Source organism: Hyphomicrobium sp. (assembly GCF_041659645.1).
Lineage (GTDB): Bacteria > Pseudomonadota > Alphaproteobacteria > Rhizobiales > Hyphomicrobiaceae > Hyphomicrobium_B.
The window spans coordinates 403,485-460,897 of sequence record NZ_JBAZXX010000002.1 but is presented as its reverse complement, the minus strand read 5'-3'; the positions used below and the strand labels follow the sequence as shown (position 1 = coordinate 460,897).

Sequence of the window (57,413 nt, the reverse complement as noted above, 5' to 3'; positions counted from 1 at the left end):
CGCGCAAAGAACTGGAGATGGCATTGATGCCGGCAGTCACAGTGGTTCCCATGTTTAAATTGCTCATCATCATGCTGACAGCATTTTTGACCGTGGTCGACTTGTTTGCGACGCAAGCACTTCTGCCGACACTTGCCGCTCATTATGATGTCAGTCCCGCCGCGATGGGGCTTGCCGTGAATGCCTCCACGCTGGGTATGGCTATTGGCGGACTGTCAATCGCACTTTTAAGTCAGCATATCGACCGGCGGACCGGAATTCTTGCCAGCCTGCTCGTATTGTCGATTCCTACGTTGCTGCTGGCCTATGCGCCCAACCTTGCGATATTTGCATCATTGCGCGTGGCGCAGGGTCTCTGTATGGCGTCGGCATTCGGGCTGACGCTCGCCCATCTCGGCGAAAGCTTTACAGCCGAACAATCGGCCGGTGCGTTCGCCGCCTACATCACAGGAAATGTCGCCAGCAATCTCGTCGGACGCTTCATCGCGGCTGCGGTTGTCGATCACGCTGGGTTGGCCGCAAACTTCGTCGTCTTTGCCGGGCTCAACATAGCTGGTGCTGCGCTGGTCTATACGACTGTTAGGCAAGTGCCGATGCCAAAAAAGTCCGCGATCTCAGCCGAGGTACATCCCGACCCCTGGTGGATTCACATTAAGGAAACGGAGATGCGCGCGGTTTTCGGCATCGGGTTCTGCATCCTCTTCGCGTTCATCGGCACGTTCACTTACGTGAACTTTATTCTCGTCGCGCCGCCGCTTGCCGTCGGCATGATGACGCTCGGTTTCATCTATTTCGTTTTCCTTCCTTCGATTGTGACGACGCCGCTAGCGGGCTCGGTCGCTCGCAAGATCGGCCATAAGCGGGCTCTCTGGGGCGGCCTCGTCGTCGCCGCCGCAGGTCTGCCGTTTCTTGTTGTCCCATCGCTGCCGGCCGTTCTTGCAGGCATGATCCTCGTCGCCGTCGGCACATTCTTCGCCCAGGCGCTTGCGACGGGCTTTGTCAGCCGCGCAGCGAAGTCTAACCGTGCGTCGGCGAGTGGAATCTATTTGGCAAGCTATTTCGCCGGCGGCCTTGTCGGGAGTGCCGTGCTTGGTCAAATTTTCGATCGCTTCGGATGGACGGCATGCGTCGCCGGAATCGGAGTATCGCTGGCTGCCGCTGCCTGGCTGACTCAGTATCTCAACGTCAGCGCGGCCCGGATGCGAACCTGAATCTTGCCACGCGCGCGGCGTTCTCGGCAATCACCCGAGCATTGTCGTCGCTCGCGGCGTTCCCGGCAGGGACGCCCCGAACCTTGACCATTGGGCTCGACCAGACAGGCACACGCGGACAGCCATCGCAACTGTCCTTGTAGCTCATCATTGTGCGCCAGGATTTGCCATAGACAAAGCCGTGACCGAAGGCGAACGGCCGCTTCTCATCATCGAGCGCCTCATCGTGGCGAGCACCGATCAGATGGCCGATTTCGTGTGCCATCGAATACATGTTCGCCGCGCAGTCGTGATGGACGACAGCAAACGCCCGATCGGGTCGGGCGTGGACCTCAGCTGAGAGACCGCAGCCGTTCGGGTCATTCACAATCAGGATTCCGACATCGGCTTGGTATTTGTCGCGCAACTCGTGCACCTCGTCCATGTAGCCGTCGCCCTTGTCGGCGAATCGGAAGACATGATCGAAGTGCGTGCCGCTCTCGACATAGTTCGTCTCATACGCGTAAGCGAGCTCCAGTTTCACATTGGTGATGCCGCTGTTGCGGAACGACTCGTTGGCATCCTCGATGGCAAGTGGGATGAGGTCGGTCTCGATGTCGTTGTAGTGCGCGGCGGCAGCCTTCGTATAGGCGATGATAAGCCGAATGGTTGCCTGTTCGCGCGTCTCATCCGCGGGCAGGGGAGTGTGCGTGATATCCATTGGGCCGGGGCCTATGACAGTGGTCTTGGCAGGCGCCGCGTCCTCCTGGTTGCGCGTACGCGACCGGTCGAGGCGGTCCGGCTTGCCCTGCGCTGGTTGAAGCTTCTGCGGGTCGCCCATGAGCGTGCTTGCATCACCGTGCACGACGAGCGGATCTTCCTTCAGATGCATCTTCTTCATCATGTCGAAACCCATGGGGGCATGCTCTGGCGGCATCATCGCGGGGTTCATTTCGATGACAGTATGCAAGCCGTTGCCGAGGTCGTGCACCGCATAGACGTGACCTTTGGAGGTGACGGAACCCGACATCTTGCCGGACGGCCACCAGAGGAGTGTCACGGGTTCGCCCGTTTCCTCGACAGCCCCGTGCCAAGCATAACCGCCGGCGACCGGCGCGACGCCTATCCGCACGGCGGTTACTGTTTTACCCTCCGCAAGAGGGAGGAGAAGCTTCGGCCGCGGCGCGGTCGGATCGGTATCGTGCATACCTTTGGTCAGCGCGTATTCCTCGACGCTCGGCGAGCGGAGCGCCATCATGCTGATCGTAACGGCGGCCTTGGAGTCCATCTCCTCATGCATTATCGAGGTCTGCGCCGAGGTCATCGCACCGGTTTTCGCCATCGGCGTCATCACCTGATTCCACCCCTCATCGAGCTTTGTAAGCTTGACGCCTGCGTTCGCGGCGGCCGCCGTGACGGCACCCCATTTATCGCCCGGAATTGCCCAGACCTCGGCCTTTGTCATGTCGAGGATATCGCGATGCGGATGCCCGGCCGCGTTATAGATCGCGGCGTAGGCCGGGCTATCGGTAACCGGAAGGTTCGATAAGACGGATTCTACCGTTGATTGGCCGGGCTCCCCGGCGGCAAATCTAGCGAGTAGAAACAGGCTCGCTGCCGTTAATGCCAAAGGTGCGGTCAATCGGTGTCTGCGGATCGAAGGCATAGGGCGGACTCCGCGGAATCGTCAGCGCGAGTAGGCACGCCGGTTCTAAAAAAAACCTCGCAGGCGCCATGCCCACGAGGCTGTAGCACATGGAACGTTGTGAACGCTGTTACTTCCCGTGCTTGGCCGCCATGTCAGCTTCGATTTGGTCCCATACGCCATGCGGAGAGAAACCGTCTCCGGCCTTGCAGGAATTGTAAGCGTCAAGCGACTTGCGTACGGCGTCGGCAAGCTCGTAACCGGACATTTTATCGATATAGATCGACATTTTACCCATATGGGTCTTGAAGCCACCGTCGCAGTCTTCAGCCGCATAAACAGGCGACGCGAAAACCGCGAAAAGCGCGATGAGTGCAGATGCGGAAATGAGTTTCATTGGGGGTTCTCCTTGTTGCTTTGTCATTGACCGCCACTCTTCCGTGAGCGGGGTTGGCGAGAACCTATTGGGAGGCGGGCCCGGACTGAAATGCCGTTTGGCGCTTGAATTCATAGCTCCGCGCTATGTCACGAACATTTAGATTGCCTTGACGGCCTTCCCGCCTTCCAGCGCGCCAAATTCTCTCAATAGGCGACGACTATCGACTTCGAAGCCAATCTATATTTCCGGAAAGAGCAGCACCTCGTCATTGTGGCGATATCCGAACCACAGGTCTCGTTGGTTCAATCAATGAGGAGACAACCATGACGTTCAAGCCATCAACGCTGCTCAGCGCGTTGCTCATCGCGACGGTCACCGCTTTTGCAATACCGCTCGCGAATACATCGACCTCAGCCTATGCCACAACGAGCGAAGACGGCGTGGTCAAGGTGAAGAGCGCCTACGGCTTTGACGAAACGATCACACGGATCGAGGCCGACATTGCGAAGAAGGGCATTAAGTTCTTTCTAGCGGTCGATCAAACTCAACTCGGTGCGTCCGCAGGCATCAAGCTTAACCCGTCGACTTTGCTGATCTTCGGCAATCCACCACTCGGCATTCAGTTTCTGACTTCCAATCCGGATTCCGGGCTCGACTGGCCGGTGCGCCTTCTCGTTCGGCAAGACGCCGACGGTCGGGTTTGGGCCGTGTATACGGATTTCGGGTGGATTGCTAAGCGGCACGGCATCACCGACCGTGAAGCGCAATTCAGGATGGCGTCCGACGTCATCGCATCAATCACATCAAGCGTCGCTTCGAAACAATGATCCGCTGTTTGCGGTCCGAGGAGGAGTCATGACGCTAGTACCGAAAATCAAAGCGAACGCGGAATCCCGCGCACGGCCCGACAATCGGACGGCTGGGTACGGCCAAATTGTACTCGTCCTCCAGGGCGGGGGCGCGCTCGGCGCTTATCAGTCCGGCGTCTACCACGCCCTTCACGAGGCAGGCATTGAGCCGGATTGGGTGATCGGTACGTCGATCGGCGCCATCAACGCGGCGCTCATCGTCGGCAACGAGCCAGACAACCGGCTCGCGGCGCTGCAGGAGTTCTGGGGACGTATGACGCAGCGCGCGGCCTGGGACGCATTAATGCTCTGGCCGCAACTCGCATCAGGGCTTTCCTATTGGCAGGCGCTGACGAGCGGAATCTCGGGCTTCTACAAGCCGAACCCAATGGCCTTCTTCGGACCGTACGTTCAACTCGGGGCCGAGAAGGCGGGTTTCTACTCGACGTCGGAACTGGAATCGACGCTGAACGAGCTTGTGGATTTCAGCCTCATCCGTCGCAATAGGCCGCGCTTGACGGTCGGCGCTGCGCAGGTGCGCACCAGTCAGATGCGCTACTTCGACAGTCTCGAGACCGAGATTGCGGCGAAGCACATCATGGCGTCGGGCGCTTTGCCGCCGGCGTTTCCGGCAGTGCGCATCGACGGCGAACTCTATTGGGACGGCGGCATTCTGTCGAACACGCCCGCCGAGACCATCTTCGATGATCAACCACGCAAGAACTCTCTCGTTTTCGCCGTGCACATGTGGAATCCGGTCGGTCCAGAGCCCGAGACGATCTGGGACGTCCTGCATCGGCAAAAGAACATCCAATACTCAAGCCGCGTGGCGACCCACATAACGCGACAGGCGCAGATCCACCGCCTTCGACACATCATCAAAGAACTCGCTCAATACATTCCGGAAGAGCTGCGAACGCGAGAAGATGTGCGCGAGTTGACGGGCTACGGCTGCCTGACGCGCATGCATTTCGTGCGCCTTTTGTGGTCCGGCCACGAGAATGAAGACCATACGAAGGATGTCGACTTCACCCCCTCCGGTATCAAAAAGCGCTGGCAGGCGGGGTATGATCAAACAATGCGCACGATCGAACAGGCGCCGTGGCAGCGCAAGGTCGACCCGATTGAAGGCGTCTTCCTGCACGAGCCGGAGGATTCCATTTCGATCGAGGAGATGATGACGCGCGATGCGCTGCCTTCGCAAGCCATATCCGCGCCAGGGCGTAGAGCACGAGGCGAAAATTCGCGATGAGCCGTACTCGCTTACTCGGCGGCTCGGCGCAGGGCCGACAAGATATCGGCTATTTCCATGCGGTTACGAAAATCGGGATCAACGTACCGATCGATAATACGGCCGTCTTTATCAACGACGAAGGTCGCCGGTATCGGCAGAAACCAAGTGTCGTTACCGCTATATTTCTGAAGCTCCAGGCCGTGCTCGAGATAGAGCCGGCGCGCATCGTCGCCGAGCCAGATCGCGAGGCCGAGTTCGAGCGCGTAGCCGTTGTCGATGTCGGAGACGATGGTGAATACATCGTGATGATCCATTTCCGATATGTGGGCTTGCGATTCCGGCATGATCGATACAACGCGCGCGCCGTGCAGAGCGAACTCTTTCAGCGCTTCGCGAAATGCGGTAAGTTCGATGAGGCAATATTCGCACCAGTGCCCGCGGTTGAAACTGATGACGGCAGGACCGTCGCGCACGATGTCGTCGAGCGTGACAAGCCTGTTCCGGCCATCGGGCAACAAAAATGGAGGCATCTGCTCGCCGATATTTGGGGCGCTCTGGCCAGCCCCTCCCGAACGAATTCGCTCCACAAGGGCGTCATAGACGTTTGCAAAGGGAAGCGAGAAGCGGTGAACCGCTTGTGAAAACGCATTCAGTCGCTCGCTCAGCGGAGCCTCGGAGGCACAAATTCGGCGAAATGCGTCTTCGAGGTTCTTATCGTTCATTATGTGAAATGTTCCGGGGTCGCCAAGCGCGTGCACGATAAAGTCGTTTGTTGATTGACGCTAGGGCGTCAGGGTGGAAAGGACCGCTTCCGCTTTGCCCGCGAAAGCAGACTTTCTAGTGACGCGGATGCTGACCTCGCCGAACGTCAAACCGATGTCGGCTTTTGTATACGAGCGGACTAGAGCGGACGTTTAAAAAGCGGAGATAGCTGACATCGTGCTGGAGGGAAGTGGAACGAGCGCGGTAGCGGTTTAAAGCCGCCGGTCCTCCCTTTTAGCTTTCGCTGTCGGTGTTACGCTGCGTTGCGCGGTAGCGGCCGGGCGACAAGCCGTAGTGCCGATGGAACAGCTTCGAGAATGCGGCGCTCGTTTCGTAGCCAACTCGACTCGCGATTCTCGCGATAGCCTCATCGCTTGATTGGAGCAGAAATGCAGCCTCCGCCATCCGACGCGCGATCAGATAACGCTGCATCGGCTGGCCAACAAGCTTTGTGAAGCGCGCCGAGAATGCCGAGCGACCAAGGCCCACCCCATTGCCTAGTTCTTGAAGTGTCCAAGGCCTCTCCGGTCGTTCGTGAATCAACTGCAGCGCAGGTCCGATATGCGGATCACCCATCGCTCCGAGCCATCCACCTTCTCCCGGACGGAGCGATGTAATCCAGCTTCGCAACACTTCGACAAAAAGCACCTCCGTCAATCGCGAGAGCGCAATGTCCTGGCCCGGTCGCGCTAGCGCCGACTCGGAGACCATGCGCTTCAGAATCGCATCGAGTCCCTCGCCGTTGGTTGGCGGTCGCAGCAAAAGCACGGGAGGAAGGAACTCAAGAACGCTGCTGCGTAAGGGCTGCGATACCGTGAAATTGCCGCAGATCATTGTCGCTGTCGGCTCCGAATTGCCGCCGTGTTGCACGACCCCGAGACGTCCGGACGGTCGTTCGAGGTCCATGAGCGGGAACGGCTTGGTCAACCGATCAGAATAAAGCAGATGTTGTTCGCCGCTGGTAATGACGACGAAGTCGCCGGCGCTCATATTCAAATCTTCTCCCTGTTCGAGAGCCAGAGTGGCGGCGCCTTTACTGAGGTAATGGAACAGAGCGTAGGGGCGCTTTGGGAGTGCCAAGCTCCAGGGATGCCCGAGCTCAAAGTGGAAAAGCAACGTTCCCCCGAAGCGAACACGATCAAGAACGTCAGCGAGCACATCCATACCTGCCACTCTAAGCCACCGCACGATCCGACACAATATTCGGACGGAAGACGCCTATCGTCCGAAATGCCCCCATCCTAAATGATGTCGCGCAGGCTGAAGCGACGTGCACCGATCATCCCGAAATCGGTGATAGAAGAACCGCGTTCCTGCTGGAAACGCCCACCCACTCAATGGACCTGGGCTGTCCGACTTTCCCAAAGGAACATTCGATGCGAAATCTTCTGCTGTCCGCCGCCTCCATTCTCTCGGCCGGTGCAGCAGCAATCGTGACCTCTGCCCAAGCGGCTGAGCTACCCAAAGGGGCGGCTCACAGCATTGTGTTGGTCCATGGCGCTTTCGTTGATCAAACGAGCTGGAAGCCGGTTGCGGATATCCTCTCGAAAAAGGGCTACAACGTAACCCTCGTTGAAAATCCGCTCACATCCCTCGCTGCAGACGTCGATGCTACCAAACAGGCGCTCGCAAAGCAGGACGGCAAGACTGTCCTTGTCGGTCATTCCTGGGGTGGCGTCGTCATCACACAAGCGGGCAATGATCCCAAAGTGTCGGCGCTTGTTTATGTGTCCGCATTCGCACCCGATGTGGGACAGTCCTTGAAGACTCTGTCCGACAGCGGCCCCGCTACCGAAGGCACGGCCGCAATTCATCCGGACGACAAAGGCAACCTCTACATCGACCCCAAAGTATTTCCATCGGCGGTTGCAGCCGACCTGCCTCCCCAAATTGCAGAATCCTTGGCCAACCACCAGCTCCCACTGAATCACGTGGCCTTCGAGGCTCCCGTCGATACGGCAGCTTGGCGCGACAAGCCAACGTTCTATGTGATCACCACCAAGGACAAAGTTATTGCGCCCGAGGTGCAGAAGATGTTCGCCGACCGAATGCGTGCCCACGTCACGGATGTCTCTGGCAGCCACGCCTCGCTCGTTGTTCATGCGGACGAAGTCGCTGCGGTCATCGAAAAGGCGACGCTTGCGAAGTGACGTTAGACTCCCGGCGCATTTGCGCCGGGACTCCTCCATTCGCCTTTGATGCTGCTGCCGTCCAACCGAGAGGAATGAAGAAATGTCTTTCGTTAATGTCCCGAGCCAATCGATCGATGTTGGCGGAACCCCGTTCGTCTACCGGGAGCTTGGGAAAAAGGGCGGGGTGCCTGTCGTTCTGCTTCATCATTTGACCGCAGTTCTCGATGACTGGGACCCGAGGGTCGTAGACGGCCTGGCGGCTGAACACCACGTGATCGCATTCGACAACCGGGGCGTTGGCGCGTCCGGCGGTTCGACGCCCGCTTCCGTCGAAGCGATGGCCAGCGATGCGGTCGCGTTCATCCGTGCGCTGGGTTTGAGCAAGGTCGACTTGTTGGGTTTCTCGCTGGGAGGTTTCATCGCGCAGGTGATCGCACAGGAGGAGCCCGACCTCGTCCGCAAGATCATCATCGCCGGTTCTGGTCCCGCAGGCGGCGAAGGGATCTCGAACATGAGCGCAGTTCTACAAGACGCGGTCGCTAAGGCAGGCGCCTCAGGAAAGCATCCAAAGCATTTCCTGTTCTTCTCTCAAACTAGCAACGGCCAAGCCGCGGCTGATGCCTTCCTCGCTCGCCTGAATGAGCGTACGGCAGATCGGGATGCTAGCATCAGCAACGAGACCATCGGTGCACAGCTCACCGCCATTCATGCGTGGGGGCAGGGAAATCCTTCCAAGCTTAGCGAGATTCATCATCCCGTTCTCGTTGCCAACGGCGACGATGACGTGATGGCGCCGACTATTAACTCGTTCGAGCTTGCCCGCCGCCTCCCCAATGCACAGCTGAGCATTTTCCCGGATGCCAGCCATGGCGGCATTTTTCAGTATTACCCCGTTTTCGTTCAGCAGGCTCTGGATTTCCTCCGCTGATGAGCCCGATCGAGGCGGCGTCTCTCGATCGTCGCCTCGGTCTTGCGAACATCCGCCAGTGCTCGGCTTCGGGGTCCGAACATAGTCGCGATCTAGACGCCCCCCGCTGAGTCGACGTGACACGCACTGTCATGTTCAAGGCTATCCAAAGGAGAAAGCCATGCCTGCTGTCAAAGTATCGTCCACGCAGATCCCAGTCGAACACGTACGGATCACTTGCAGACGAGCGTTTGCCGAGGTGCGTGCCACCATCGAGGCCGATCTCCCGAAGCTCGACGAGCACATCAAGGTTCTACTGAGCAATGGTGATCAAGAACGCATTAAAGAGATTGAGGAGCACGGCCCTAGGCTCTTTATGTTCCTTTCTCGCGACCATGGGGAGCTACTGGAGATCGCGGGCCGGAAGCGGAACGCTGTGCAATACGAGATTGGAAATCCAATTACCGCTTCTAAGATGACGCGTCACAATCTAGGTGCAGCGCTCTACGCCCCCCTCCGCGTCGCACTTCTTGAGACCGAAGCGGGAGATGTAGTATTCGAGTATGACAGGCCATCGTCACTTTTCGGGCAGTTCGAGAACGAGACGATCAGCGAAGTGGCGCGATATCTCGATCGTGAGCTCGAGGCGGCGCTGGTCAAGGTGGCCGGCTAGCGTCCTATAGAACCTTTATCGTGCGTTTTTACACGATCAAGGCCCAAAGCGGACATTTCGACGTAGTAGCATACCGAACTCGAACGGCTTTATCGGCGCGCTTATAGATCAATTGAGATCAACTGTGACGCGCAAGAAGGTTGCAGAAATGGAGGTCGCCATCTCGCTTAGGCTTCTGTTCTGCGTGTTGAACAAAGACTCTAGCTCCTTCCGCAGATCGTCTGCACGACCGTTCATTTCTGCTGCATCGAACGCGTGCATGGTTGGCCCATAATATTTTCTGAATGCATCAGCTAGTTCTGATGGCGGGCTGGGAAAGTTGAAATTGTAGGCGCCTCGGGCGAATGATATCTTCTCTTTTGAAACGTTTGCGGCGGCAAATCGCTCGACTACGTTATCCTCGATTCCCCACGTCATTGGGCTAATAAAGCCTTCCGGCGGCGGTGGCGAGTACGAAGAGCTAATTTTCAATATTTGCGCAACCAATGTCGGATCATTTGGAATCCAATTCCCCATAATGATCCTACCTCCTGTTCGGGTAACTCGCACCATCTCCTTGGCCACATAAAACGGTCTTGGAGCAAACATAGCTCCAAAGATGCTGATGACGAGATCGAAAGTATCGCTTTCCAGTTGATGCAAGTCCGACGCGTCGCCTTCCTGGAACTTGCAGTTGGTAAGGCCTTCCTCTTCTGCGCGCTTGTTGCCTGCCTCGACTAAGTTCCTCGCTATATCAATGCCCAATACGTCTGCTCCGAGTTTCGCCTCCGGTAATGCGGTCGTTCCGTCGCCGCATCCCAAATCGAGAATTTTCAGACCCTTTATGCTTCCAAGTCCGCTGACGAGCGCATCACCACTTTCTCTCATGCTCTCCGCAATGCGCGTAAAATCGCCCTTTTCCCAAAGTTCTTTGTTCGGATTCATGGATTTTCTCTATTTTTTTAACCGGTAATTGCTACTGAAATGACTTCGCATCGGCTTCAAGTGGCGCGAGAAATAAGCTCAAGAAAGAAGCTATAGCGCTGCAGGGATTCATCTACGTCGGCTTTGTATTTTGTGGCTGGGTTGCGCGCCAAGGCACCAGCATCGACACACGGTCCTTATAGCGTTGGTACTCGTCGCCGAAGAGATCGATCAAATCGCGCTCTTCCAACATTATGCCAACGAAGATGTATGCGGTTGTCCCCGCCGCGAACAAGAGGTGGCCAACAGTCATCGTCGGCGCTGCCCAAAACGCGATGATCAAACCTAGGTAAAGCGGGTGCCGCACGAACCTATAGAACAGTGGGGTCAGAAAACGTGGTGCCGCTGTCGCGTGGCCGGCGAGATTGCTGGTCACTTGATGCAGCCCGAACAACTCGAAGTGGTTGATCAAGAACGTGCTAGTCAGCGCGAATAGCCAACCTGCGAGCGATAAGCCTGTCACTGCGGCTGCGGTGTGAGGACCTCCAATATGCCAGACCACTGCCGGAATTGGCTGCCATTGCCAGAGCAGCAGGGCAAGCGCCAGACTCGCTAACAAAACATAAGTGCTGCGCTCGATCGTTTTTGGCACGAATTGCGTCCACCATCTTTTGAATTGCGGGCGTGCCATCACGCTGTGTTGGAGGGCAAACACCGCCAGAAGGGAAATGTTGATGATAATTGCTTCGGCCAGCGGGGTCTCGTGACCGCTATCGATAGTCTTTGGCACTACGAGGCCGTCAACGAAGCCTATGGCGTAGAGAAAAGTGATCAAGAAGACGGCATAGGCCGCAACTCCGTAAAGGAAAGAAATTACCCGATTAAGGATGCCTCTCTTGCCGGCAAATGTTATGTGCTCTCCAGATTCTCGCGCGTGCCCTTCGTGAGATTTAATCATTAGTTGTTCCCTTTACTTTGCATCAGTTGCGTGATCTCAGGCAGTGGCGTTTGCCTCTACCGGGCCCTGCCGGACGACGACGGTGTTGACGACCGGGAAGATCTCATCTCCCGACGCCCCGGGCATGCTCGCGGAACAATTCGGGATCTTTCGCCCGGTAAACGGAAAACGATCCGAGCCATCCGTTGGCCTCCATAACGATATAGCTGCGCATCCGGCGGACCCGGTCGGGCATCTCTTCATTGCCGAACTTGGCTGATTTGACGTCAGCGGCTTCGAGCTCAGCCAAGTTTGCCCATGCGCTCAGGCGGCAAATGAAATAGAGATACATGACGTTTGCTCCTATCGTGGAAGCGTTCGAGACCTCGGTTTCCTAAGGAACATTGCAGCGAACGCGAATGACTAGGCGTCCGCGATGCATGACGCGGCGTCGGAAATCTCAGCTTTTTGATAGGGCGTCTTGATAAGATGCTTGGGCGTCCAGCGGAGATGGAATGGCAGCTGACGCGCTATCTGATGTCTTGAAGACGGTTCGGCTTACCGGCGCGACGTTCTTTGACGTTGTCGCCGCGGCCCCGTGGGTCGCAGAGTCGCCGCCGCGAGAGATGATCCTGCCGAAAATCTTGCCGGGTGCCGCGCATTTGATCGCGTACCATGTGATGACCGAAGGACGTTGCTTTGCCAATATCGTCGGTGAGGAGCCAATCGCGATCGAGGCTGGCGAAGTCATAGTCTTCACCAAAAGCGATCCGCATATCCTAGCTAGTAGTCCGGGCATGCGGGGCCCTCGCGGCGCGCTCGACGCCGCGGCCGCCGGCCAATTGCCGTTCTTCATCAACTACGGCGGCGACGGGCCAGTCTCGGCTAAGTTCGTGTGCGGTTACCTCGCCTGTGACGCCCAGCCATTCAATCCGCTTCTCGAAAACCTCCCGGCGGTCATCAAGGTTGGTGGCAAACAGGGTGACGACGCAAACTGGCTCAGCCAGTTCATCCGCGTGGCCATGCTCGAATCGGCGAACAAACGTGCCGGTGGCGAAAGCGTGTTGGCCAAATTGAGTGAGTTGATGTTCATCGAGGTCGTTCGCCGGCATCTGGAGGCCATCACGCCGGAGGAGGCGGGATGGCTTGCTGGTCTGCGCGACCCGTTCGTCGGCAAGGCCTTGTCACTGATGCATGCAAAGCCGGCGCGCAACTGGACAATTGAGGAGTTAGCGAAAGACGTAGGACTGTCGCGCTCGGTATTGGCGCAACGCTTCGCTATCCTCATCGGCATGCCCCCCATGTACTATCTCGCGAAATGGCGGATGCAGATCGCTTCGAGACTTCTGAGCGGCGGGAGCACCAATATTGCGGGAGTTGCTGCCAAGGTCGGTTACGGTTCTGAGGCAGCTTTCAGCCGAGCTTTCAAAAAGTTGGTGGGCATACCGCCATCGGCCTGGCGTCACCGTTTCGATGACAACGGATCGCGGCGAACTGCCGGGTCACTTTCCCCCGATCCTTGGCGCCAGAGATCATAGCATTGGGGCTGCTGTTCCTTGTCCAGTACCGAACCGGAAAAAAGCCCGCTTATGTCGGCTTCGGACCGATTTTGTTGACAAAGTCGCCAAGTAGATAGGAGCGCTGACCGCGACGGCGCCTGTCGGTGCTACCGCTCTGCTCCTGAGCGGCATGTAACTCGCTCACTGACGCCACCTACGCAGACGCAATGCACGCTTCCCGATGGTCTGGGCGGCCGGATGAGGAGCTTCGCGAGCTTGCGTAGGTTCTGCGCCGTGGTAGCGAGCAGGAACTCATCTCGTGCACCGCGCGGCCCGCATAGGCGCGAGATCCACAGACACTCACGCTCGATTCAAATGCTTTCGCATACCGGAATGAAGGCAATGGAGGGTGCTGAGACGGTCGCCATTTGTGCCGATCGGTCGCCTTTGGCTTAGGAACCGACGCGACCGATCCGGAGTTGAAGGGAAGTTACGAAACGGAAAAGGTCCGGGTCCCCCGAGCACTTGGCAAATGACCATCAATCGGCGAAACGTTTTGTCTATCGCTGGTGGCGCAATTATATCGCCCTTCTGTGAAAGCGAGGGTTGTGCCGCAGCCACCTTCGGCCTCTTATCTTCAGAACTTGGTACCGCGACGAAATTTTCATTTGATGCAATCAAACACGAAGCCGAATTGCTTTCAAAAAAGCCGTATGTGCCTTTGGCACGAACGGAATCAGAGCTCGTCAATAAGATCGACTACGACGCCTACCAGGGCATCCGGTACCGGAAGGAGCGCACGATCTATGCGGGCGCGGATGTTGGTTACCCGATCCAACTTTTTCATCTTGGACGATATGCTCCGGACACCGTTGACATCGCAATCGTCTCGAAGGGCTATTCACGAAACATAATCTACAGGCAGGACTTGTTTGACATTCCCGCCGATAATCCGGCCGCCGCTCTTCCAGAAGGTATCGGCTTCGCTGGCTTGCGCATTATGAGCCAAGACCTTTTGTCGGACTGGTTTGCGATGATTGGCGCTTCGTATTTTCGTAGCGCGTCTCCCTTCAACCAATATGGACTTTCTGCCCGTGGAATTGCCGTGAACACGGCATCCGCCGTCCCGGAAGAATTTCCCAAATTTGTTCACTTATGGTTGGAACAATCCATCGAACCCGGGAGCCCCCTATTTATTTATGCGCTTCTCAACGGCCCAAGCGTTACCGGGGCGTACAAAATGCAGGTTCGGCGCGCTCCTCAGTCGAATCGAATCTCGAACTCTGAGATGAATATTGAAGCTAATCTCTACCTCCGTTCCGACGTGGAAAGGGTTGGTATCGCTCCGTTCTCAAGCATGTTCTGGTATGGCGAGGCAGCAGTTCAACAGCCGCGCGATTGGCGTCCTGAAATTCATGACAGCGATGGACGGGCGATGTTCACTGGCGCCGGCGAACGAATCTGCCGTCCGCTGCGCAATCCACCGCAGATCACGACAAACACTTTTGTGGACCACAATCCAAAGGGATTTGGCCTGCTGCAGCGTGATAGGCATTTCGATCACTACCTCGATGACGGCGTGTTTTACGATAAGCGCCCGTCTGTTTGGGTTGAGCCAATCGGAGAATGGGGCGAAGGCGCTGTCCACCTTGTTGAAATGCCGACAGGCGAAGAGACCTGGGACAACGTTGTGGCGTACTGGTGCCCCAGCTCCTTCCGGAAGGCGGGCGAGAGTCGAACTTTCCACTACACGCTGAACTGGTGTGATCAGCCAGAGTTACCGCAAGGCCTCGCCAGCACTATTGGCACTTGGACCGGAATTGGCGGACCGCCAGGTCTCGGCTTCAAGGAAAGAGAGCCGAATAAAGTCAAAGTCGTGATCGATTTCAAAGGCAATTGCTTTAACGGACTTGATCGAGCAAGCGGCGTCGAACTTATCGTGGATGCCTCGCGGGGAGCTGTAACGAATAGCGTAAGTTATCCCGTTGTTGGAGAAGCTTTGCGATGGCGAGCCATGTTCGATGTTGAGACGCTGGGTTTAGAAATCGTGGATCTTCGAGCTTATCTTCGCTTTAATGGACAGGCCTTGACTGAAACCTGGATTTATCAGCTCAATCCTCTGACCGTATGATTGCATGCAGAAATTTATGTGCCAAAGCGGCCGTAAAAACCTCAAGAAAGCCAGGACGTCGATAAGGCGTCGGTCAGCGCTTAAGCGCAGTTGGAGAACGAGAACCTTTCCGTGATTACTCCACGTCGGAACTAGCCGAGCGTTTAATATTCGGACTTCTCGCCCTTGGCGGGCACCGATGTCGGCGTGCCGACGACCCCCGCGTAAGTGACGATGATAACAGTCGGTACGTCGCCGTCGTTCACACCTCGGTGCACGTCATGCACCGTCTCCGCGAAAGCTTCGCCCGCATGCAGCGTTATGGTTTTTCCCGACTCCTTATCCTGAATGGTGAGCGCGCCGGACAGAATGTAGCCCGCATTGGGTTCGGGGTGCGTATGCCAGGGAAGCGCCGTATGAGGCGCGACGGTGAGCTTCAGCATCGTCAATTGCGGTTGGCCCGAGGGATAGCTTCGGTAAGGAGATCCGTTCCATGCGTGGTCCGTCTGGAGCAAAGTCTCTTTTTGTGCCGGCTGAGCTCGCGCTTCGCCGCGAGTTGCTAAGAGGCAGCACGCCACGGCAATCATCATGGTTGAAGTCTGCATTTTATTAGAACCTCTCTTATGCTACTCGACGGGCGATAAATCGCCGCCCTTTACCGCTTCACCTAATCCAAGTGGAGATCACCGTGGGGATGCGAACCTGACTTTACCTAAAAACTAATTTCAACCTGGTGCCGAACGACGAGATCGAATCTAAGCTTTAACTTTGACCCTGGCCGTCATTCAATTACGTCTGCTGTTGAAATTATAGCAGACAACTCATGGCCAGCGCCCTTCGCTAGACAGGGATGGTCGGAATTGTCGGCTTTCTCTGCAAAACGGGCTCTGCGCCCATGGAAATCGTGTCGAACTCATATGGCGCTTTGCCAAGCGGACCTAATGTCGGGAAGGCCTCCAAGAGCGGACGTGTGGCACACGACTAAGGGCAAGTTTCGCCCGCATCGCTGAGACGACCAAGGCTATTCTGGCATCTCGTAGCGGCTCCGATTCTTAAAGTCGCAATGGCCATTTCGCAGTCGATTAGCGACTTCCTTCCGCCCGACGAAAACCAAGAAGATCGTGAATCTTACCTCGAAGAGGCCCGAAAGGCGGTGAAATTATCGATGTCAGTGTAGGGGCGAAATGCTTTGGTTCTCTGGCGGAGTCGGCAAGATCGAGCCTTTCCGAGACGGCTCGGACGATCGACGCATCGACCGACGGTTTATTCTCAATCTTCGAGAGGATCAATTCAAGGAACTGCTTCTGCCACCGTGTTCTCAATGGCATTCCTCGGATCAATTCCGAAGTGAGGCCTTGCGGAAAGGGCCACGGTTCGGCGACGCCGGCGGCGAAGAAATTCAGTTTGGTCAACACGCACTTAGGGCAGACACCGCAATTTTCACCAGTACGCGGACCAGCCCAACAGACACGGAGGTGTGGAACCAGTTCGCGATGTCGACCGACGTACTGAGCCCGGTCTATTCGGTTATAGGCACCGCCGTCAGATTCGATTTTTAGCCGTGACGACGAAAAGAAACGATCCGTCCAGAAACTGTTTCCCCATACGGGAAAGCTGTTCTGATAACTCTCTTCCGTCGCGATCAACGCCACGTCATGCGCTTTCGAAAATTGATGCAGAACCGAAGCCAAGCCCGCCCCGAAAGTCATCTCCCAGTTGGGAATTATGCTTCGCCAGTTCGTTTTCACCGTAACAAGGTCTACTCCGAGATCCGCACATATGGCCGATCCGTTACGAGCCAGCGTTTCAAAACCGTCATCCGCATTAAGAGGCATATCGAAACCATGCACCATCACGGCGGTCTGAACATTTCGGACCGCCCGACCAGCATCTCCCCTTGCATGGCGGCTTAAAGTGAAGGTGCTATCGAGACCTGAAGAAAATGCTGCCACCGCGTTAGGAGTGCGATTATAGACGGGAACACGGAGATACTCGCCGTCGCAGGAAATCTTGATCTTCTTCTTGAAGATATCCGGTCGCCACGCGTGCCAGACCTCCTGAAAGTGATCTAACCCGTCCAAGAGCGCCGAATCGACTTCGAATTCCGCATGCAAATCCGTCATCGCGTGCATTGCGACAGGCAACATTGCGATGAGTGCGAAGTCGCAGGCATCAAATTCCGGAGCGACGGCACCATCTCTAGGACACACTTCAAAAAAGAGATCGGGTAGTTTGCTTTTGCTGCGAACTTCGCGACGAAGTCCATCATCGGAAACGTGCACTTGAAGGCTCGGCATTATTAAATTCCGGCTGTAAAAAACGGATAACGTTGCGAGTAGCCTCAGTAACGATAGTGGCGCGTCGCGGCGAAAGAGAGGGACGTCAAAACTTCATGAGGACTGCAATTCCAACATGGCGCGAGGTCGATTTCCGAGAGATCCTCACCGAGAAGAACGACTTCGTCTCCCGCCCCATCCTCAGGGCCGGCCTCGACAAACGCCGACTGCATTCCGACTTCCAGAATTCGAGATTTTCGACCGTTGATAACGCATGGTCCCTTGCGAAGGCCGTGCGAATAGCCGACGAGAATCACACCGTGACGCGGGGACGTAAAACCGGAATAGCCCGCAGGGCCGCGCGCATCTCGAAGTTCGACAATTTGTGACGAAATGCTGATCGCGTTTCGATACATAGCCAAGCCTGGCCGCACAGCATCAAGCCGGGCTACCGGATGATGTAGCAGGCTGCTAGCCGCCGCGTGTCGCTCCAGATCGTACTCGGAGGTCAATTCCATGAGTGTTTCGACGTGGCAGAGCTGCGTCGCGTGCGTAAATGCCTCGCGGCAATCTCCGGCGATGAGCGTTTCTCGGCAAATGTGGGGAGGACAGGAAAAGCGTTGCATTCCGGTATCGACGCACAGGGCCGGGCGCGCCCTACGGAGCTGTAGAGCTTGAATGGGGTTGCATACCGTCGGCGTTACGCGGAGGGCGATGTAATCGTCCGGGTCCGAAGACTCTGGTGGCCCAAGCGCGAGCACGCGTTTCCCGGTGCGCTCCGCCAACTGCGCGGTGATCGCTTCCCGGGCTTGAAACACACAAAACCCAGCAGCCAGATCCGCAATCGTGTCACAGACTTCTTTAATACCTAATCCGTAGGCGTCGGCCTTCACCACCGGTAACAAAGCAACTCCGACTGCAGCGGCAATGGCCTCGACGTTGTGCCGAACAACACTGAGATTAACACTCAATTGCAAATTTGGATTTCTGAATTGCCCGCGATCGCGTTCGGCCGTCCGCAACCGCGACGGTATGGGAGCAATCATTCGCGGCAATACGTTCATTGCGTCTCGCCGCTTCGCAACCAATCGCGCGCGAAACGGTGAGCGCGGTTGGCCGCCTTCGCAAATAGAGACTTCTTCAACGGCGGCTTGTCCGCGATCGTGGCGCCTGCGCTTTGCTTAAAGGAGATATTACCAAAGCGATGGAGGCTGTATGCATAGACCTCCCGGTTCTTGTTGTAAGAGTTGTCGAGAAGCTCGCAATTCTTCCCGAGAAGAGCGCAAGCTATCGCGACATGCAATCGATCCGTGATGACGCGCTTCGCCGCCGAGATCGTTTTTAAGAAGCACCAAGCCGCCAGCTTGGATGTATCAACGTCAGCGACAGGACCGAAGGCTCCCGACACGTCGAGGTCGCTGGCAGTTCTCGATGACCGGGCTTCGCGATCTTTGCGCATGAAGCGCACGACAGGAAGCTCGGAGAGCCGTTCAAGAGTTGTGCCGCTACGCACAAGGCCGTCATTCAGCAGGGATGGACCGACCTCATTACATTCCGGGTCACACAAGAATTCCTCGACGTCACAATGAAACGCCATATCGTGACCAATGTGGCAATCCAGATCGGGGTTGAGTTTGCGGACGTACTCGAACGATCTCCATTCCCGGCAGCACACAGTAAAGCGACTGTCGAGAGACTCGATCAATTCGCGGTTGCCTCTGATCGTATGAGGCAACAAAATGACGCGCGCAGCTTCAGAACGGCAAGCTTCAATTGTTTGACGCATACCTCGGTACACGCCGACGAGATTGCCGCCTCCGCCCAGGAAGACTGTGCGGTTCTTGAAGTCGGCGCCATCATCCGCGATTTCAAAGTTGATCGAAGCTCCGGCCATTGCCTTCAGTGTTGAAGCAAAAATCAGACAATCGCCGGCATTGCCCTCATTGGGCACAAATAACACGTTCTCACCGCTAAACTGATCAAGGTAGCGCTGCATCTCGGTTCGCAGGCTGTCGGGAGGGTCGCCCATGGCTTCCTACTACGGATCGAAATTTGACTCTGATGCCGCAACGGTAGCGCGAAAATTCAAACATTCGCTAGCAACTCTGCCGGCGAAGATGTGGACAAGCAGCATTGTGCAATCGCCGATTAGCTCTTCTTCCAAGCTTGCCCAAGCCGAACGTTGATAACTTTTCGGTTGCCATGACGGCTCCTGCCTGTTGAGCGGCTCATGCGAACGAATCGCGGTAATCGAATTGTGTTTGATCCGCGGCAGGTGAGATATGTTAAGGCGCCAATCTTTTCCGGCATCCATTCCAGCATTTTATATAAACCTCGACCGAGATCTGGCACGGCGCGAGATATTGGAGCGGGAGCTCTTGATGGCTGGTATCTCGGCAGCGCGCATCTCTGCAGTGGATGGCCGTACCTTGCCTGAGTGGCTTCTGCCATTTTATGATGATCGAATGGGTCCGGGAGAGGTTGGGTGCTCAGCGAGCCATCTTACGATATGCAAAGCTATCCTTGAGACAGGACTGCCTTTCGCGCTGGTGCTCGAAGATGACGCGCGTATCGAGAGCGATTGCCTAGCGGCGATCGAGAGCGCCGTGCAAATGGCTCCAAGAAATTGGGACGTCATTCGTTTGATTGAAACCTCCTCTCGGCCATTTCAGGTCGTGGCACAGATCGGGGGCGGAAGGAGCATCGTTCGCTATCTGAGAGTTCCGAGAAGCACTACGGGATTGGTGATTAGCGCTTCGGGAGCCGAGAAGCTTCTGACGCCGCGTCTTGTCAACGAACCAATCGATGTCGAGATTAGGTGGCCCTGGCAGCTTGATCTCAATGTTTACGGAATTGAACCGCCGCCCGTTACTCAAGCAAGCGGCATAGATCTCGAAACGACTATACCTGTCAGAAGCCGGCCTCAAAAACGCAACCAAATTCGCCGGATGATATTTAATGTTCGCAAGATGGGGATCGCGAACTATCTATCTTGCTGTTTCAACGTCGGACGAGCGGCAAGCCAATTGTAGGAATTCGGAAGCACCCACTTCGGGCGTCCGCTCGCTTCGCTTAGTTGAAGCGAGAGTTCCCCCTGCACATCGGGTACTGACCCTAAGTCGAAGTTTCCCATCGGCACACGAGTTCAGCCTAGAGCCGTGAGATCGCGCAGGCGATTATCGATGCAATTGGAACTAAGAGTGCGAAGCACAATGCGAATCGCGTCCTCGCGCCTACCGGCGTCGCTCATTTTCCCACTGAATCTTCACCTCGCGCAGTCGTTAGGCGGCGTCGTTCGCCCCCGCCACGTCCTTAAATTTCTCATCGAAAGTTATTCCGAGTGCTGACGAACTGTTAGGGTAGTTTCTAGGCTCTTGCGGTCATATCAACAATCCCGTCGCGGCGTGGCTGTTCTGGACCTAACAACAGATCATAGTGTCCGCGAAATCGAAGTCTAAGACGCGGAAGTGATTTTTTCCGGAATTGTCTCTCGGATTGAGAGCATAAGAAAGTGCAACAAAAATGTTTAGGCAATCCGCCGCGCTCAAAAGAGTTTCCGCACTTGCTATCGTGGCAATGCTTCTCGGTGCCTCGGCACAATTCGTACAAGCCTGCACGGGCATTCGTCTCATTGCTGAAGACGGCACCGTGGTGCACGCCCGGACGTTAGAATTTGCCACCGATATCCACTCCGAACTTATAATGGTCCCGCGCGGCTATGCGCGGATCGGAACCACTCCAGACGGAAAAGAAGGACTGAAGTGGACGACAAAGTACGCGAGTGTCGGGATGAACGGTGTCGGACTTCCGATCCTATTCGACGGGCTTAATGAAAAAGGCTTGGCCGCTGGGATGTTCTACTTTCCAACGTCGGCTGGATATATGCCATACACCGCAGCCGACGCCGGGAAGACCATTGCACAGTGGGAAGTCGCATCCTGGATTTTGGAAAACTTCGCGAGCGTTGACGAGGTGAAGGCCAATATCGGCAGCGTTGTCGTCCCTTCCGTCGTGTTTGCCGGATGGGGCTTCGCGCCCGAGGCCCATTATATCGTGCACGATGCCACCGGCAAAAGTATCGTCATCGAGTATGTCGGCGGCAAACTCAACGTCTACGACGATCCGCTAGGCGTGGTGACCAACTCGCCAACGTTTGACTGGCACATGACAAACCTTCGTAACTTCGTGAATTACTCGATGACCAGCGCGCCTCCCGTACAGCTTGGCACCATCAAGCTGCTACCGACAGGCCAGGGCTCGGGCATGGCTGGGCTGCCGGGAGACTTCACGCCGCCATCTCGCTTTGTTCGAGCGGTCGCCTTCAGCCAGTCGGTCTTCCCCTCAAAAACTGGGCGCGATGCCATTTTGCAAGCCTTCCATATCTTGAACCAATTCGACATACCTAAAGGGGCCGCCCGCGAGCAGAAGGACGAGCACGGAAACATCCCAGCGGACTACACGCTCTGGACCTCGGTCAGCGACCTCAAAGCAAAGCAGTACTTTTTCCGCACTCACGAGAACAGCCAGATCCGCATGGTCGATCTGATGAAGATGGACATCGACGGCAAGAACATCGTCAAAACGTCCATAACGGGCGACGAGGTCATCAAATCACTCGCGCCTTGAACGCAACCCGAGGGCAATATGCGCTTAAGAACTCTGCTCCTTTTGTCAGGTATTGGATTTCTGGCTGTTATATCGCCGGCCAATGCGAGGATATCTTCAGCGGCAATTCTGCATATGCTGGACAAGGACAACGATGCCACCGTTGATATTGCCGAAGCCAAGCAAGCTGGAGCCGCGGTGTTCGATCGACTGGATTTAGACAAAGATGGCACCCTGGATATTGACGAACTGAGTGGCCGTCTCACCAAAGAAGAACTCGAGGCAGGCAACCCAGGTCACAAGGAAACTCTGACCAAAGATCAGTACTTGGCGATCGTGGATCTACGATTCAAAGGCGTAGATTCAAGCCACGACCAAAAACTCGATATTCAAGAACTTTCGTCTCCATCTGGCGAGAGCTTGGTCAAACTCATCGTCTATCGCATTCTTATCTGAGTCTGCGAATTCTTGCCTTGGACGACTGTGGTGGCCGACGTGGACGTGTCCGCCCGCCGCCTTAGCCGTAGGTGGTCAGAAGCGGGCGCTGCCTTTGATGCCAATGCTCTGGATCTGCGTCGTCTCGCCAAGCTGCGCGTCGTAGGAGAAGCGCAACACGGCATCCTCACCGCTAATGACGTCGATGCCGGCGCCGACGACACCCATCACGTTGTCGATGTCCGTGTTGATCGTGAAAGGTGAAACTCCGAGCGGTGCGCCTGCGAATGAACTTGTAAGCGCGAATTCGGCGCCGTCGTACCATATGGCCCCGCCGCGAAGGAGCGGACGAAGCAGGGTCCCGTTCGATAGCCACCATTCGCTGCCCACTTCGAGAGTGGGCGCTACCGTAAATACCGTATGGCTGTCAGCCGCCACTGAGAGCGCCGCTCCGCCCCCGCCACTCTCGATAAAGCTGCCGAACTCCAAATGTGTGAGGCCGACATCGAGGATGGGCTTGTAGTACAGTTGCGTCGTGCCCAGCACGTAAGCCGCCCGTAGTGAGCCTGCCGCAATGCCAATGTCCTGGTCACCTTTCGCTACGCCGGAGAAGCCGCCGAATGACATGGATCGCGTCGTGTCGTACCACGCGCCGCCGCCATTGATGACACCGGCGAGCAGGAGCGGTCCGGGATTGTACTTAACCGAAACGCCCGCCTGAGCGAGTGAGCCTTCGCTCTTGGCATTGCTTCCGGTTTGCAGGGTGCTGGATTGATAGCCGGCTCCGAAGCCGATGCGCCAATTTTCACTCGGCACCACCTGGACGCCGGCGTTGAACAGGCCTGCGGACTCACTGAAACCGATCTGGTCGCGAGTGGCGCCGTCGTCGATGAAGTTGGCGCTGGCGCCGACCCAAAGGCATTGTCCCTCGCGAATGATGGACGTCGTGCCAGCACCGTTCACCTTACAGCTCAGTAGGCTGTTCGAAAATGCAAGGCTGGAATATAGCGAGGCGATCTGAGCGTCGGAATAAATCTCTGGCGAAAGCTGATCGAGGGCGTTTTTGAGCTCCGCAATATCGCTTACATTGAGTAGCCCGAGGAGAGCCGGACCGAGCGTCCCCACACCCGCAAAGAGGGTCTGGTTGAGGTTCTCCCCTATCGCCCGCTGGTTCGGATTTAGCCCGTCTGTATTGAAATCCACGGCAATTCCGAGCACGACGTCGGTCGGATTGGGGTAGATCAACGCCGCGTGCAGGGCGGGGCTAGCAGTGAGCGACAGACTGCTGTCAGTTACGCCACCAAGAGCCCGCACGATCCGATAAGATTGCACTGCCGTCGTCGGGAGGCCGTTCAACGCCACGGCCACCTTGCCGGCGAGATCGGCGGAGGAAGTAAGCTCGATCGAGTCGGCCGTGTTGCTGGCGCCGTCGATATCGACGGCGAAAACGCCGGTGGATGTCTGGGTAAGGCTGCCGTCGAGCGCAGTCGTCTGCACCACGCCCCGACCTGCCGGCGCGATGATTCCGCTGTTCAGGACGGAGCCTGCCGTGACCTCGGCACCGGAGTTAAAGAGTGCACCGAGATGATTGATGAACTGGCTTCCCCCGCCGGTGTCGGTCAACCTGACGTCGCCGGTGACCGTGCCGAAATTCTCTACCGTGTTGCTCTCGCCGATATTGTCGATCGCGTAGTCGGCCAATCCGGCGGTGATGATACCGAAGTTTATTAGGCTGTTTGCATTGAACGAGCGCTGTATCACGCCAGCGCAGCAAGGGCCCCCGACGACGCTTCCGGTGTTCACGACGATGCTGCCTGCATAACCAGCGGCGTAAATGCCGGCCGAACCGGATCCGGTAGCCGAAATACGGCCTGCGTTGAAGACCGCTGCCATTCCGTTGCTGCTGACGACGTTGATGCCATCGGACGTATCACCCGTGGACACAATGTTGCCGAATGAGGCAACAACAACCTCGCCGGCGCCATAGGCCGTGATGCCCGGCGAGTCATTGCCGAAAGTGCGAATGTTGCTGCTCGAAAGAACGGACGTGCCCGTGTATCCCGATGCCGCGATAGCCGGTGCATTGTCGCCGCTTGTGACAATTGCGCCGACAGAATGAACGGTCGCCGTTGCGCCCGCCCTGGCGTAGATCCCGATTCCGGTCTGCCCGGCCGTGGTAATCGTTCCGTAGTTCGTGACCAGCACGTCGTTGCTTTGGGACAACGCTAAAATGCCGACCGAGCTGTCGGGGCCGGAGGTCACATCGCCGAAGTTAGTGATGGTGACGTCGCCTTGTGTCTGGACGTTGATGCCGATAGAGGCTGTGCCGGAAACGGCGATGTTGCCCTTCGACGTGATGTCGACCGGTCCGTAGACCGTGGAGGCATTGATGCCGATGGCGTCAATGCCTGACGTCGTGATGTCGCCGGACGAATAAATCGTGATGGCGCCCATTGTCGTGCCAAGCTGACCGATGCTTCCCACGTTGATGCCGGCGGAAAAAGTGCCCGTTGTCGCGATATTGCCGGTCGAATTGACGATTATGTCGCCGTAGACGCTGCCCGCAGCAATGCCGAAAGCATTGTTACCCGACGTCGTGAGATCCCCCGAAGACGTGATCGTCATCAGCGAGTCTTGGACGCTACCCTGAATGCCGGTCGCGCCGGAGCCGGTAGTGATGACGTCTGCCGTCGAGCGAATGGTGACGGTGCCGTTGTTGCTCGATACGAATATGCCGTTTGCATCGCTGGTGAGGATTGCAAAGGGACCGGAGTTGACATTTAGCTCCGCGGCACCGTTGCTCGTAAAGAGTATACCGGCAACGCTTGCGGCCGGGGAAACGTCTGTCGTCAGATTGCCGACGCCGAGGACCTCGAACGGGCCTCCTCCGTTCGACAGCTCGACGCCGGATGAAAGATCGCCGGAACACGTAACGACCGTGCCGCCGCCGGTGATTTGATTGCACGGCGGCGCGGGCGGAATGGTTTGCGCGCGCACGGGGCGGCCGCCATATGTAAATAGCGCCGCGCTTGCTACACCCGTCGCTAACGCGGACTTCCAGGTCGAGAGGGTGTGCATACGCGGCGGTCCACGCGCGACGACCTCAAGAGCACCGACTCGGTTGCGATCCCTGCACGATTGACGTTGATTGCTGTGCGCCACTCGCTGCTCCGCCATGTAACCAGGAGTCGGATACGGAACAACGCACTTGCGGAATGGACAGCCGCGTGCACGTTAGGTGCCCGGCCGAATTTCATTGATGGTCGCAGAATCAGACGTAAGTCAAAGTGGCTTTCGGCTGAGAAGGATGATTCCGGTCGGCAGGAGGCGGGCCTGCAACTCAACAACACCTATCGGTGCGGGTCATCGGACGGCTTTCTCTTAGCCGGATGGAGAATGCACCTTGTTGATGCGGTGCCGCATAAGAGAGAAGATGGGCACTGCGTTCCCACGCCTATAGCTTGAATGGGTGAGATGCGACGCGCTTCCATCCAATAGTTTAGGAACAACGGTCCGTGCAGATATCTTGCTCACGCGGGTTGGCAGACTGGCAGCTCCGGAACAATGTCAGCCTGGCCTTCACGTCCTATCAAACGGGCCGTCTCTATCTCGTCGGCGTCGATGCAAAGGGCCAGACGGCTTTTCACGAGCGATTTCTCGCTCGCGCCATGGGATTGTGGGCCGATCCGCAGCGCATCGTCGTGTCGACATTGTTCCAGGTCTGGCGCTTTGAGGACGTACTTGGTGGGAAGGCGGCACCGGGCACTCCAGACCGGCATTACGTTCCGCGCGTGGCGCACACGACCGGCGATCTTGACATCCACGATATCGGAGTCATGTCCGACGGGCGCATCGTGTTCGTAAACACGTTGTTCTCGTGTCTCGCGACGCTTAGCCCGACCCACGCTTTCCAGGTCTATTGGAAGCCACCCTTCATATCCAGGCTGGCGGCCGAGGACCGCTGCCACCTCAACGGTCTTGCGATGAGAGACGGAGTTCCAGCGTTCGTCACTGCGACGAGCCGTAGCGACGTCGTCAATGGCTGGCGTGCGCGACGTGCCGAGGGAGGAACACTCGTCGACGTGAGGAACGACGCGATCGTGACCGAAAAGCTCTCGATGCCGCATTCGCCCCGCTGGTACGATGGCCGCGTCTGGTTACTTAATGCCGGCACTGGCCACCTCGGGTTCATCGACCCCGATACGAATGTCTTCCAGCCAATAGCATTTTGCCCGGGCTTTCTGCGTGGACTGACGTTTCACAATGGGCACGCTATCGTCGGACTTTCGCTTCCGCGCGACGGTTCATTCTCCGGATTGGCGCTCGACGACGAACTGAAGAAGCGTGATGCCGACCCGTGGTGTGGTGTGCAGATCGTCAACCTACTCTCCGGCGATATTGTTGAATGGATCAAGCTTGATGGGGGTGTCAGCGAGCTGTTCGACGTGACGGTACTTCCGGGCGTCCGCTGGCCCGTGGCGACAGGATTCCTGACTGACGAAATCAACACAGCATATACGTTCGAGGCCTGAGATTGATCGACGGCATCGGGCAACTTCAAATGCGCGGAAAGTTGGCTCAACACGCAACAATGCGAGACGTTCACGCAGGCCGCGTAAATCCCTCACGGTGCCTAAGTTCGCCAATGCGGACTCAAGATCGCGGCATCCTCGTGGTTACACATTCAGCAAAAGTGAAGAGCTGCCAACGGCAATCTCCTTCATCACCAGCACACCTCGTTTCGCGTGGTATCCCTTGAATGCGGCGCCTCCCGAAGAAGCTCTGCCTTTGCACGTATCTGACGGACTCTGTGCCTGACAATGCCCGTTGGTTGCCCTGACGTCACTTCGTAGATGTCTGCTCTTGAAGGCATTTCTGACGTGCTCTCCGCTCGTCTGAATGCCGCGCGCTGAGATCATGGCGACTTCTGCTTTCTCTGTAGGCTGTGTGAAAACCCGCTGCTGGTTCTCACACAGCCTACAGAGAAAGCGGACGTTGACCGGTTTAAAGCCGCATGGCTCTCGTGTCGGAAGAGTATGTCCAGTGCGATCGGTAAGCAGACGTCAAATTTCTTTCGCTTTGAGCCATGGGGACACGTCGTAGTAACGGGTCTGAGCCAAGGGTTCGGACTATCATGCCGCTCACGCGACCGCGCAAAAAATTCTTTCGGCGGATCTGGCCCGTAAAAAGCTCGCATTCAACGATGCTCTGTGTTGGTGCCTGAATTAGATAACGCTGCCCGACCGTAATCATCCGATGTGATTGAAGATTGGGGCATTCGGTGCCGCACCAATTATTGGGGCGAGACTTACGCCGACTGGGAATCCGCCGTCTCCACAGAGGTCGCGTCACCATTTGACGAAGGGACCGTTGCCGGTACTTGCCCAACGCCGGAAACGTCGCGTGATATTGCTTGCAGACGTTGCTGCAGTCGGGGCGCCACAAAATCGAGGAAGGCTCGTAACTTCAGCGGCTGTTGCTGGTGCGCGGCATGTACCAGATGGACTGGCATGGCCGGCGGGCCTCGATCGTTCAATATCGGGACCAACGTGCCTGCCTTGATGCTAGCTACCGCTTGGTAGGAGAGCAGGCGCGCGATCCCTACTCCCGCTACTGCTCCTCCGACCACTCCATCAGCCGTATTGATCGAGAAGCGCGGGTTGATTGTAACTTGCTGCTGCGCATTCCCATCGACGAAGGGCCATTCCCGGTAGCGTTGCAGTCCCTCGAACGCAATGCAGTCATGATCGGCCAAAGCCGCAGGCGTTTCCGGCGCGCCGCGTCGTTGGATATAGTCTGGGCTCGCGCAGATCACCCATCGAATGTCGCCGACCCTCCGCGCGACGAGGGAACTGTCAGGCAGGCGGCCGATCCTGACCGCGACGTCGACGTGCGATTCGATGAGGTCAATGACGTTGTCGGACAATACTAGCCTGACCGTCACATCGGGATAGGCCGCGAGGAAGTCATGAACGATTGGCGCGACGTTGAGCGAGCCGAACGCGATCGGCGCTGTGACGAGCAACTCTCCCCGCGGCGCGCGATACTCGCCCGAGGCGGCACGCTCCGCCTCTGCCAGTTCGTCGAGCACTCGGCGGGCCGAGATGACATAAGCCGTCCCGGCCTCAGTGAGCAGGAGTTTGCGGCTCGTGCGAACGACGAGTTGAGATCCTAGAAGGGCCTCGAGATCGGAAACGCGACGGCTGACCGTCGGAAGAGGGATGTTCAGCGTTCGGGCAGCAGCGGAGAGGCTTCCACCGTCAATCGCCGCCACCAGCGTGCGCATCGCCTCAAACCTATCCATTAGCCCTCTCGCTTTACGGAAGTCATGGTTTCCAAGTTAGCGCCTGCTGGACCAACCTGGAAGGCGGTATCTCTTCTCGGCAAGTCGCGAAAACGCTTAACTGGGGTTTCATGAATGTCGCGGATTCGTATTCCTAGTGTAGAGAATGTTCCGGCGGCCTCACGGGTTTTACTCGCGAAGGCTGACGAACGTCTCGGCACGGTACCCAACCTTTACCGCATCGTGGCCAACAGCCCGGCAGCCCTGGAAGCCCTGGTCGCTTTCTACGGTGCTCTCGAAAAAGGCGATCTTGACCCGCTTACGCGTGAGCGCATCGCGCTCGCAGTCGCCGAGGTTAACGGCAGCGACTATTGCCTGTCGGCGCAGACCTATCGCGTTCGTGAGCGGCACTTGCTCGATGACATCGAGATTACCGCCAACCGAAATGGCGCATCGAACGATATCCGCGCCAATGCTGCCGTGCGCTTTGCGGTCAAGTTGGCGCGCGGCCGCGGCAAGGTGAGTGATGCCGACTTCGCGGCGGTGAAAGACACTGGTTATTCCGACGCCGAGATCGTGGAGATTATCGCGCATGTCGCCGTCAACATCTTCGCTGGCACTGCGAACTCGGCGCTGCAAACCGACATCGACTTTCCCCGCATAGGCGCACGCAAGTCCGCCTGAACTCTCTGAAGACAAAACACAACGACGTGGACGCACACCGTGCGTCCGCGAACCCCAGAGCACGTCCTCAACTCAAGGAGACTTCCGATGACTGTTCGTTTCAAAACTACCGACGTCGATGGCCTGAAGCTGTTCTATCGCGAAGCTGGCGATCCGAGTCGTCCGACCGTTCTATTGCTCCACGGCTTCCCGAGCGCTAGCCATATGTTCCGCGACCTGATCCCCGAACTCGCCGACAACTATCATGTCGTCGCCCCAGATCTGCCCGGCTTCGGCATGACCGAGCAACCCGATCGGGGACAATTCGCATATAACTTCGAAAATATCGCAAATGTGGTCGATCGCTTTACAGAGGTGATCGGTGTCGACAAGTTTGCTGTCTATGTCTTCGATTACGGCGCCCCGGTGGGCTTCCGGCTCGCGGTGAAACATCCGGAACGGATCACAGCCATCGTGACCCAGAATGGCAACACCTATCTCGAAGGCGTGTCGGAGGCCTTCGCGCCGGTCCAGGCCTATTGGAAAGAACCGAACCAGACCAATCGTGACGCTCTGCGCGGTTTCTTGGCTCCCGAGACGACACTGTTCCAGTACACCCACGGCGTTGCGGACCCAACTATGGTCTCGCCTGACGGCCGCAATCTCGACGACCATTACCTGGCGCGTTCCGGCAACGATGAAATCCAGCTCGACCTGTTGCTCGACTATCAGACCAACGTCGCGCTCTACGATACCATCCAAGCCTATCTTCGCCAACATCAGCCGCCCTTGCTAGCGATCTGGGGCAAGAACGACCCATTCTTCATTCCGCCGGGCGCAGAGGCGTTCAGACGTGACGTTCCTGCGGCCGATATTCGCTTCGTCGACAGTGGCCACTTCGCGCTCGAGACCCATGCCTCTGAGATCGGTGCGGCGATGCGCGAGTTCCTCGCCAAGCACGTGGGCTAACCACCCATTGGTCCGGTCGTCGCACCGCGAGCCGCCCGGACCATCACACCACTGGCGGCGAACCATGCATAAAAAAACAACTCGGAGACGGACCATGAACTCTTCGCAAGACATAATCCGCAGCTTCTACGACAACCTTTCCAGCGGTAATGCGCCCGGCGCGCTTGGCCTGATGGCGCCGGACATCGAGTGGATCACGATGTGGCACTACAAGGTCGAGGGCCGTGGCCCCGACCGTGTTGCCGAGGGCTTGTTCAAACCTCTCATGGCTGAATGGTCGAGCTTCTCCCTCGTGCCGAACGAGTTCATCACCGAAGGTGACACTGTCGTATCCCTCGGCGAGTTTATCGGCGTGCACGCAACGACGGGCAAGCGGTCGGAGGCCCGATACGCCCATGTTTGGACCCTTCGCGACGGCAAGATCAGCCGCTTCCGCCAGTATATCGACACGCAGGCGATAGCCGAGGCGAGGCGCTGATGGCGCGCGTCGCAATCGTCACCGGCGCCAGCCGCGGCATTGGCCGGTCTACTGCGATCCGGTTGGCCCGTGACTTCAGCGCCATAGCGTTGGTAGCCCGGACGCCTGAGACTCTCGCCGAGACCGCTGATTTGGTCGTGTCCGGCGGCGCTGAGGCGTTGATGCTGGCGCGTGACCTGCGGGAGCCAAAAGCGGCGGCCGCGGTCGTCGCAGCCACGCTCGAACGGTTCGGTCGGATCGACGCGGTTGCCTGCATCGCAGGCGCCGTGCCCCAACAAGACCTGTTCGACCTGACCGACGAGCAATGGGAAGATGGACTTGCGCTCAAATTCCATTCGGCCAGGCGGCTGACCATTGCTGCATGGGATGCCCTCAAGGTTTCGCGCGGCTCGGTCGCGATAACCTCGGGGACTTCGGCATTAACTCCGAAGGCGTCGCTGGCTGCGGTGGGCACGATCAACGCTGCCATATTGGCACTCGCCAAAACGTTTGCCGATCGGGGCATCAAAGATGGCATTCAGGTCAACACCATCCTTCCGGGATCGGTCATGACCGACCGGCGGCGCTCGATGCTGCAGGGCTATGCCAATACGCATGGCCTCGGACTCGGCGCTGCAATCGAGCGCTTCGCGGTCGAGATGGGCATCGCTCGCTATGGGCAGCCCGAAGACATCGCCAACGCGATCGCCTTCCTCTTCGCGGCTGAAAGCCAGTGGCTGACCGGAACGGCCTTGCGCGTCGATGGCGGTGAAACCAAAGTGATCTAACTTTAGATTTGAAATGAACGCGCGGCCTTGAGCCGTAAGCGACCGAGAAGAGCGAAGACAGCGCTCAAACTACCGAGGGCTCGCACGTCGGATCCGTGGAATCCACCGTCGAACAGATTAGATTATTTATAAACGCGTTTCCCCAGTCGGACCGAACCGTTCCGTCCGGATATGACTCTCAGTGTGGCCCATAACAACGAGTTGCTCGGCTATTGCCTCGACGAACGTCGTCGGCCCGCAGACGTAGACGTCAGGGCTTCCGGCCGGCAAGAATAGTCGGCGGGTTAGCATCTCGCGATCAATTCGCCCTCGCTCACCGGACCATCCCGTGGGAACGGCGCGTGTCAGCGTATGGCTGAGCGTGAAATTATCGGACTGCACGGCGAGGAGGCCGAGCTCAGAGAGGTATATGATCTGCTCGACGCTCCGCGAGGAATAAAGCAGACGTGCGGGTTTGGTTGCTCCAACTGAGGCACGCGAACGCAGCATCGACATCAGCGGCACGATGCCGGAGCCGCCCGCAATCAGTAGCAGTCCATAATCGTGTGCGGCGGACCATGCAAAATAACCGCCGATTGGTCCACGTATCTCGATCTGGTCACCGATGCGCAGCTCTTCGTGGAGAAAGCCCGAGACTTCGCCATCGGGGATAGCATCGACGGTCAGTTCGATAAGCGTCCCTGGACCGGCGCCCGACGCGATCGAATAGCTGCGCTGAGCGACGTACCCATCTTCAGCCGTCAGGCGCAAATCGACATGCTGCCCGCCGAGATGCCCGGGCCAGTCGGGAACATCGAAGCTGATCGTTTTGACCGTCGCTGTTTCATCGCGAATTGCCATCACCGTCGCGACACGCCATTGCGCCGCCGCAGTCGCGGCGTCGATCATTGGTCGCCCTCGTAGCGTTGTTCGCGCCATGGATCGCCGCGCATATGGTAACCCTGCGATTCCCAGAAACCCGGAGTGTCGTCGTTACGAAAAGCGAGGCGCCGCACCCACTTCGCACTTTTCCAGAAATAGAGGTGAGGCACGAGCAGGCGCGCGGGGCCGCCGTGAGAAGGGAGAAGCGGTAGATCGTCGAAGTGCGTCGCGATCATGGCGCGCGCTTCGACCAAGTCGGCGACGAGCAGGTTCGTCGTATATCCACCGTCGCAATGCGCCATGAGGAAGCCGGTCGGCGCAGCATTCAACCCCGCGGCGCGGAGCAGATCATCGATCGTGACGCCACGCCAGCGTGTGTCGAATTTCGACCATTTCGTTACGCAGTGAATGTCAGAGGTCAACTCGGTCTGCGGTAGAGCATCGAACTGCTCCCATGTCCATTTGCCAAGCAACGATCCCCCATGCTGGAGGGAGAGGCTCCAACGATCGAGCTGCGTGTGCTGCGTGGGACCGGCGGTCAGCACGGGGAATTCGGGTGTAAGGAACTGTCCCGGCGGCAACCTCAGGCGATCATCCTCACCGCCGCGACGCTTCCCTTTGAAGCCTCTGGTCACATGCATCGCGTGTACTCCTCGTCCGAGCGTGAAACACTTTTAAAAGCTTCCATCACCGATCAATCCCGGCAGTTGCCATGAAGCGAAGTATAAGCTCGGCGATCTCGTCGTTCTTTTCGTCCATCGCGAAGTGGCCTGCATCTAAGAGATGGATTTCAGCGTTGGGCAAATCGCGTTTGTAGGCCTCGCCGCCTGCGGCAATAAAGGAGGGGTCGTTAGCTCCCCAGACGACCAGAGTAGGCGGTTTGTGCTCGCGTAGCCAAGCCTGCCAAGCGGGATACGACGCGACGTTTGTGCGGTAATCGTAAAGAAGAGCAGCCTGAATTTCTCGCTGGCCGGGTGCCGAGAGATGCGCGAACTCGTCGGTCCAGCTGTCGGGATTGTAAAGTTCCGGATGCGAGGTTCCGGCAGTGTGGCGCGTCTTCGTGGCATCGAAGGACAGAAACGCATCGACCACCTCAGGGTGAGCCTTGGGATCAACCCAATACTGCGCAATCTTCGCCCACTTCGGTCCCAGACCTTCGCGATAGGCATTCCCGTTCTGGACGATGAGAGCTTGTATCCTCTCTGGATGGGCCGCCATGATCCGAAACCCGACCGGCGCTCCATAATCGTGGATGTACAGAGAGTAGGTTCTAAGTCCGAGCTTCTCCAGAAGATGATCCGTCGTCGTTGCGATATGATCGAACGTGTATTCGTATGCGGCTGGAGGGGGCGCATCGCTCTGGCCGAAACCCGGAAAATCCGGTGCGATCAGGTGATAGCTCTTCGCCAAGAGCGGGATGAGAGCATCGAACTCCCGTGACGACGACGGAAATCCGTGGAGCAAGATGATCGTCGGGGCATCGCGTCGACCCGCTTCGCGATAGAAGATCCGGATGCCGTCGACGTTTTCGTAGTGATAGGTCGTTGGCATCGCCTCCGAAGCGGCCCTCGCCGGCTGACCGAAGAAAAGTGCGGCGATACCGATCGCCGCAAATTTCAATTTCATCATCTTCATTCTCCGAAAGCTGTGTGTCACCGCGATCATTTAGACGATGTGGCCCGGGAGGCGAGAAGAAGAGTAACTGATGCCGCCAGAAGCACGAGGTCCTTCAGAAGGAACTGTCCTGGTAGAGCCGAAATAGCTGGGAAACCACCGGCTGTCGGCTCGAAGACGCCGGGTGTACTGACGAAAAAGGTCAACGTGATCACATACGTCGCGATGGACATGGCGGCGCCGACGGCGGAGAGAACCGGAACGAATGCCCCAGCGATCAACGCCACTGCAGTCGACAACTCCAGGACTCCAATGACATCGCTCGTGCCCTGGATTCCGAAAAGCGTGTGCATCCATCCCATAATAGGGCTGTTCGCAACGAACGGAGCGATAGCGTGCGCTTCGTAGTTTGTGAATTTCATGCCGCCGAACCAGAGGAAGATCACAATCAATGACCATCGCAACGGAGCAACGATTGATACGGAGCCAAAATTTCGTTCGGCTACCACAAAGCGCGTATGTTCAGTGTTGTTCACAATATATCTCCTCGAAAGATTCTGTCGGGGCGTTGTCGCCCGCAACGGGGAAATACGGCGTTCCGCAAAGTTTCATCAGACCCAATCTCAGAAACCGTCACTTCCGTATTCCGAGAGGGCACGGTGAGAAGGGTCCGACGCGACACGCACTTTGTTCGTAGCCGAAAGCATCGAAGGCAAAGCGCAATCGCGCGAACGCCCAGCTTGAGAGGTGGTCAAAGCGTATCATTTAGATTTTGAATGCGCTGGAAGACGGCGCAAAACCTTGTTACCGGAATTGACCGTCGGAAGAGCGACAGACGATCAACAGCTTCAAGATGCACGCCAGCATGTCGAAGGTCCTGCAAGGAATATCTTAAGCCGGAACATCGGTCACCGACTGTGCAGGGACCGAAGTTTTACCCCGCTATTTTCCTTTTGCCTTTTCCGCCATCTGCCGTTCGATCTCGTCCCAGACACCGTGCGGCGAGAAACCGTCACCGGCTTTGCACGAATTGTACGCCTCGTAAGAGCGACGAACAGCATCAGCCAGCTCATACCCGCTCGTCTTATCGATGAAGATCGACATCTTCATCATGTGATCCTTGAAGCCTTTGTCGCAATCATATTTTTCGGCCGAGGCGGGACCTGCAATCAGCGTCAATGCCCCTAACATGACGACAGATGTAACTAGCTTCATAAAAAGCTCCGAGTTTTGTTGGCAACTTTCACTTGTGCCCGCGCACGCGCGCACTTGTGCACTCTATAAAGTCGCCGATGACTCGGAATCCGAATTGAGTGCCAATTCGTCTAAAAATGAATGATGAAGAGTAACAGGAGAGAGCTCTTTGAGAGCAGTGAAGATCAAGGTTCGACGCTAGAGCTTTCGTCTTCCACGATCCACATGTCGTCGCCCGCGCGACGACTGCCTGCACGATAGTCTGTGGGATCGACGCCGTAGATTGCTCGGAAAGCGCGGGAAAAACTGCTCCGGTTTACATAGCCGACAGCGCTGGCGACTTGTTCCACGGACATCATTTTTGCGTCCAAGAGGTTTGCCGCACGGCGCATCCTCAATTCTCTCAGGGCCGCCAGAGGAGAAACACCCAATGCCTCCGAAAACCGGGACATAAACGCGGAGCGGCTGAGTCCGGCGACCCGTGCCAATGTGTTTGTTGTGTGGCTTTCGCAGGGATCGGCGATCATGGACGCAAAGGCGCGTGCAATTTGCGGATCATTCATAATTGGAAAGCGCTGTGTCCAGAGCCCTGGCTCTTCGAAAGATCGGCGCAGCACGGATACAATGACTTGCTTTAGTAGCGATCCGATCATTGCAGCGCGGCCGACGCGTTCGGAAGCAGTTTCATTCAAGACGGCAGCGAGGCTTTGATCAAGGCGATCGGCAGGATCGAACTGTTCAACGATTGGGGCGGTCAGCGTAGTGAAGATATCAATTGATCTCCCGTATGAGGATTCGAAATAGCCGCACATAAGGATAAGTTCTGGCCCACCCGATCCTGCAACAATTTCGTCGATCTTTCCCTGCTCGAGCTGGCTAACGTCGAAGCATTTGGTGTTCGACGGTACGGGTCGGGTGATTTCGACTCGCACTGGCAACATTGAAGGGACGATGACCATCGAATGAGGAGCTAACTCGATGGGAGGAAATTCGGCCACCGTCATCGTTCCGTGGCCGCGCACCACATAGTGAATCGCAGTCTTTTGGCCCGCGGTGAATGCCAGACGCCAGCCGGGATTGATGATGCAATGGGCAAGGCCTCCCATCTGAACCTCGAGGCCGATCATCAACTGATCAATATCGCGGGTTGAAACGGGCAATTTTGGACGTTCGGCGACCATTTATGGACCCTTGATGCAAGGCGTTGAACTAAGATTCTCTTAGTAGCGAGACCGCCCGTAAGAGTGAAGAGCTCACTGAAGGTCTCGACTTCCACAGATCAAGGGGAGTTCCATGAAAAACCGTCTCATCGCCAGCGCTTTAACCGTGGGTGTTAGCGTGGCGGTGACTGCTTTGGCTGCCTACGCGCAAACTGCACCCAACGGCACATCTTCGAGGGTGCGTTATTTGCCGGAATACACCGCAAGCGGCGATCTCATCCTGCCGAAGAACTTCAATGAATGGGTTTATGTCGGATCGCCGCTGACACCTAATGGGCTCAACGGCGGGCACGCGAATTTCCCTGAGTTCCATAACGTCTATATAGAGCCCGTTTCCTACGAAATTTACAAGAAGACGGGAGTTTTTCCGGAAGGGACCATTCTCTTCAAGGAACTGCAGTTAGCGCTTCCCGGTGAAAATCCCGATGGATCGAGGACAGAGCCCTCTGGGCGCGGCTATTTCCCGGGCGCGTTCAACGGAGCTGACGTGACTGTCAAGGATACAAAACGCTACGCGGATTCCGGCGGTTGGGGATACTACAACTTCAATCACCACGAACCAAAAGCCGCAACAGCAAAGGTGAAGCCTGTAAGCGAATGCGCGTACTGTCACCAGCAAAGTGCAAAGAAGGATGAAGTGTGGACGCAGTTTTACCGACTGCTCGATGACTAATTTCCGCTTCCATTTTGCTCTTCGTGCAAGGACGTGAACTATGAAACTGATCTATCAAGCGGCGGCGACCGGTCTTTTCGTCCTCTCAGTCGGCGTCGTGACAACGCTAACGCACGCTCAGGAGTCGACGCCGGAGCAAGAACTCATCGATGCCGCCGGAAATATCAGAATTCCGACGAATTACAGGGAAATGTATCAATATTTAGGGAGCTGGTCTCCCGCCGCCGATAAGCCGGGGGAGGGGAGCAAGCAAGCGCACAACGTCTACGCGTCGCCAGGAACAATTGAGGCGTTTCGCAAGTCTGGGAAGTTTCCTGACGGCACGGTGCTCGTGAAAGAGGTGTTCTCGACGAAGAACGATCAGATGACGACGGGGCTCGTAAGCCACGTCGACAAACTTCAGGGTTGGTTCATGATGGTCAAAAAGACCAACAACAGCCATCCTGAAAACAAGCTGTGGGGCGATGGTTGGGTATGGTCGTGGTTCGATGCCGGTCAACCGAACAAAACGACATCGAAGGATTATCAAACCGACTGTAAGGGCTGCCACGTGCCAGCCCAAGACACGGACTGGATATACTCTTCAGGCTATCCGGCTCTCAAAAACTAAAGCTGCGGCCCGTGCGAGCCGAGGTGCCCCGTTTGAAGCAAGTTATGCTTTGGCTTGCATTCGCCGTCTCCCTTATTGTCGCCCCGACTGAAGGCGAAGCGGCAGAGCCCAGCAAGCTGGTTGTTTTGATTTCCGGAACGACGGAGGCTTTATCGGTGGGGCGCGCTACGGTGCTGCAACCGGGTGGCGGCATCTTTCTTCGTCAGCTTCCATTGTCGAAATCGGAAGCCTGGCGCATTCCGACCGCGCAAGTTTCTTCCATTGAATCGAAACTTGGGCAGCTGGGGATCACGTCTTCAAAAGTTGCAGCGAAAGGCAACGAGGCCACGCTACCGACCTCCCATGATCACATGAACTCCGGCCAGTCATCAATGCTGTCCGACGCGAAAAATTCTATGGCCATGGTCGATTGGTGCGTGGTGACGCTCCCGAAGCCCGAGGTCATGGAATATCTCCTCACCCAAGGAGAAGGTACCGCAGATAAAGAGCCCCAAATCCTGACGATAGCGTTGCGAGCGGATCTCAGCGTCCGGGCGAAACAACGGTCCGTTCGCGTCATCGAGAGTGGGTACGTGTGGCACGGCATCATCGAATCCACGGGAGAACCGGTAACGCTCGTCTGGCGACTTCCCTCAAAACTTACGGGGCAAGTTTATTGGCAGCACCACCAGTATGTTTTCCGTAATTTGGGAGCAGGAAAATTCGCGATCGTCGAAATAGATCCGAAAATGATGCCGACTGAGCATCCTGCGATGGGTTCAATGGATCCCATGCCCGACTCGGCTTCCAAAGCTATTAAGAACGAGATTGAAGCTCCCGCGCGGCATCGGCCACCCGCTCTGCACCAAAAAGATTTAAAAGACGCGGAGACGAGCGGAGGAAAAATTGAGTTGGCCTTCGAGACTCCGCCCGCCTTGTCCGCAGCGAAATCCTTGCCGCAGGTAACTATCGACGTGATGGTTGCTTACACCGCGAAGGCGGCCGCTCACTACATCGATATCAATGACGAACTTATCGACCTCTCGATCGAGGAAGCCAATCAGTCGTTTATCAATAGTGGGGTCAGAAATGTGCAGCTGCGCCTCGTGCATACTTACCGAACGGGCTACATCGAATCCGGTACCCATTTCGATCACGTCTTTCGAGTCGCCGATAAAGGCGATGGCTACATGGATGAAGTCCACGATCTTCGGAACAAACACCATGCGGATATCGTGGTGCTCATCGTTGATAATTCCAACGGGTGCGGTCTCGCGGCCGGTGTTGCACCCGATGCGGAGCACGCCTTTGCAGTTGTCCATTACGAGTGTGCTGCAACAACCTATTCACTGGCCCACGAGATCGGCCACATCCTCGGTGCGCGTCACGACGTTGCGCTCGATGACGGCACCACCCCGTACAGCTATGGTCACGGCTACATCTTTGGCAACAAGTGGCGGACGATCATGAGTTATGGCGAAGACTGCGGCGGGTGTCCGCGCCTTCCCCTATGGTCAAATCCACTAGTGAAAGTTGGCGGCATTCCGGCGGGCGATCTTCTCGCAAATAACGCTCGCGTGATCGAGAGTTCGGCGATGCGCGTTGCGAGCTACCGCTGAGCGCCGCCGGTTCAAACGCGACGCGGGTGTCTCAATTCGCTTATGGGATCGACCCTCGATCGAGCTTCAGCCGTTCGCCGTCTGTCGAGATGGTCCCAGCTTCTATCCGATGCGCTTTCTCGCAATATTCGTCATTGACGTTGCGCCAGTGTCTATTTTGTTGTGTTCCTTTTTATTGGACATGGCAGATCCCTAGTCGGGGGGTGTGAACATAAAATCATACGCGCAGCGCACAGGCTCTGAGGCCGCTACGGACGGAGGCATTCAAAATGCGAAGGCGTGCGCGGAGTAAGCGCTCGCTCCCTTAGCCAACGGGTGAGAGCACATCGCCTAGAGGACGCTACGCGCCCAGACTCGAAATCCGATGAGCTCTGGAAACGCTCACAAAAAAGTGAAATACGGGCATTCCACTGTCATTCCCCGAGCATTCCCTGGCATTGCCCACTCACAAAAAACGATCCTTGCTGGAGTTACAGAACTAGCGAAGAATATTGGGAATTTCTTTGCAGAAGGAGATCGGCAGCCACTTCAGAATAGATCATCGCTATTTCTCAGAACGCGAGTGAAGCGGGGTCCGTCGAGGATCTGACCGAACTTCACGGCGGCGTTCAAGCGCTCAAGCGCGCTCCGCCAAAAGGCGAAGCCTAAACTAGTACGTCCCTAAGTGGCGGAACTAGCGATGCTGGCTGAATTGTGGCGCCCCGTAGGGGACTCGAACCCCTGTTGCCCACGTGAGAGGCGGGTGTCCTGGGCCACTAGACGAACGGGGCTGGCGCACAGCCACGTCTAGTAGTCGAGTGTGGGTCGCTGATCAAGTCCCGTGATCGCGGCAATACAGTCCGCCATTTTCCACCCCCCGAGCGGAGCCAAAGCGCGCCACGGTGGAAGAGACGACCAAAACGCCCGGAAAGCACCAGGCTCAATTGCGCGGCAACGTCTCGACCGGCTTCATGTCGAGGACGCGGCGGCCGGTGCTGGCGTCAAGAATGGTGATTCCTGGCCCCGACGGACCGTCGTGCTGCACCGCGAGCCGGTCACCCGAGAGGGATATCGAGAGGATCTTGGCGCCTTTCGGAAGTTCGAACGACACCGCATCGCCGGCCGGAGGCGCTACAACCGTTCGTGACGACGAGCCTTTTCCACCCGACCCAGAGTACCCGATGATACGAACGGCCACGGCTCCAAGTCCCACGAGAATGAGCACTCCGAGACCGGCAACGAGAATCTTCAGATTGCGCTGAAGCCGCTGTTCGCGCATCAAGTCGTCCGAGGGCGGCTTTGTATTGGTCATCTCTCAGGATTTCTTTCAGGTCACCACGTGCCCATCGACGAAAAAATACCGACCCAAATCGACGTCGTCGCCGGGCCTGAAGATGCGGGTCAACGCGTTGACCGGTGGCTCGCGACAAAAATCGACGGCATCAGCCGCGCTCGCGTCCAAGCGCTCATTCGCAATGGTCACGTCAGTGCAGACGGGACGATACGGGAGCTGCGTGCGCCGGTCAAATCGGGTCTGACGTATAAGGTTAGCCTTCCGCCCGTCGAGGAATCCGGCATCCAAGGCGAGAGCATAGAACTCCAAATCGTCTACGAAGATGACGACGTAATCGTGATCGATAAACCAGCCGGCCTGGTCGTGCATCCCTCGGCGGGACATGAGGACGGAACGCTCGTCAACGCCCTGATTGCGCACTGTGGCGACAGCCTGTCCGGCATCGGCGGCGTGAAGAGGCCGGGCATCGTCCATCGCCTCGACAAGGATACGTCGGGGCTACTCGTCATCGCCAAATCCGACGCGGCGCACCAGCGGCTCTCCGAGCAATTCAAGAGCCACGGCCGCGACGGACGACTGCATCGCAGCTATCTCGCATTCGTATGGGGACGGCTGTTGCGACCGGCCGGCACCATCGAAGCACGCCTCGGACGAAGTCGAACGAACCGCATGAAAATCGCGGTCACGCGCGGCGTAATCGGGCGCGAGGCCAAGACGCATTACGAAGTTCTCGACGTTTTTCCTGGCGAAACTCCGGCGGGAGATATCTCACTGCTGCGCCTCGTTCTCGAAACCGGGCGTACTCATCAAATACGCGTGCACCTCACGCATATCGGCCATCCCGTTGTGGGTGATCGGACCTACGGCACCGGGTTCAAAACCCGGCTCGCGTCCATTCGTGCGAATGCGAAAGACCCAGCGAACGCATTGATGCGACAAGCGTTGCACGCTGAGCAACTGCAGTTCGAACATCCGGTTACCGGCAAAAAGCTGAACTTTTACAGCAAATTGCCACCGGAACTCGAACGGCTTGGAGAGGCGTTGAAGCCTATGCCGGATAAACCGACGGATAACCGCCGCCGCCGGCGTTCGTAAAATATACGAAGCTTCCAAACTTGGGGTTCGCTGATCGAGCCTTCAAGTGGAAGTGACAGGTCCCATGATGAAAATTTGAATTTTACTACTATGTAACACTACGCGCTGGAGCGGGCGTATACCTCCAGCAATATGAAGGGAGCGCAGACTGAACCGGAAACGGGCGAAGGTCTGGGCAGAGGGCAATGGCATCAAGAGCACTTCCGTCACTGGCCGGCGGCTCGCTGGGCCTCACGCGGTACATGGAAGAAATCCGCAGATTTCCGATGCTCGCGCCTGACGAGGAATTTATGCTCGCCAAGCGTTGGCAGGAACGTGAAGACGCGGACGCCGCCGAGAAACTCGTGACGTCGCATCTGCGGCTCGTCGCGCGCATCGCAATGGGCTATCGCGGCTACGGCCTGCCGATCGGCGAAGTCATATCCGAAGGCAACGTCGGCCTGATGCAGGCCGTCAAGCGCTTCGATCCGGACAAGGGCTTCCGCCTCGCTACCTATGCGATGTGGTGGATTCGCGCCTCTATTCAAGAGTACATTCTTCGCTCCTGGAGCCTTGTAAAGATGGGCACCACGGCGGCTCAGAAGAAGCTGTTCTTCAATCTGCGGCGCGCGAAGAGCCAGTTGCAGGCACTTGATGACGGCGATCTGAAGCCCGAGCACGTCAAGACAATCGCGACCAAGCTCGGCGTTCCGGAAGAAGACGTCGTCAACATGAACCGTCGTCTCAGCGGCGACGCTTCGCTCAATGCGCCGATCCGTGCCGAAGCGGAATCGGGCGAGTGGCAGGACTGGCTGGTCGACGATACGCCGACACAAGAGGATCGTCTCGTCGAGGACGAGGAATTGCAGCGTCGCAGGTCCTACCTGTCGTCCGCGATGGCGGTTCTGAACGACCGCGAACGGCGTGTTTTCGAAGCTCGCCGGCTTGCGGAAGAGCCTGCAACGCTTGAGGAACTGTCGGAAGAGTTCGGCGTCAGCCGTGAACGCATCCGCCAGATCGAAGTCAGGGCTTTCGAGAAAGTCCAAAAGGCCGTGACGTCGACGGCGCGGCTGGCGGAAGCGCCGACCGCCGCGCTTGAGGCGCATCGTTAAGGCAAACAGCGGACTTGACGCGGCAACTCGCGGCGCATACGCGGTTTCCCATCAGCTTATTTGGCGGCGCTTTCTAGCGCCGCCATTGTCTTATGGGGTCATGCCAAGCCGATGCGCCGCCGCTTTGCACTCGTTTTCAACGCGACAGCGGGCGTCGCCATGCCGAGGCTTCTCGACGGGGTGCTCGCGGCATTGCGCTCCGAGAATGCCGATGTTTTCCAAGTTCCCGCCCGTAGCGCGGAGGAAGCCGCCGAGCGCGTTGCGGAATTGGCGCGGCGAGACGTTTGCGATGCGGTCATCGCGGCTGGCGGCGACGGGACATTCCGGGCCGTGGCGACGGGCGCGGCCGCGAGCGCTTTGCCGGTCGGCGTCATTCCACTGGGAACGGGCAACGTCCTTGCTAACGAAATCGGCTTGCGTAAGCGGGCCAAGGACGTTGCCGATGTGCTGTTGACCGGCGGTGTGGTCGATGTCCGTGGCGGCCTCGTCAACGGATCGCCCTTCTTTCTGATGATCGGCGCCGGGTTCGACGCCCGGGTGGTCGCGAAACTCAGTTATCGGACGAAACGGGCTTTCGGCCGCGGTGCTTATGTCTACCCGGTCCTGAAAACATTGGCCGAAGGTCCTCGCCGTTTCGACGTCGAACTCGACGGTCGACGGTTCGAGGCCAGCTGGATCATACTGTCGTTCGCGACGCGCTACGCCAGCGTCTTCGAGTTGGCGCCGGACGCCGGCGTCGGACGCGACCGGCTAATGGCGGTCGTTATGGAAGCGGGCACCCGGCTGGGGACGGCGGCACATCTCGTATCTCTGGCGTTTGGCTGGCTGGCGCGGCCCGAAACACGCCCTGCTGGCGTTCATGTCCTGCCGGTCGACCACGCCCGGATCGGACGCCTGACGACGACGCCTGTCGAGATCGACGGTGACGAAGCCGGTATCTCGCCGGTCGAGGTTCGCGCGGAGGGTAAGCCCGTGCGTCTTCTTGTGCCCGCCCGTTATGTTGCTGATCTCACGAATCGTCACGCGAATCGCGTAGCTTAGGAATCGTGAAGAGTTGTTGGGCATGCCTTCTACGCATGTTCCTACAACATTGTGCGGGCGTCAGAGCGAGAAACAGGGGTACATGCCCTTCTCTTCTCTGAACCGGATCCGAATGGACCGGCAGATGGCTTTGAATGACGCGTGGCAGCGATGGACAGAGCTGCCCGAGGGAGCGTTGTTCTTGCCCAGGCTCGACGGCTTCACATCTCTGTCCAACCCTCCCCGCCCCTTCGATATCGAACCTGGAACGTTAGCGCGCCGCTCAGCGAGCCCGAGTGCTGAGAGTCCGCGTGCGTTGTCTCGATATCGAAAAACTCGTTCTACGGAGCGAGTTGGCGGATACCTGGAAGATGGAGTGCCTCATGCAGAAGCGCTGTCACCGGCCAACCGAATTTCTCCGATCAAGCGGAGCGTATTCTTCGCGCGATATGTCGAGGAAACGTTGGCTTATTCTGCTCTGGCGTCAACACCGCAAGCATCCTCCATGTAGGAGATAACTGATGCACTGCGGGAGATCGGTGCGACGATCTCCTGCCACACTCAGATACCAAGGCCGGCTTTGATGAGCCGGCCTTTTTTTTTGGCGCAGCCAAGCGCAACTACATCGGCAATCTTGCGATATCGCGTGAGAAATAATTTTCGATGGCCGCGACGATCGAATGCGCCACCTTCTCTCGCCACTCGTCCGATTTGAGGTTCTTCGCGTCGGACTGGTTCGTGACGTAAGCGAGTTCGATCAGCACCGACGGAAACTGTGCGGTCTTGAGAACGCGGAATGCGGCCTGCTGCTCGGGCTCGTTTCTGAGCGGCGTGCTCTCGCCCATGGTCTCGATGACGGATTTCGCGAACATACCCGTGCGCTCGTGGGTCATTTCGACGTCGCGATCGGCAAGATCCGAGAGAATGTTCCTGACGGTGTTGACGTCGCCGTTGGCGCTTTTGACCGTATCGATCTCTTCGTCGGTCAAAACATTTCGAGAGATGCTGCCTTTGGCGCTGCGCTCGAGCGATTTGGCGACGCCGTCACGCAATGAGTAGATCGTAGCGCCGCGCGCCCGCGATCCTTCGTCGGAATAGTCGGCGTGAATGGCGATGAACAAGCTCGCCTTGTTCCGCTCCGCGTAGCGCGTCCGCTCATCGAGCGGAATGAAAGTATCGTCGCTGCGTGTCATCAGCACTTTGTAGCGGCCGGTCTTTTCGAGGAGATCGCGAAGCACGAGTCCGAACGCCAGCACGACGTTCTTTTCCACGGTGCCGAATTTTTCCGCGCCCGAGTCCATTCCGCCATGGCCGGGATCGAGCACGATGATCGGCTTGGAGGTTCGTGCCGCCCGTTCCTTCGGGCTCTCGGCGAGCCGCGGGAGTGGGGGCTGCAAACCGACTGGGCTCAATCCGGCCGGCGACGATAGTCCTTTGCGCTGGCCGCTGAACGCCGCACCGGCTGGAAGGATGGAGAGCGAAAGCCGGTACTCGCCGCTTTTCGGGTCTTTGGCTATGCCGTAGTCCTCAACCACGACGGGCTGCGTCACGCCGATCACGACCCGCATCTTGCCTGCTGCCGCAAGCCCGGCCCGGACGTTCTTGACGAGACCGACAGGTGTCGTTCCGTCGAGCTTCGGAAGGTTGACGTTGACCTCCGGCAGTTCGATCACGACTCTATTCGGGTTCGACAGCGAAAAGACTTGAAAGGCGACCTTGCTATCGAGGCCGATGACGAAGCGGGTTCCCATGACGCGATGTGCGGGAACAGGCGAGGGGACCGCCGTCGCGGCTGTCGCTGCCACCTGCAACTCGTCGGCGTAAGCTGGGCACGCAGCAGCGGCGGCAATGACTGCCGCGAAGACGCCGCAAAATGCGCGTCGAGCCAAGCTACGCATAAAGTCGTTTCCCCTAAGGCGCGCCCGCCCAACCCCGTGCGCCACAGATTGAATCTGTTTGCCTACGGAAGATGGCGTTTTAGCGGTCAGAGTGGCACAAGGATTAAGGTTATCGGCCCGGCGGAGTTAAGCACTCGTTAAGTCTCGGGCTTCAATTCGAGCGATCGGCCGCGCGAATTTCTATTCGCTTTTCGAAAACCACGCGGACGCAGCTTCATCGTCGCTCTCGCGGGCATCGACCCAGTCTGCACGGCCGCCGGAAAGCGCTTCTTTCTTCCAGAACGGCGCTCGCGTTTTGAGGTAGTCCATCAGATATTCGGCCCCGGAAAATGCGTCCTGCCGGTGCGGCGCGCAGGCAATGACGAGCACGATGTTATCGCCGGGCTTCAACTCTCCGACGCGATGCACGATCAGGGATGCGGAAAGCTTAAACCGCTCGCGCGCCTCCGCTTCGATGCGTTCGAGTTCGGCCTCTGTCATCCCCGGATAGTGTTCGAGGGTGAGGGAGGCGAGCGGCTCGCCCTGAACGTCGCCGCGAACCTTGCCGACAAACAAAGCCACGCCGCCGATGCCGGCATCGCCCTCGGTAAGCTTCGCCATCTCCGCGGAAATATCGAAATCGGCGGTCGAAACCCGGACGGCCATCGTGTCAGCCTCCGGTGACGGGCGGAAAGAACGCGATCTCGCGCGCCGCCCCGATCTGAGAAGTCGGCTTGGCATGAGCATGATCGACCGCAACGCGGATCGCTTCCGGTTTGGCGAACGCCTGATCGAAGGGATGGCCGCGGCGAGATTGCCAGCGAAGCAGATCGCCGACGGTGATGACGTCGGGCGGCAGCGTCAGGCGTTCCTCGCTGACGCCCGCCCGTTCGCGCAGCCATGCAAAATAGCGCAGGGTAACTTCGGAATTGATCTTTTGATCGGTCATTTCGCTCTCAGCGATAGATCGCGTGGCGGATCCCGGCTTTCAGATAGTCATAGCCTGTGACGAGCGTAAGGAACGCTGCAATCCAAAGCAGAATGACACCGGTCATCGTTGCCCCCGGCATAAGGTCCTCGGCAGCCGGCCCTGCGAGCAGCATCGCCAGCGCAATGAACTGGACAGCCGTCTTCCATTTCGCCAGCTGCGTAACGTGAACCTTGACGTTTAATTCCGCCAGAAACTCGCGCAGCCCCGAAACCAGGATTTCCCGCGCCAGGATGATCAGCGCCGCCCAGATCGACCACCCGCCGATGGTATCCTTGTAAACGAGCATGAGCAGGGTTGCCCCGACCAGCAGCTTGTCGGCGATCGGATCGAGCATCCGCCCGAGATTCGACTGCTGCTCCCAGATCCGCGCCAGATAGCCGTCGAGCCAGTCCGTGATGCACGCCACGACGAAGATCGCGAATGCCAGCCAGCGCGTAGCTTCGCTCGTGCCGAAGAACAGCACCCCTGCCAGTACGGGCACGGCCACAATCCGTCCGTAGGTCAGGATATTGGGCAGGCTCATTGAAAGCGAGCGGTGCGCGACGTGATCCATGGATTTGGGTAGCCGTAGCAGCGCCGGGCCGTCAATCCCCAGACGACACCGTGCGCGCCGATGGTTACCCGCTCAGGGCAGAAAGCCGCAGTTGAACCTCAAGATGCGGCCGCCGAGACGGGCGCCTCCGGGGCAGCGACCGCTGCCCCCACGATGCCGGACCGGCGCAGGGCCTCGAAGACCGCCACCCGAAGGTCGGATTGCACTCTTGTGCCGTGCGTAATGTCGGGCAGCACCACACGGAGGGTGTAATCGGTCGTTGTCGTGGTGTAGCCCTCGAAGATGGCCATGGGCGCCGGTTCACGCAGCACGTTCGGGTGCCGGTTGGCGCACTCCGACATGATGGCGAGGACCCGCCTCGGATCGACGTCCGGTGCGGCTGAGAACTTCAACACCACCCGGCCGAGGGCGCTCCGGTGCGTCCAGTTGAGGACGCGGCCCGTGATGAGCTCCGAATTGGGCACGATAAGGCTCGCGCGGTCGAAGGTCTCGATCTCCGTCGAGCGGACCGAGATGCTTCTGACCGTCCCTTGCTCGTTGCCGACCACCACCCAATCGCCGACCTTGATGGGGCGCTCGATCAGGAGAATGAGTCCGGAGACGAAATTGTTGACGATCGACTGCAGGCCAAAACCGATGCCGACCGAGAGCGCGCCGGCAACGATTGCAAGGTTCGTGATGTTGAAGCCGGCGTAAGAGATCGCCATCACCGCGGCGAGCCCTGTGCCGGCGTAACCGACCGCGGTGTCGATCGAGTTCGCGATGCCGGGGTCCATCCGTGGCGCGATGAGCACGTTGTCGCGCAAGCGGCGTTGCACCAGGCGGGTGACGAAGACCACCGCCACGAACAGCGCGAGGCCGACGAGGATCCGGACGATGGAGATTCGGATCGAGCCGATCTCGAAGCCAAAGAAAAGACGCGTCAGCCAGTCACGAATATCGGGCGCGGCAAAGCCCCACTGCAGGAGCAGCACCGGGGCGGTCAGCAGGACGACGCCGAAGGTCAGGACGACCTCCGTCAGCCAGCCGAATTGCCTGCGGCGCACTTCATCGAAGCCCATTCGCTCTTCGAGAAGGACGCTGATGTGTCCCCGCGATGTCGTGCTGCCGCGTGTGAACGCCCGGATCGCCAGATACAGCAGTGTCGCGACCAGAGTGACGACGCCGGTCATGACAAGTTGCTGGGCAAGAAATCGCCCTAGCGCGATGTAGCCCGTGAGGCAAAGCCCAATGATGCCCAACGCGGCGATCCAAAGCGGGATTTTGAGCCAGACCGGTTCGCTGCGCGTGACGGGTCGCGTCAAGCTCATTTCGCTCGATTCGAAAGGCGTCAGCAGCAGACCGATCAAAACCAGGGCGAACGCGATGCTCGTGAACAGCGACTGCGCCACGCTCATCGCCAGCGGGAAGTAAAGAATCTGCGCGAACTTCGAAAGGAAGATATCGATCGAATAGATCAGCGCCAGAATGACCAGGAGCCGGCTGATGCGCCGCGCACTGCGATTGGAAAGGAGCATCAGGCGCCGTTCTGGGCTGCGTGGCGCGAAGACCGTAACGATGAGCGCCGACACGGCGACGAAAATCAATGCAGCCCCTAGCAAGGCTACGCCGACAGGGGCCGCTGTTGGATAGTAGAGCAACCCGAGGTATTCGAGCCCGCCATAAGCCAGGAAGGCGGCGGCGATCCCAGGGATCGCCCGCACGGGCGCGATCCAAGCCGCAGATGCAGCGCGCTGGAAGAAGCTCGGCGGTGTTGCATTGGGGCCGGGCCGATACCGCGTGAGGGCAACGACGAACGTCTTCAGCAGCAGATAGAGCCCGGTGACGGCCGCGAGCAGCATAAGCGCGCTCGCCTTTTGCCGGTTGACCGCCGACCACCAGTCTCTCGCATTATAATCGAGCCGCCACTGGACGGCGTCTCTCCGCTTCTGGAAATCATCCCAGAAGTCCGGAAAGATCGGGCTCGCCATCTGTTCGGTAAGGCTACGCACGAACAGTTTGAGGCGCAGATCGGTGATCTTGTCGATCGCTTGACGCGCCCGCCACCACGTGACTTCGAGGGTCTTGATGGCGCCCGAAACTTCGCTCTCCTGGGCATCGAGCCGCGACCGTTCGGACGCGACGGCTGCCGCTTCGGGCGGCGCGTCTTTCGCGGGCGCTGCGCCCAGCCGTTTAATTTGCGCCTGAAGGTCGGAGAGGCGAGGACGCAGGCCGTCGGCCGTTTGCGTCGTCTTCGAAATCACCTCGTCGATATTGTCGCGCAGGCGGCCAAGATCGGTGTTGACGCCCGAGATGGTCGTGAGGGCCTTTTCGGCCCCGTCCATCTCACCGACGACATTGGTAATCGTCGAATTGACTTCCGGAGAGAGTACCGGCGCGGGCGGCGGCAAAGGTGGAGAGGCCGCCGCAGCGGCAGCGGGGACAGCCCCTGCCGGAACGGCCGCCGCAGCCGCTGCGGGCGCTATGGCCGGTGCAGCCGGAGCGGGAGCCGTGGTTGTGGCCGGAACATCAGCTGGATCGGTCGCAGGCGCCGCCGGTGCGTGCTGTTGTTGGACAGGTGCTGCCTGTGCCTGCGCCTGTGTAGCGGCTGGCGTTTGCTTGGCCGGATCGGCGACCGTCGTCCAGCCGCTCGCCGGCGCGTCCTGGGCTTGAACCCCCGGGATGGCGAAAAAGACGGCGAGGGCGGTGATCGCGAGTGCGCGTCTGAGCATCGGCAAAACGGAGCCTTTGAATGACAAAAGTAAGATGACAAATGGACGGAAGGTCCTTCGCCCCGAAGTGCCGCGAAAATAGGGCACCCGGCATCCCCCTGGCTAGCCACTAAAAAATGTTTGCGGCTATCCCGTCCGCTCGTTGAAAAAATCGTAGATTTTCTTGGCCATGTCGGCGGATATGCCATCGACGGCCTTCAGGTCTTCCACACCCGCGCGCGATACCGCCTTGGCGGAGCCGAAGTGCGTTAGAAGCGCGCGTTTGCGCGTCGGTCCGATGCCCTCGATCTCGTCGAGCGGGTTGACGCCAAGCGACTTCGCGCGTTTCGCCCGATGCGTGCCGATGGCGAACCTGTGGGCTTCGTCGCGTAGCCGCTGCGTGAAATAAAGAACCGGGTCCTTGGCTTCGAGCATGATTGGCCGTTCGCGTCCGGGAATATGAAAATGCTCCCGCCCGGCATCGCGGTCCGGGCCCTTCGCGACGCCGATCAACGCGATGTCATGCAGTCCAAATCCGGCCAGGACCTCGCGCGCCACCGAAAGCTGGCCGAGGCCGCCGTCGATCAACACGAGATCCGGCCGATCGGGAAACGCCCGTTCGTCCATGGTATCATCCGGATCGTCGACGACGGGAGAGAGCGGCCCGCCGCTCACGTCCGATGCAATTTCCTCGACCTCCGTCTCGATCTCTTCGAGCACTTCGGCGTCCGCAATGCGTTTGAACCGGCGCGTCAGAACTTCCCGCATCATCGCGTAGTCGTCGCCCGGCGTCGTATCCGGCGACTTGATGTTGAACTTGCGATATTGCCCTTTGACGAAGCCTTCAGCCCCCGCGACGATCATCCCGCCGACAGCGTTGGTACCGGAGATGTGGCTGTTATCGAAGACTTCGATCCGGCGCGGAACTGCGGCGAGCCCGAAGCGCTCCGCGATACCTTCCAGAAGGCGCGCCTGGGACGAGCTTTCGGCGAGCTTTCTCCCAAGCGCTTCACGGGCATTGCCGAGCGCATGTTCGACCAGAGTCGATTTCGTCCCCCGCGACGGAACGCGAATTTCAATTTTGCGCTCGGTTTTCGTCGTCAGCGCTTCCGCGAGCAGTTCGCGGTTCGGAACGTCGTGCGAGAGCAGGATCAGCCGCGGTACGGGTTTATCGTCATAGAACTGCGCGATGAAGCTATCGAGCACGTCTTCGACGTTCAGTGCTCGGTCGGCCTTCGGATAATAGGCGCGATTGCCCCAGTTCTGGCCTGTGCGGAAGAAAAACACCTGAATGCACGTCTGCCCGCCATCTTGATAGGCGGCGAACACGTCAGCTTCCTCCACGCCTTCCGGATTGATCGATTGATCCGCCGTGACGTGCGCCAGCGCCCAGAGCCTATTGCGATACTTGGCCGCCGTTTCGAATTCGAGCTTCTCGGCGGCTTCCGTCATCAGCCGTTGATACATCTCGCGAACCGTTTGGCTTTCACCGCTGAGGAAGCGCTGAGCTTCGTCGACGAGCCGGCCGTAATCATCGAGATTGATTTCGCCCGTGCAGGGCGCCGAGCAGCGCTTGATCTGATAGAGCAGGCACGGCCGTGTCCGGCTGACGTAGACACTGTCGGAACAGGAGCGCAGAAGAAACGCGCGCTGCAGCATGTTGACGGTGCGGTTGACGGCCCCCGCCGACGCGAACGGGCCGAAGTATTTGCCTTTCGTGTTCCGCGCGCCGCGATGCTTCATCACCGCCGGCGCTTCATGGTCCCGGCCGATCAGAATGTAGGGGAAAGACTTGTCGTCGCGCATCAGCACGTTGAAGCGCGGCCGGAAACGCTTGATGAGGTTGGCTTCGAGAAGCAGCGCCTCGGCTTCCGTCTGAACCGAAACGAACTCCATTGACGCGGTCGAAAGGATCATCCGCGCGATGCGGTTGGTATGGCCGTTGAGACGCGCATAGTTCGAGACGCGGGCTTTGAGCGACCGCGCCTTTCCGACATAGATCACAGCGCCGGCCGCATCGAGCATTCGATATACGCCGGGGCTCTGCGGCAGCAGCTTGAGGTAGGCGGCGATCACCTCCGGCCCCGTTTTTCCGGGTTCCGCCTGGGGGGATGACAATGTCGTGGGTTCTTCAGTCATGGCGCACCTAAAATTGGGCGGCCGTCGAGGTCAAGCAAGGCATTCAGTGCTGCGCCACAAAATCACCATGCCGAGGGCGTGCTGTCAAAGCTCATTGAAAGTCCGGGGAATAGTGCTGCGCCGAGGGGGGTGTCATGCGTCGCGTCATCGCCATTCTTGGCCTCGCAGTGCTCGTTGTCTTACCGGCATTCGCTCTCGCGAAGCCTATGAAGGAGAAGGCCGAGAAGCCATTTCAGAGCACGGAAGAGCTTCTCAAGTGGATCAACGGCTACCGCAAGGACCCGGATCCCAGGCGCCTGCCGCAAGCCGTGAAGGCCATGTCGGCATTTGGCGCCACGAGGGATATCGACCAGTCCGGCGTCTTCATCGGCTTTGTCGCAGGAGTGTTGGGTGCCAATCCCGGCATCGCCGAGGATCTGATTACAAAGATTTTCCCATTGCCGCCGGAAGATCAGGTCGTGGTGATCAAGGCGATCGCATATTCCGGCCTTCCGCGCTGGCGCGCTACAATGACGAAATTCGTCGAGCGCATGCCCGCGCGAAAAGTGCTGATCGATAAATATGTCTTCGGCAACAAGCCGACGCTGACGGAACTCTCGGTTGAAACCGATCCCGGCGTGATCGACCTTAACTGGGGCTATTACTTCGCGACGGGTTGGGAAGCGCCCGTCCGGCGTATCGTTGCCGCTCTCGAACTATCCCTCGACAAGGATAAGGTCGATTATCTGACGACCGGCGCGATGGCGAAGTGGACGCTGGCGCAAAACGCATCCCGCAACGAAGATCTGCTGGCGATGCTGAAAAAGATATCGAGCGACGCCGATCCCAAGATCCAGAAACCGCTCGGCGAAGTGATCGACGCAGCCGAGACGCTGGAGCTCTCGAAGCTGCGTAAGGACGCGCTCGCCTCGATCGAGGAACTGAAGGCGAAAGGTTCGGAATCGCTGCGGAATTACAATTGGTGGGGACAGGCCGGGCAGACGGTATTCGCTCTCGGCTGTGTCGCCGCCGGTGCGCTGGGCCAGGTCGAGTTCGGCCTTCCCTGCGTGGTCGGTGGCGCGGCGTCGACTGCGGCGCTCAAATATCTGGCCCCATCGCCGCAATAGCCTCGCCGCTTCAACCGTCGGGGCAATTGACCTTGGCGTCGATAAGCGCGGATTCCGGCGTTGAATATTCGCCGACGATCTCGGCCCCGGACGCTTCCGTTCTCACGTAGGCTTCATACATCGGCTTCTCGAAGCCATCCATGATCGTCAGCGCCGTGTATTGTATTTCCGCTCCGGAGTGCGTGCGGATCAGCAGCGTTTTCCTGCCGCCATAGCTGGCCGTAAGCACCTTGCATGGAGACGGCGAAGCTTGTTCCGCCGCCTTCGCCGCAACGCCAAGCTCTGCCGGAAGCGGCCCGCCAAGTCGCGACGGCTGCGGCGGTTCGGGAGAAATTCGGAAGGTCGGCAGCCACGGCAGAAAGCTCGCGATTTCGGATTTCTCCGCGACTTGCTCGGTGGGCGGCGCAGCCCCCTCACTGGTCGCGGTATCCGTCGCTGCGGGCACACCCGTCCCATGTTCAACGACCGTGGCAGACATCCAAGACGACGCGGACGTGTGTCCCGCTGTCGACGCGTGCGAAGCCTTCTTCGTCTTATGATCTGACTTCCGCGCTTTCGCCGTCTTCGTCTTGGAGGAAGGCTTCTTCGGCGCAACCGCGACAGGACGATCGGAACTAACGGGCGCCGCGGTCTTTTTCGGCTTTGCAATCCAGGTGGGCGCGTCGCCGCCGTTTGATTGGTCGTCCGGCACGGGGCCGCCTAGACCGGAAGGCGGCCGGAAAGGATAGCGCCACTCGTGTCGGATTTGCAGAGGCGAAGGCGCCGACGGAATATCGCTTTCGGCTGCGCGCGCCGGCTGCTCGCAGTAACGAACACGAAAGAGATTCGCGACGAAGTCGATCGACTTGCCGTAGGCGCGGTCGGTGGCCCATCGCCGCGCCAGATCGCCGAACGTCACTGGCCGTCCGAGCCGGTTGGAGCGCGCGATGATATCGTCTTGATTCTCGCGCGTGCGCTTTGCGATCGGAGCGACGAGGTGCTCTCCCGAATAAGCGACGAGGTGTTGAATTTGGGCGTGGACGCCGGTCTTGACGTCGATAAAGCGTTCGCCTCTGACGCCGCCGCCGGTCGCGCCGATCCCGGCAAAATTATTTTGCGTCTCCCAGACGTCGCCACGCCGTCCGTCGCCGCGCCGGTAAGTGAGGAAGTTCGTTTCGAGTGCCATCTGATAGAAGGCATAGTCCCACCGCACGCGCCAGCCTTCGCCGTAGTATTTGTACCAGCGCGCGATTTCGCGGAAGCGTGGATCGATCTGCCGGTTGCGCTCGCCGAGAAACGCCATGAGCCGTTCCGGCGTAACGCAAGCCGGAACCTCGTTCCCGTCGCTTATCCTGATCGGAGGGGCCGCCTTGACGCTATTCATGCTCAGCATGAATAGCGTCGTCGCCAGGGCGCCAGTCAGACTCCCGGATGCAAGCGGCTTAACTGTCACCATCGAAAAAAGTCCCTCTGCGACGGTTTCTAAGATCAGCCGTCTGGGCAGAGTTCGAAGGCCTTATCGAGGGCTTGCGACGGGTTTGAGAATTGGCCGACCGACACACCGCCCTTGGCATAGGCGGAGATGTAAGCGTCGGATTCGCGCTTCTCGGACCCTTCGTTGACGTCGAGCACCGTGTAGTTGTCCTGGGCGTCGGCGCGAGCGCGGATGATCACCGAATGACCGCCACCGTAGCTCGCCGTCCAGACCTTGCACTTCGGCTTGACGCCGACGGGCGGGATCATCATCGCCGACTTTACTCCGCCACCCGTGAAGGATGATTTGGTGCTTGATTTCGTACCGGCGCCGAGTGCGGCGGTCTGAGTTTTCTTGCCGGAAGTTTTCTTCGATGACGGTTCGACGGGGGCCGAGTCGGCCGGGCCGCGAGCTTCATCGTCGGTTGCGGCGGCGTCAGGCGACGCCGATGCGTTGATGATCTTGAACGAGGTCGGCGCCGTGTCCGCGACCGGCGGTTCGCCGACGGCTGGCGCGGTCTCGGAAGGAGAGACCAGCGATTCAGCGCCGAGGCCCGAGCGAACGAATGAGCCGGACTTCCGCGCCTCTTCGACCGCACGCCGCGCGAGGTCGGCGCCCGAAAGCTTGGTCGTGGCATCGTCGGACGAGTCGTCAGCCGATGCGACCTGGGTCGACGAAATATCGGTCGCCGGAGTCTCCGGCGCAGCCGATGCAACGGCCGCCTTGGATGCAGCCCCTCCGGGCTGTCCCAGAGCTAGAAGCTCGGGCTGCGGATCTGGGCTCTTGCACGGGCTGCCGTAGAACGCTTCAGCAAGCGCCGCGATGTCGCGCGAATAACGTCGCGAGGTCGGAGCCCACTGCTTCGCGAGCTGATCGTAACTGACGGGACCCTTGAGCGACTTCTGCCAATCGGTCAGAACGCCCCACTCCTGAACCTTGCGCGTACGCTCAGCGACCGGATCGTCGATGTGTTCACCCGCATACATCAAGAGATGCTGGAGATGGGCTTTGACACCCGTCGCGACGTCCGAAAAGCTTTCTCCGGGCACGTGATTGCCCGTCGCGCCCATACCGGCGAAATTGTTCTGCGTGGATGAGACGTCGCCCTTGAACGTCAGATTGCCCGTCTCGAGCATCATTTGGAAGAAGGCGATGTCCCAGCGAATCTTGAGTTCGTTGCCGATACGCATGTAATCGGCCGCGATCGTTTGAAAACGCGGATCGACGTCGCGATTTCGGCCTTCGAGAAAGCCCATGAGGCGGCCAGGCGTCGTACACGCCGGGACCTTGTTTTTTGCGCTGATTTCGACCTGAGGAAGACCCGCTGCCTGTGTAGGCAGCGACATGGCAGCCAAAGGAACGGCTGCAGCGAAGACGAACGCGCATGGCGTCCGAACGCAGCGAAGCATGGTTACACCCATAAGCACGCGGCACCCCCAGTGAAGGCGCCCAACAGAACTATTAATGTTCGTAGGCGCTTAACGTTAATAAAGTGTTGATGAGCCCCCCGTTTGGACCCGAATCCGACGTTCGCCAAGATTTTGGGCGGTATTGAGAACAGCGCGCGTTGAGATTGCGGCAGAGTGCGGAATTCCGCGCGAGCAGCACGATTCAAATCAGATCGAAGGCGAGATCGTCGTCAGGTCAGGTGCTGTCCGCCGTCGAGCGCAATCATCTGTCCCGTAAGCGACGGCGTCGCGAGGATGAACCGCACTGCCGCCGCGATTTCATCGGTCGTAGCCCCCCGGCCCAGAATCGTCGAACGGCTCTCGCGCTCGAAATCATCGTCGGTTTGATGGATGCTGCGCAGGACGGGGCCGGGACCGATGGCATTGACGCGGATTCGCGGCGCCAAAGCTTGCGCCAGCGTTCGCGTCGCGGTCCACAGACCCGCTTTCGAGATCGTGTAGGAAAAAAACTCGGGCGTCAGGTTCCAGACTCGCTGGTCGATAATATTGATGATGTTTCCCTGGCAGCCATCGGGCAGGCTGGCGGCCATCGCCTGGGCGAGGAACACCGGCGCCTTCAGATTGATGGCGAGATGTAAATCCCATGACCCGTCATCGAGACTTTGGATGCGGTCGGGCAAAAATTCGGAGGCATTGTTGATGAGAACAGTCGGTGGCCCGAGCGCGGCGACGACATCGGCAACGAGGGCCTGCGGCGCATCAGGATTGACGAGATCGGCCCGAAAGGCTTTGGCGCAGCCGCCCCGCGCCTCAATTTCCAGCGCCAATTGATCGGCATCCGCCGCTGACTTCCTATAGTGTATGGCGATCGTCCAGCCGGCGCTCGCAAGATCCAGCGCCAGGTCGCGTCCGATTCGTCGAGCGGAACCCGTGATCAGCGCTATGCGAGGCCCATTTTCAGATTGAGTCATGATTCCGAGCCTCGAATTGGGGAAGAAAAGCGTGTTGCAGCAGCCACAATGAACTTGCCGAGGGACATTAGCAGGAGGGCGGCTGACGCCGGTTCGAAATCGGCGTTCAAAAATTGCTGCTCCTTTTTGCAAACTGCCTCTAACTTGGCTTTCCGCAGGGCGCCGCCTTGCCCAAATTCAAGGCATTTCGCTAAACCGCAGGCTTCTTATGTCAGCACCGTTGCCAAGAGGTAACAGACGTAGGGCAAGTCACACAGTGTGGCCCCTAAACGCTTGTGGT

General features: G+C 58.3%; 52 protein-coding genes and 1 tRNA gene. 23 read left to right on the top strand and 30 right to left on the bottom strand.

The features are described from left to right. Positions 1-17: 17 nt before the first annotated feature. On the top strand, positions 18-1,211 hold the full coding sequence (locus tag WC811_RS07235; protein ID WP_372643691.1) for an MFS transporter: 1,194 nt from the start codon (positions 18-20) through the stop codon (positions 1,209-1,211). On the opposite strand, the gene WC811_RS07230 is transcribed toward WC811_RS07235, so the two are convergent. Both WC811_RS07230 and WC811_RS07225 read right to left on the bottom strand, forming a co-directional pair. Further along, complete coding sequence (locus WC811_RS07230; RefSeq protein WP_372642496.1) at positions 1,186-2,832, bottom strand: M12 family metallo-peptidase; 1,647 nt, start codon at positions 2,830-2,832, stop codon at positions 1,186-1,188. The genes WC811_RS07235 and WC811_RS07230 overlap by 26 nt on opposite strands. 133 nt (positions 2,833-2,965) lie before the next feature. After that, positions 2,966-3,232, bottom strand: a complete 267-nt coding sequence (locus WC811_RS07225) for a hypothetical protein (RefSeq protein ID WP_372642494.1) — start codon at positions 3,230-3,232, stop codon at positions 2,966-2,968. 305 nt (positions 3,233-3,537) lie between these two features. On the opposite strand from WC811_RS07225, the gene WC811_RS07220 reads away from it, so the two are divergent. Together WC811_RS07220 and WC811_RS07215 are read left to right on the top strand one after the other, a co-directional pair. Next, positions 3,538-4,041, top strand: a complete 504-nt coding sequence (locus WC811_RS07220; protein WP_372642492.1) for a DUF302 domain-containing protein — start codon at positions 3,538-3,540, stop codon at positions 4,039-4,041. A gap of 28 nt (positions 4,042-4,069) precedes the next feature. Next, the gene (locus WC811_RS07215) at positions 4,070-5,314 is read left to right on the top strand and encodes a patatin-like phospholipase family protein (RefSeq protein WP_372642490.1); all 1,245 of its coding nucleotides are present in this window, start codon (positions 4,070-4,072) and stop codon (positions 5,312-5,314) included. Between the two features lie 11 nt (positions 5,315-5,325). On the opposite strand, the gene WC811_RS07210 is transcribed toward WC811_RS07215, so the two are convergent. Together WC811_RS07210 and WC811_RS07205 are read right to left on the bottom strand one after the other, a co-directional pair. Beyond that, positions 5,326-6,018, bottom strand: a complete 693-nt coding sequence (locus WC811_RS07210) for a peroxiredoxin-like family protein (RefSeq protein ID WP_372642488.1) — start codon at positions 6,016-6,018, stop codon at positions 5,326-5,328. A gap of 274 nt (positions 6,019-6,292) precedes the next feature. Then, on the bottom strand, positions 6,293-7,222 hold the full coding sequence (locus WC811_RS07205; RefSeq protein WP_372642486.1) for a cupin domain-containing protein: 930 nt from the start codon (positions 7,220-7,222) through the stop codon (positions 6,293-6,295). Between the two features lie 212 nt (positions 7,223-7,434). On the opposite strand from WC811_RS07205, the gene WC811_RS07200 reads away from it, so the two are divergent. From WC811_RS07200 to WC811_RS07190, 3 genes are all read left to right on the top strand, one after another. Next, positions 7,435-8,208: an alpha/beta hydrolase gene (locus WC811_RS07200; RefSeq protein ID WP_372642484.1), complete on the top strand. Its 774-nt coding sequence runs from the start codon at positions 7,435-7,437 to the stop codon at positions 8,206-8,208. An 82-nt stretch (positions 8,209-8,290) separates the two neighbouring features. Next, on the top strand, positions 8,291-9,118 hold the full coding sequence (locus WC811_RS07195; RefSeq protein WP_372642482.1) for an alpha/beta fold hydrolase: 828 nt from the start codon (positions 8,291-8,293) through the stop codon (positions 9,116-9,118). 160 nt (positions 9,119-9,278) lie between these two features. Continuing rightward, positions 9,279-9,770, top strand: coding sequence for a DUF302 domain-containing protein (locus WC811_RS07190; protein WP_372642480.1), 492 nt, complete (start codon positions 9,279-9,281; stop codon positions 9,768-9,770). 108 nt (positions 9,771-9,878) lie between these two features. On the opposite strand, the gene WC811_RS07185 is transcribed toward WC811_RS07190, so the two are convergent. From WC811_RS07185 to WC811_RS07175, 3 genes are all read right to left on the bottom strand, one after another. Further along, entirely contained in the window at positions 9,879-10,694 is an 816-nt protein-coding gene (locus tag WC811_RS07185; RefSeq protein ID WP_372642478.1) for a class I SAM-dependent methyltransferase, read from the bottom strand. 112 nt (positions 10,695-10,806) lie between these two features. Next, complete coding sequence (gene mddA, locus WC811_RS07180) at positions 10,807-11,631, bottom strand: methanethiol S-methyltransferase (RefSeq protein ID WP_372642476.1); 825 nt, start codon at positions 11,629-11,631, stop codon at positions 10,807-10,809. 103 nt (positions 11,632-11,734) lie between these two features. Next, on the bottom strand, positions 11,735-11,962 hold the full coding sequence (locus tag WC811_RS07175; protein WP_372642474.1) for a DUF4242 domain-containing protein: 228 nt from the start codon (positions 11,960-11,962) through the stop codon (positions 11,735-11,737). Between the two features lie 163 nt (positions 11,963-12,125). On the opposite strand from WC811_RS07175, the gene WC811_RS07170 reads away from it, so the two are divergent. Both WC811_RS07170 and WC811_RS07165 read left to right on the top strand, forming a co-directional pair. Then, complete coding sequence (locus WC811_RS07170) at positions 12,126-13,148, top strand: AraC family transcriptional regulator (protein WP_372642472.1); 1,023 nt, start codon at positions 12,126-12,128, stop codon at positions 13,146-13,148. Between the two features lie 493 nt (positions 13,149-13,641). After that, the gene (locus tag WC811_RS07165) at positions 13,642-15,240 is read left to right on the top strand and encodes a glucan biosynthesis protein (protein ID WP_372642470.1); all 1,599 of its coding nucleotides are present in this window, start codon (positions 13,642-13,644) and stop codon (positions 15,238-15,240) included. Between the two features lie 143 nt (positions 15,241-15,383). Here the strand turns inward: WC811_RS07165 and WC811_RS07160 are convergent, their stop codons facing one another. From WC811_RS07160 to WC811_RS07145, 4 genes are all read right to left on the bottom strand, one after another. Then, positions 15,384-15,824 carry a cupin domain-containing protein gene (locus WC811_RS07160; RefSeq protein ID WP_372642468.1) on the bottom strand — a complete coding sequence of 147 codons (441 nt, stop codon included), beginning with the start codon at positions 15,822-15,824 and terminating at the stop codon, positions 15,384-15,386. 477 nt (positions 15,825-16,301) lie between these two features. Further along, positions 16,302-17,516 carry a hypothetical protein gene (locus WC811_RS07155; RefSeq protein ID WP_372642466.1) on the bottom strand — a complete coding sequence of 405 codons (1,215 nt, stop codon included), beginning with the start codon at positions 17,514-17,516 and terminating at the stop codon, positions 16,302-16,304. Between the two features lie 44 nt (positions 17,517-17,560). Continuing rightward, positions 17,561-18,559: an alanine racemase gene (locus tag WC811_RS07150; protein WP_372642464.1), complete on the bottom strand. Its 999-nt coding sequence runs from the start codon at positions 18,557-18,559 to the stop codon at positions 17,561-17,563. Beyond that, on the bottom strand, positions 18,556-19,524 hold the full coding sequence (locus tag WC811_RS07145; protein ID WP_372642462.1) for a polysaccharide pyruvyl transferase family protein: 969 nt from the start codon (positions 19,522-19,524) through the stop codon (positions 18,556-18,558). Before WC811_RS07145 ends, WC811_RS07150 begins: the two co-directional genes overlap by 4 nt. Before the next feature lie 253 nt (positions 19,525-19,777). Here WC811_RS07145 and WC811_RS07140 point away from each other — a divergent pair, with 253 nt between their 5' ends. The 3 genes from WC811_RS07140 to WC811_RS07130 all read left to right on the top strand — a co-directional run bounded on the left by WC811_RS07140 (position 19,778) and on the right by WC811_RS07130 (position 22,556). Beyond that, positions 19,778-20,527 carry a glycosyltransferase family 25 protein gene (locus WC811_RS07140; RefSeq protein ID WP_372642459.1) on the top strand — a complete coding sequence of 250 codons (750 nt, stop codon included), beginning with the start codon at positions 19,778-19,780 and terminating at the stop codon, positions 20,525-20,527. 490 nt (positions 20,528-21,017) lie between these two features. Beyond that, the gene (locus WC811_RS07135) at positions 21,018-22,121 is read left to right on the top strand and encodes a linear amide C-N hydrolase (protein ID WP_372642457.1); all 1,104 of its coding nucleotides are present in this window, start codon (positions 21,018-21,020) and stop codon (positions 22,119-22,121) included. 114 nt (positions 22,122-22,235) lie between these two features. Beyond that, positions 22,236-22,556 (top strand): calcium-binding protein, encoded by a 321-nt coding sequence (locus WC811_RS07130; RefSeq protein WP_372642455.1) that lies wholly within the window; start codon positions 22,236-22,238, stop codon positions 22,554-22,556. A gap of 75 nt (positions 22,557-22,631) precedes the next feature. On the opposite strand, the gene WC811_RS07125 is transcribed toward WC811_RS07130, so the two are convergent. Beyond that, a complete protein-coding gene (locus tag WC811_RS07125; RefSeq protein ID WP_372642453.1) occupies positions 22,632-25,697 on the bottom strand; it encodes an autotransporter domain-containing protein in 3,066 nt (1,021 codons plus the stop codon). A gap of 353 nt (positions 25,698-26,050) precedes the next feature. On the opposite strand from WC811_RS07125, the gene WC811_RS07120 reads away from it, so the two are divergent. Further along, positions 26,051-27,067: a TIGR03032 family protein gene (locus WC811_RS07120; protein ID WP_372642451.1), complete on the top strand. Its 1,017-nt coding sequence runs from the start codon at positions 26,051-26,053 to the stop codon at positions 27,065-27,067. Positions 27,068-27,843: 776 nt separating this feature from the next. Here the strand turns inward: WC811_RS07120 and WC811_RS07115 are convergent. Beyond that, positions 27,844-28,839 (bottom strand): LysR family transcriptional regulator, encoded by a 996-nt coding sequence (locus WC811_RS07115; protein WP_372642449.1) that lies wholly within the window; start codon positions 28,837-28,839, stop codon positions 27,844-27,846. A 114-nt stretch (positions 28,840-28,953) separates the two neighbouring features. On the opposite strand from WC811_RS07115, the gene WC811_RS07110 reads away from it, so the two are divergent. The 4 genes from WC811_RS07110 to WC811_RS07095 all read left to right on the top strand — a co-directional run bounded on the left by WC811_RS07110 (position 28,954) and on the right by WC811_RS07095 (position 31,695). Beyond that, positions 28,954-29,502: a carboxymuconolactone decarboxylase family protein gene (locus tag WC811_RS07110; protein WP_372642447.1), complete on the top strand. Its 549-nt coding sequence runs from the start codon at positions 28,954-28,956 to the stop codon at positions 29,500-29,502. An 87-nt stretch (positions 29,503-29,589) separates the two neighbouring features. Beyond that, positions 29,590-30,450: an alpha/beta fold hydrolase gene (locus tag WC811_RS07105; protein ID WP_372642445.1), complete on the top strand. Its 861-nt coding sequence runs from the start codon at positions 29,590-29,592 to the stop codon at positions 30,448-30,450. A 94-nt stretch (positions 30,451-30,544) separates the two neighbouring features. Then, on the top strand, positions 30,545-30,928 hold the full coding sequence (locus WC811_RS07100) for a nuclear transport factor 2 family protein (RefSeq protein ID WP_372642443.1): 384 nt from the start codon (positions 30,545-30,547) through the stop codon (positions 30,926-30,928). After that, on the top strand, positions 30,928-31,695 hold the full coding sequence (locus WC811_RS07095; RefSeq protein ID WP_372642441.1) for an SDR family oxidoreductase: 768 nt from the start codon (positions 30,928-30,930) through the stop codon (positions 31,693-31,695). The genes WC811_RS07100 and WC811_RS07095 overlap by 1 nt, the downstream gene beginning before the upstream one ends. A gap of 126 nt (positions 31,696-31,821) precedes the next feature. Here WC811_RS07095 and WC811_RS07090 read toward each other — a convergent pair whose 3' ends face one another. The 6 genes from WC811_RS07090 to WC811_RS07065 form a co-directional block, all read right to left on the bottom strand. After that, positions 31,822-32,583 carry a ferredoxin reductase gene (locus tag WC811_RS07090; protein WP_372642439.1) on the bottom strand — a complete coding sequence of 254 codons (762 nt, stop codon included), beginning with the start codon at positions 32,581-32,583 and terminating at the stop codon, positions 31,822-31,824. Then, the gene (locus WC811_RS07085; RefSeq protein ID WP_372642437.1) at positions 32,580-33,197 is read right to left on the bottom strand and encodes a sulfite oxidase-like oxidoreductase; all 618 of its coding nucleotides are present in this window, start codon (positions 33,195-33,197) and stop codon (positions 32,580-32,582) included. The genes WC811_RS07090 and WC811_RS07085 overlap by 4 nt, the downstream gene beginning before the upstream one ends. A 46-nt stretch (positions 33,198-33,243) precedes the next feature. Next, complete coding sequence (locus tag WC811_RS07080) at positions 33,244-34,185, bottom strand: alpha/beta fold hydrolase (RefSeq protein WP_372642435.1); 942 nt, start codon at positions 34,183-34,185, stop codon at positions 33,244-33,246. Positions 34,186-34,217: 32 nt separating this feature from the next. Further along, a complete protein-coding gene (locus WC811_RS07075) occupies positions 34,218-34,706 on the bottom strand; it encodes a YkgB family protein (RefSeq protein ID WP_372642433.1) in 489 nt (162 codons plus the stop codon). A gap of 406 nt (positions 34,707-35,112) precedes the next feature. Continuing rightward, positions 35,113-35,385, bottom strand: coding sequence for a hypothetical protein (locus WC811_RS07070; protein WP_372642431.1), 273 nt, complete (start codon positions 35,383-35,385; stop codon positions 35,113-35,115). Between the two features lie 164 nt (positions 35,386-35,549). Continuing rightward, positions 35,550-36,545: a helix-turn-helix domain-containing protein gene (locus WC811_RS07065; protein ID WP_372642429.1), complete on the bottom strand. Its 996-nt coding sequence runs from the start codon at positions 36,543-36,545 to the stop codon at positions 35,550-35,552. A 112-nt stretch (positions 36,546-36,657) separates the two neighbouring features. On the opposite strand from WC811_RS07065, the gene WC811_RS07060 reads away from it, so the two are divergent. The 3 genes from WC811_RS07060 to WC811_RS07050 are packed head-to-tail and all read left to right on the top strand — an operon-like array spanning position 36,658 to position 39,465. After that, complete coding sequence (locus WC811_RS07060) at positions 36,658-37,257, top strand: cytochrome P460 family protein (RefSeq protein ID WP_372642427.1); 600 nt, start codon at positions 36,658-36,660, stop codon at positions 37,255-37,257. A 40-nt stretch (positions 37,258-37,297) separates the two neighbouring features. Further along, the gene (locus WC811_RS07055) at positions 37,298-37,867 is read left to right on the top strand and encodes a cytochrome P460 family protein (protein ID WP_372642425.1); all 570 of its coding nucleotides are present in this window, start codon (positions 37,298-37,300) and stop codon (positions 37,865-37,867) included. Positions 37,868-37,878: 11 nt separating this feature from the next. Next, a complete protein-coding gene (locus tag WC811_RS07050; RefSeq protein ID WP_372642423.1) occupies positions 37,879-39,465 on the top strand; it encodes a M12 family metallo-peptidase in 1,587 nt (528 codons plus the stop codon). A 694-nt stretch (positions 39,466-40,159) separates the two neighbouring features. On the opposite strand, the gene WC811_RS07045 is transcribed toward WC811_RS07050, so the two are convergent. Both WC811_RS07045 and WC811_RS07040 read right to left on the bottom strand, forming a co-directional pair. Beyond that, positions 40,160-40,235 (bottom strand) — tRNA-Glu (locus WC811_RS07045). 149 nt (positions 40,236-40,384) lie between these two features. After that, complete coding sequence (locus tag WC811_RS07040; protein ID WP_372642421.1) at positions 40,385-40,756, bottom strand: hypothetical protein; 372 nt, start codon at positions 40,754-40,756, stop codon at positions 40,385-40,387. Between the two features lie 27 nt (positions 40,757-40,783). On the opposite strand from WC811_RS07040, the gene WC811_RS07035 reads away from it, so the two are divergent. The 3 genes from WC811_RS07035 to WC811_RS07025 all read left to right on the top strand — a co-directional run bounded on the left by WC811_RS07035 (position 40,784) and on the right by WC811_RS07025 (position 43,965). After that, a complete protein-coding gene (locus WC811_RS07035; RefSeq protein ID WP_372642419.1) occupies positions 40,784-41,833 on the top strand; it encodes an RluA family pseudouridine synthase in 1,050 nt (349 codons plus the stop codon). Between the two features lie 185 nt (positions 41,834-42,018). Beyond that, positions 42,019-42,924: an RNA polymerase sigma factor RpoH gene (gene rpoH / locus WC811_RS07030; protein WP_372642417.1), complete on the top strand. Its 906-nt coding sequence runs from the start codon at positions 42,019-42,021 to the stop codon at positions 42,922-42,924. A 111-nt stretch (positions 42,925-43,035) separates the two neighbouring features. Continuing rightward, positions 43,036-43,965, top strand: coding sequence for a diacylglycerol kinase family protein (locus tag WC811_RS07025; RefSeq protein WP_372642415.1), 930 nt, complete (start codon positions 43,036-43,038; stop codon positions 43,963-43,965). Between the two features lie 599 nt (positions 43,966-44,564). On the opposite strand, the gene WC811_RS07020 is transcribed toward WC811_RS07025, so the two are convergent. The 6 genes from WC811_RS07020 to uvrC all read right to left on the bottom strand — a co-directional run bounded on the left by WC811_RS07020 (position 44,565) and on the right by uvrC (position 52,194). After that, positions 44,565-45,842: an N-acetylmuramoyl-L-alanine amidase gene (locus tag WC811_RS07020; protein ID WP_372642412.1), complete on the bottom strand. Its 1,278-nt coding sequence runs from the start codon at positions 45,840-45,842 to the stop codon at positions 44,565-44,567. Between the two features lie 180 nt (positions 45,843-46,022). Continuing rightward, positions 46,023-46,487 carry a molybdenum cofactor biosynthesis protein MoaE gene (locus WC811_RS07015; protein ID WP_372642410.1) on the bottom strand — a complete coding sequence of 155 codons (465 nt, stop codon included), beginning with the start codon at positions 46,485-46,487 and terminating at the stop codon, positions 46,023-46,025. Between the two features lie 4 nt (positions 46,488-46,491). After that, positions 46,492-46,770 (bottom strand): molybdopterin converting factor subunit 1, encoded by a 279-nt coding sequence (moaD, locus tag WC811_RS07010; protein ID WP_372642407.1) that lies wholly within the window; start codon positions 46,768-46,770, stop codon positions 46,492-46,494. A gap of 7 nt (positions 46,771-46,777) precedes the next feature. Next, positions 46,778-47,365, bottom strand: a complete 588-nt coding sequence (pgsA, locus tag WC811_RS07005) for a CDP-diacylglycerol--glycerol-3-phosphate 3-phosphatidyltransferase (RefSeq protein WP_372642405.1) — start codon at positions 47,363-47,365, stop codon at positions 46,778-46,780. A gap of 98 nt (positions 47,366-47,463) precedes the next feature. After that, on the bottom strand, positions 47,464-50,076 hold the full coding sequence (locus tag WC811_RS07000) for a mechanosensitive ion channel domain-containing protein (protein ID WP_372642403.1): 2,613 nt from the start codon (positions 50,074-50,076) through the stop codon (positions 47,464-47,466). 126 nt (positions 50,077-50,202) lie between these two features. Then, entirely contained in the window at positions 50,203-52,194 is a 1,992-nt protein-coding gene (uvrC, locus tag WC811_RS06995; RefSeq protein ID WP_372642401.1) for an excinuclease ABC subunit UvrC, read from the bottom strand. Positions 52,195-52,328: 134 nt separating this feature from the next. Here uvrC and WC811_RS06990 point away from each other — a divergent pair, with 134 nt between their 5' ends. After that, positions 52,329-53,300, top strand: coding sequence for a hypothetical protein (locus WC811_RS06990; RefSeq protein WP_372642399.1), 972 nt, complete (start codon positions 52,329-52,331; stop codon positions 53,298-53,300). A gap of 10 nt (positions 53,301-53,310) precedes the next feature. Here the strand turns inward: WC811_RS06990 and WC811_RS06985 are convergent, their stop codons facing one another. The 3 genes from WC811_RS06985 to WC811_RS06975 form a co-directional block, all read right to left on the bottom strand. Then, the gene (locus WC811_RS06985; protein WP_372642397.1) at positions 53,311-54,735 is read right to left on the bottom strand and encodes a hypothetical protein; all 1,425 of its coding nucleotides are present in this window, start codon (positions 54,733-54,735) and stop codon (positions 53,311-53,313) included. A 32-nt stretch (positions 54,736-54,767) separates the two neighbouring features. Then, positions 54,768-56,162, bottom strand: a complete 1,395-nt coding sequence (locus WC811_RS06980; RefSeq protein ID WP_372642395.1) for a glucosaminidase domain-containing protein — start codon at positions 56,160-56,162, stop codon at positions 54,768-54,770. Between the two features lie 230 nt (positions 56,163-56,392). Beyond that, a complete protein-coding gene (locus tag WC811_RS06975; protein ID WP_372642393.1) occupies positions 56,393-57,133 on the bottom strand; it encodes an SDR family oxidoreductase in 741 nt (246 codons plus the stop codon). Positions 57,134-57,413 lie beyond the last annotated feature (280 nt).

Bases quoted from the DNA above. Each gene is read 5' to 3' on its own strand.
- WC811_RS07235 (WP_372643691.1), top strand. From the start codon at position 18: ATGGCATTGATGCCGGCAGTCACAGTGGTTCCCATGTTTAAATTGCTC.
- WC811_RS07225 (WP_372642494.1), bottom strand. From the start codon at position 3,232: ATGAAACTCATTTCCGCATCTGCACTCATCGCGCTTTTCGCGGTTTTC.
- WC811_RS07220 (WP_372642492.1), top strand. From the start codon at position 3,538: ATGACGTTCAAGCCATCAACGCTGCTCAGCGCGTTGCTCATCGCGACG.
- WC811_RS07215 (WP_372642490.1), top strand. From the start codon at position 4,070: ATGACGCTAGTACCGAAAATCAAAGCGAACGCGGAATCCCGCGCACGG.
- WC811_RS07210 (WP_372642488.1), bottom strand. From the start codon at position 6,018: ATGAACGATAAGAACCTCGAAGACGCATTTCGCCGAATTTGTGCCTCC.
- WC811_RS07205 (WP_372642486.1), bottom strand. From the start codon at position 7,222: ATGGATGTGCTCGCTGACGTTCTTGATCGTGTTCGCTTCGGGGGAACG.
- WC811_RS07200 (WP_372642484.1), top strand. From the start codon at position 7,435: ATGCGAAATCTTCTGCTGTCCGCCGCCTCCATTCTCTCGGCCGGTGCA.
- WC811_RS07195 (WP_372642482.1), top strand. From the start codon at position 8,291: ATGTCTTTCGTTAATGTCCCGAGCCAATCGATCGATGTTGGCGGAACC.
- WC811_RS07190 (WP_372642480.1), top strand. From the start codon at position 9,279: ATGCCTGCTGTCAAAGTATCGTCCACGCAGATCCCAGTCGAACACGTA.
- WC811_RS07185 (WP_372642478.1), bottom strand. From the start codon at position 10,694: ATGAATCCGAACAAAGAACTTTGGGAAAAGGGCGATTTTACGCGCATT.
- mddA (WP_372642476.1), bottom strand. From the start codon at position 11,631: ATGATTAAATCTCACGAAGGGCACGCGCGAGAATCTGGAGAGCACATA.
- WC811_RS07175 (WP_372642474.1), bottom strand. From the start codon at position 11,962: ATGTATCTCTATTTCATTTGCCGCCTGAGCGCATGGGCAAACTTGGCT.
- WC811_RS07170 (WP_372642472.1), top strand. From the start codon at position 12,126: ATGGCAGCTGACGCGCTATCTGATGTCTTGAAGACGGTTCGGCTTACC.
- WC811_RS07165 (WP_372642470.1), top strand. From the start codon at position 13,642: ATGACCATCAATCGGCGAAACGTTTTGTCTATCGCTGGTGGCGCAATT.
- WC811_RS07160 (WP_372642468.1), bottom strand. From the start codon at position 15,824: ATGCAGACTTCAACCATGATGATTGCCGTGGCGTGCTGCCTCTTAGCA.
- WC811_RS07155 (WP_372642466.1), bottom strand. From the start codon at position 17,516: ATGCCGAGCCTTCAAGTGCACGTTTCCGATGATGGACTTCGTCGCGAA.
- WC811_RS07150 (WP_372642464.1), bottom strand. From the start codon at position 18,559: ATGAACGTATTGCCGCGAATGATTGCTCCCATACCGTCGCGGTTGCGG.
- WC811_RS07145 (WP_372642462.1), bottom strand. From the start codon at position 19,524: ATGGGCGACCCTCCCGACAGCCTGCGAACCGAGATGCAGCGCTACCTT.
- WC811_RS07140 (WP_372642459.1), top strand. From the start codon at position 19,778: ATGTTAAGGCGCCAATCTTTTCCGGCATCCATTCCAGCATTTTATATA.
- WC811_RS07135 (WP_372642457.1), top strand. From the start codon at position 21,018: ATGTTTAGGCAATCCGCCGCGCTCAAAAGAGTTTCCGCACTTGCTATC.
- WC811_RS07130 (WP_372642455.1), top strand. From the start codon at position 22,236: ATGCTGGACAAGGACAACGATGCCACCGTTGATATTGCCGAAGCCAAG.
- WC811_RS07115 (WP_372642449.1), bottom strand. From the start codon at position 28,839: ATGGATAGGTTTGAGGCGATGCGCACGCTGGTGGCGGCGATTGACGGT.
- WC811_RS07110 (WP_372642447.1), top strand. From the start codon at position 28,954: ATGTCGCGGATTCGTATTCCTAGTGTAGAGAATGTTCCGGCGGCCTCA.
- WC811_RS07105 (WP_372642445.1), top strand. From the start codon at position 29,590: ATGACTGTTCGTTTCAAAACTACCGACGTCGATGGCCTGAAGCTGTTC.
- WC811_RS07100 (WP_372642443.1), top strand. From the start codon at position 30,545: ATGAACTCTTCGCAAGACATAATCCGCAGCTTCTACGACAACCTTTCC.
- WC811_RS07095 (WP_372642441.1), top strand. From the start codon at position 30,928: ATGGCGCGCGTCGCAATCGTCACCGGCGCCAGCCGCGGCATTGGCCGG.
- WC811_RS07090 (WP_372642439.1), bottom strand. From the start codon at position 32,583: ATGATCGACGCCGCGACTGCGGCGGCGCAATGGCGTGTCGCGACGGTG.
- WC811_RS07085 (WP_372642437.1), bottom strand. From the start codon at position 33,197: ATGCATGTGACCAGAGGCTTCAAAGGGAAGCGTCGCGGCGGTGAGGAT.
- WC811_RS07080 (WP_372642435.1), bottom strand. From the start codon at position 34,185: ATGATGAAATTGAAATTTGCGGCGATCGGTATCGCCGCACTTTTCTTC.
- WC811_RS07070 (WP_372642431.1), bottom strand. From the start codon at position 35,385: ATGAAGCTAGTTACATCTGTCGTCATGTTAGGGGCATTGACGCTGATT.
- WC811_RS07065 (WP_372642429.1), bottom strand. From the start codon at position 36,545: ATGGTCGCCGAACGTCCAAAATTGCCCGTTTCAACCCGCGATATTGAT.
- WC811_RS07060 (WP_372642427.1), top strand. From the start codon at position 36,658: ATGAAAAACCGTCTCATCGCCAGCGCTTTAACCGTGGGTGTTAGCGTG.
- WC811_RS07055 (WP_372642425.1), top strand. From the start codon at position 37,298: ATGAAACTGATCTATCAAGCGGCGGCGACCGGTCTTTTCGTCCTCTCA.
- WC811_RS07040 (WP_372642421.1), bottom strand. From the start codon at position 40,756: ATGACCAATACAAAGCCGCCCTCGGACGACTTGATGCGCGAACAGCGG.
- rpoH (WP_372642417.1), top strand. From the start codon at position 42,019: ATGGCATCAAGAGCACTTCCGTCACTGGCCGGCGGCTCGCTGGGCCTC.
- WC811_RS07025 (WP_372642415.1), top strand. From the start codon at position 43,036: ATGCGCCGCCGCTTTGCACTCGTTTTCAACGCGACAGCGGGCGTCGCC.
- WC811_RS07020 (WP_372642412.1), bottom strand. From the start codon at position 45,842: ATGCGTAGCTTGGCTCGACGCGCATTTTGCGGCGTCTTCGCGGCAGTC.
- WC811_RS07015 (WP_372642410.1), bottom strand. From the start codon at position 46,487: ATGGCCGTCCGGGTTTCGACCGCCGATTTCGATATTTCCGCGGAGATG.
- moaD (WP_372642407.1), bottom strand. From the start codon at position 46,770: ATGACCGATCAAAAGATCAATTCCGAAGTTACCCTGCGCTATTTTGCA.
- pgsA (WP_372642405.1), bottom strand. From the start codon at position 47,365: ATGGATCACGTCGCGCACCGCTCGCTTTCAATGAGCCTGCCCAATATC.
- WC811_RS07000 (WP_372642403.1), bottom strand. From the start codon at position 50,076: ATGCTCAGACGCGCACTCGCGATCACCGCCCTCGCCGTCTTTTTCGCC.
- uvrC (WP_372642401.1), bottom strand. From the start codon at position 52,194: ATGACTGAAGAACCCACGACATTGTCATCCCCCCAGGCGGAACCCGGA.
- WC811_RS06990 (WP_372642399.1), top strand. From the start codon at position 52,329: ATGCGTCGCGTCATCGCCATTCTTGGCCTCGCAGTGCTCGTTGTCTTA.
- WC811_RS06985 (WP_372642397.1), bottom strand. From the start codon at position 54,735: ATGGTGACAGTTAAGCCGCTTGCATCCGGGAGTCTGACTGGCGCCCTG.
- WC811_RS06980 (WP_372642395.1), bottom strand. From the start codon at position 56,162: ATGCTTCGCTGCGTTCGGACGCCATGCGCGTTCGTCTTCGCTGCAGCC.
- WC811_RS06975 (WP_372642393.1), bottom strand. From the start codon at position 57,133: ATGACTCAATCTGAAAATGGGCCTCGCATAGCGCTGATCACGGGTTCC.